Annotated in this window: 56 protein-coding genes and 1 tRNA gene (1 of these 57 running past the window's edge); 27 read left to right on the top strand and 30 right to left on the bottom strand. The window is 49.7% G+C overall.

What is annotated here, in order from left to right; all coding sequences use genetic code 11:
• Window positions 1-54: 54 nt before the first annotated feature.
• The 3 genes from BUF15_RS02290 to BUF15_RS02280 all read right to left on the bottom strand — a co-directional run bounded on the left by BUF15_RS02290 (window position 55) and on the right by BUF15_RS02280 (window position 2,310).
• Window positions 55-234: a hypothetical protein gene (locus tag BUF15_RS02290; protein WP_073612066.1), complete on the bottom strand. Its 180-nt coding sequence runs from the start codon at window positions 232-234 to the stop codon at window positions 55-57.
• Window positions 235-463: 229 nt separating this feature from the next.
• A complete protein-coding gene (locus BUF15_RS28205) occupies window positions 464-1,051 on the bottom strand; it encodes a ferredoxin-thioredoxin reductase catalytic domain-containing protein (RefSeq protein ID WP_073611837.1) in 588 nt (195 codons plus the stop codon).
• A 155-nt stretch (window positions 1,052-1,206) separates the two neighbouring features.
• A complete protein-coding gene (locus BUF15_RS02280) occupies window positions 1,207-2,310 on the bottom strand; it encodes an MBL fold metallo-hydrolase (protein WP_073611836.1) in 1,104 nt (367 codons plus the stop codon).
• Between the two features lie 777 nt (window positions 2,311-3,087).
• Here BUF15_RS02280 and BUF15_RS02275 point away from each other — a divergent pair.
• Window positions 3,088-4,170: a hypothetical protein gene (locus BUF15_RS02275; protein ID WP_073611835.1), complete on the top strand. Its 1,083-nt coding sequence runs from the start codon at window positions 3,088-3,090 to the stop codon at window positions 4,168-4,170.
• A 122-nt stretch (window positions 4,171-4,292) separates the two neighbouring features.
• Here the strand turns inward: BUF15_RS02275 and BUF15_RS26750 are convergent, their stop codons facing one another.
• Window positions 4,293-4,691, bottom strand: a complete 399-nt coding sequence (locus BUF15_RS26750; protein ID WP_143170613.1) for a hypothetical protein — start codon at window positions 4,689-4,691, stop codon at window positions 4,293-4,295.
• Window positions 4,692-4,719: 28 nt separating this feature from the next.
• Between BUF15_RS26750 and BUF15_RS02265 the strand changes: the two genes are divergently transcribed.
• Window positions 4,720-5,415, top strand: coding sequence for a C39 family peptidase (locus tag BUF15_RS02265; protein WP_073611833.1), 696 nt, complete (start codon window positions 4,720-4,722; stop codon window positions 5,413-5,415).
• Between the two features lie 14 nt (window positions 5,416-5,429).
• Window positions 5,430-5,909: a hypothetical protein gene (locus BUF15_RS02260; protein WP_143170612.1), complete on the top strand. Its 480-nt coding sequence runs from the start codon at window positions 5,430-5,432 to the stop codon at window positions 5,907-5,909.
• A gap of 256 nt (window positions 5,910-6,165) precedes the next feature.
• Here BUF15_RS02260 and BUF15_RS02255 read toward each other — a convergent pair whose 3' ends face one another.
• Window positions 6,166-7,506, bottom strand: coding sequence for a transporter (locus tag BUF15_RS02255; protein WP_073611831.1), 1,341 nt, complete (start codon window positions 7,504-7,506; stop codon window positions 6,166-6,168).
• 857 nt (window positions 7,507-8,363) lie between these two features.
• Here BUF15_RS02255 and BUF15_RS02250 point away from each other — a divergent pair.
• The 7 genes from BUF15_RS02250 (at window position 8,364) to BUF15_RS02220 (ending at window position 15,437) form a co-directional block, all read left to right on the top strand.
• Window positions 8,364-9,425 carry an extracellular solute-binding protein gene (locus BUF15_RS02250; protein WP_073611830.1) on the top strand — a complete coding sequence of 354 codons (1,062 nt, stop codon included), beginning with the start codon at window positions 8,364-8,366 and terminating at the stop codon, window positions 9,423-9,425.
• A gap of 101 nt (window positions 9,426-9,526) precedes the next feature.
• Window positions 9,527-10,609, top strand: a complete 1,083-nt coding sequence (locus tag BUF15_RS02245) for an ABC transporter ATP-binding protein (RefSeq protein WP_073611829.1) — start codon at window positions 9,527-9,529, stop codon at window positions 10,607-10,609.
• Window positions 10,606-11,463 (top strand): ABC transporter permease, encoded by an 858-nt coding sequence (locus BUF15_RS02240; RefSeq protein WP_073611828.1) that lies wholly within the window; start codon window positions 10,606-10,608, stop codon window positions 11,461-11,463. The genes BUF15_RS02245 and BUF15_RS02240 overlap by 4 nt, the downstream gene beginning before the upstream one ends.
• Entirely contained in the window at window positions 11,460-12,320 is an 861-nt protein-coding gene (locus tag BUF15_RS02235) for an ABC transporter permease (protein WP_073611827.1), read from the top strand. The genes BUF15_RS02240 and BUF15_RS02235 overlap by 4 nt, the downstream gene beginning before the upstream one ends.
• A complete protein-coding gene (locus tag BUF15_RS02230) occupies window positions 12,317-13,147 on the top strand; it encodes a glycerophosphodiester phosphodiesterase (RefSeq protein ID WP_073611826.1) in 831 nt (276 codons plus the stop codon). Before BUF15_RS02235 ends, BUF15_RS02230 begins: the two co-directional genes overlap by 4 nt.
• A gap of 157 nt (window positions 13,148-13,304) precedes the next feature.
• Complete coding sequence (locus tag BUF15_RS02225; RefSeq protein ID WP_084553381.1) at window positions 13,305-14,060, top strand: enoyl-CoA hydratase/isomerase family protein; 756 nt, start codon at window positions 13,305-13,307, stop codon at window positions 14,058-14,060.
• A 300-nt stretch (window positions 14,061-14,360) separates the two neighbouring features.
• Window positions 14,361-15,437 carry a D-alanyl-D-alanine carboxypeptidase family protein gene (locus tag BUF15_RS02220; protein ID WP_084553380.1) on the top strand — a complete coding sequence of 359 codons (1,077 nt, stop codon included), beginning with the start codon at window positions 14,361-14,363 and terminating at the stop codon, window positions 15,435-15,437.
• A gap of 207 nt (window positions 15,438-15,644) precedes the next feature.
• Here BUF15_RS02220 and BUF15_RS02215 read toward each other — a convergent pair whose 3' ends face one another.
• Window positions 15,645-16,169: a universal stress protein gene (locus tag BUF15_RS02215; RefSeq protein ID WP_073611823.1), complete on the bottom strand. Its 525-nt coding sequence runs from the start codon at window positions 16,167-16,169 to the stop codon at window positions 15,645-15,647.
• A gap of 448 nt (window positions 16,170-16,617) precedes the next feature.
• On the opposite strand from BUF15_RS02215, the gene BUF15_RS02210 reads away from it, so the two are divergent.
• From BUF15_RS02210 to BUF15_RS02200, 3 genes are all read left to right on the top strand, one after another.
• The gene (locus BUF15_RS02210; protein WP_073611822.1) at window positions 16,618-16,938 is read left to right on the top strand and encodes an ArsR/SmtB family transcription factor; all 321 of its coding nucleotides are present in this window, start codon (window positions 16,618-16,620) and stop codon (window positions 16,936-16,938) included.
• 94 nt (window positions 16,939-17,032) lie between these two features.
• Complete coding sequence (locus BUF15_RS02205; protein ID WP_073611821.1) at window positions 17,033-18,331, top strand: permease; 1,299 nt, start codon at window positions 17,033-17,035, stop codon at window positions 18,329-18,331.
• Window positions 18,332-18,350: 19 nt separating this feature from the next.
• On the top strand, window positions 18,351-18,581 hold the full coding sequence (locus tag BUF15_RS02200) for a thioredoxin family protein (RefSeq protein ID WP_073611820.1): 231 nt from the start codon (window positions 18,351-18,353) through the stop codon (window positions 18,579-18,581).
• Window positions 18,582-18,623: 42 nt separating this feature from the next.
• On the opposite strand, the gene BUF15_RS02195 is transcribed toward BUF15_RS02200, so the two are convergent.
• From BUF15_RS02195 to BUF15_RS02175, 5 genes are read right to left on the bottom strand one after another with little or no spacing between them, the layout of a single operon-like run.
• A complete protein-coding gene (locus BUF15_RS02195) occupies window positions 18,624-19,058 on the bottom strand; it encodes an arsenate reductase ArsC (protein WP_073611819.1) in 435 nt (144 codons plus the stop codon).
• 27 nt (window positions 19,059-19,085) lie between these two features.
• Window positions 19,086-19,499 carry a putative zinc-binding protein gene (locus BUF15_RS02190; RefSeq protein ID WP_073611818.1) on the bottom strand — a complete coding sequence of 138 codons (414 nt, stop codon included), beginning with the start codon at window positions 19,497-19,499 and terminating at the stop codon, window positions 19,086-19,088.
• Window positions 19,500-19,537: 38 nt separating this feature from the next.
• Window positions 19,538-20,059, bottom strand: coding sequence for a (Fe-S)-binding protein (locus tag BUF15_RS02185; protein WP_073611817.1), 522 nt, complete (start codon window positions 20,057-20,059; stop codon window positions 19,538-19,540).
• A 22-nt stretch (window positions 20,060-20,081) separates the two neighbouring features.
• Window positions 20,082-21,179 (bottom strand): ACR3 family arsenite efflux transporter, encoded by a 1,098-nt coding sequence (gene arsB / locus BUF15_RS02180; protein WP_073611816.1) that lies wholly within the window; start codon window positions 21,177-21,179, stop codon window positions 20,082-20,084.
• Between the two features lie 52 nt (window positions 21,180-21,231).
• Window positions 21,232-21,594 (bottom strand): hypothetical protein, encoded by a 363-nt coding sequence (locus BUF15_RS02175; protein WP_073611815.1) that lies wholly within the window; start codon window positions 21,592-21,594, stop codon window positions 21,232-21,234.
• A gap of 237 nt (window positions 21,595-21,831) precedes the next feature.
• Here BUF15_RS02175 and BUF15_RS02170 point away from each other — a divergent pair, with 237 nt between their 5' ends.
• A complete protein-coding gene (locus tag BUF15_RS02170; protein WP_073611814.1) occupies window positions 21,832-22,023 on the top strand; it encodes an adenine nucleotide alpha hydrolase family protein in 192 nt (63 codons plus the stop codon).
• A gap of 63 nt (window positions 22,024-22,086) precedes the next feature.
• On the opposite strand, the gene BUF15_RS02165 is transcribed toward BUF15_RS02170, so the two are convergent.
• The 10 genes from BUF15_RS02165 to BUF15_RS02120 all read right to left on the bottom strand — a co-directional run bounded on the left by BUF15_RS02165 (window position 22,087) and on the right by BUF15_RS02120 (window position 32,009).
• A complete protein-coding gene (locus BUF15_RS02165) occupies window positions 22,087-22,836 on the bottom strand; it encodes an esterase family protein (RefSeq protein ID WP_073611813.1) in 750 nt (249 codons plus the stop codon).
• A gap of 11 nt (window positions 22,837-22,847) precedes the next feature.
• Entirely contained in the window at window positions 22,848-24,008 is a 1,161-nt protein-coding gene (locus BUF15_RS02160) for an ATP-grasp domain-containing protein (protein ID WP_073611812.1), read from the bottom strand.
• A 140-nt stretch (window positions 24,009-24,148) separates the two neighbouring features.
• Window positions 24,149-25,540 (bottom strand): hypothetical protein, encoded by a 1,392-nt coding sequence (locus BUF15_RS02155; protein ID WP_143170611.1) that lies wholly within the window; start codon window positions 25,538-25,540, stop codon window positions 24,149-24,151.
• Window positions 25,541-25,753: 213 nt separating this feature from the next.
• A complete protein-coding gene (locus BUF15_RS02150; protein WP_073611810.1) occupies window positions 25,754-26,344 on the bottom strand; it encodes a DUF4125 family protein in 591 nt (196 codons plus the stop codon).
• A 29-nt stretch (window positions 26,345-26,373) separates the two neighbouring features.
• On the bottom strand, window positions 26,374-27,300 hold the full coding sequence (locus BUF15_RS02145) for a DUF4037 domain-containing protein (RefSeq protein ID WP_073611809.1): 927 nt from the start codon (window positions 27,298-27,300) through the stop codon (window positions 26,374-26,376).
• A 430-nt stretch (window positions 27,301-27,730) separates the two neighbouring features.
• Complete coding sequence (locus BUF15_RS02140) at window positions 27,731-28,204, bottom strand: universal stress protein (RefSeq protein ID WP_073611808.1); 474 nt, start codon at window positions 28,202-28,204, stop codon at window positions 27,731-27,733.
• 130 nt (window positions 28,205-28,334) lie between these two features.
• Entirely contained in the window at window positions 28,335-29,264 is a 930-nt protein-coding gene (locus BUF15_RS02135) for a DMT family transporter (protein WP_073611807.1), read from the bottom strand.
• Between the two features lie 113 nt (window positions 29,265-29,377).
• Window positions 29,378-29,827, bottom strand: coding sequence for a YkgJ family cysteine cluster protein (locus BUF15_RS02130; protein ID WP_143170610.1), 450 nt, complete (start codon window positions 29,825-29,827; stop codon window positions 29,378-29,380).
• 213 nt (window positions 29,828-30,040) lie between these two features.
• Window positions 30,041-31,321 (bottom strand): citrate synthase, encoded by a 1,281-nt coding sequence (locus BUF15_RS02125; RefSeq protein WP_073612065.1) that lies wholly within the window; start codon window positions 31,319-31,321, stop codon window positions 30,041-30,043.
• A 612-nt stretch (window positions 31,322-31,933) separates the two neighbouring features.
• Window positions 31,934-32,009: transfer RNA gene (locus BUF15_RS02120), tRNA-Cys, on the bottom strand.
• Window positions 32,010-32,077: 68 nt separating this feature from the next.
• On the opposite strand from BUF15_RS02120, the gene rnc reads away from it, so the two are divergent.
• From rnc to BUF15_RS28200, 12 genes are all read left to right on the top strand, one after another.
• The gene (gene rnc, locus BUF15_RS02115) at window positions 32,078-32,806 is read left to right on the top strand and encodes a ribonuclease III (RefSeq protein WP_234981083.1); all 729 of its coding nucleotides are present in this window, start codon (window positions 32,078-32,080) and stop codon (window positions 32,804-32,806) included.
• 3 nt (window positions 32,807-32,809) lie between these two features.
• Window positions 32,810-33,820, top strand: coding sequence for an elongator complex protein 3 (locus tag BUF15_RS02110; RefSeq protein WP_073611804.1), 1,011 nt, complete (start codon window positions 32,810-32,812; stop codon window positions 33,818-33,820).
• Entirely contained in the window at window positions 33,807-35,795 is a 1,989-nt protein-coding gene (locus BUF15_RS02105) for an ABC-F family ATP-binding cassette domain-containing protein (protein ID WP_073611803.1), read from the top strand. Before BUF15_RS02110 ends, BUF15_RS02105 begins: the two co-directional genes overlap by 14 nt.
• A 164-nt stretch (window positions 35,796-35,959) precedes the next feature.
• Window positions 35,960-36,601, top strand: a complete 642-nt coding sequence (locus tag BUF15_RS02100; RefSeq protein ID WP_159441201.1) for a PAS domain-containing protein — start codon at window positions 35,960-35,962, stop codon at window positions 36,599-36,601.
• Between the two features lie 366 nt (window positions 36,602-36,967).
• Complete coding sequence (locus BUF15_RS02095) at window positions 36,968-38,035, top strand: BMP family ABC transporter substrate-binding protein (protein ID WP_159441200.1); 1,068 nt, start codon at window positions 36,968-36,970, stop codon at window positions 38,033-38,035.
• A 29-nt stretch (window positions 38,036-38,064) separates the two neighbouring features.
• Entirely contained in the window at window positions 38,065-41,388 is a 3,324-nt protein-coding gene (locus BUF15_RS02090) for an ATP-binding protein (protein WP_143170609.1), read from the top strand.
• A gap of 82 nt (window positions 41,389-41,470) precedes the next feature.
• Window positions 41,471-42,094 (top strand): response regulator, encoded by a 624-nt coding sequence (locus BUF15_RS02085; protein ID WP_073611799.1) that lies wholly within the window; start codon window positions 41,471-41,473, stop codon window positions 42,092-42,094.
• Between the two features lie 329 nt (window positions 42,095-42,423).
• Entirely contained in the window at window positions 42,424-42,840 is a 417-nt protein-coding gene (locus BUF15_RS26745) for a hypothetical protein (RefSeq protein WP_143170608.1), read from the top strand.
• A gap of 96 nt (window positions 42,841-42,936) precedes the next feature.
• Window positions 42,937-43,395 (top strand): DUF2318 domain-containing protein, encoded by a 459-nt coding sequence (locus BUF15_RS02075; RefSeq protein WP_084553371.1) that lies wholly within the window; start codon window positions 42,937-42,939, stop codon window positions 43,393-43,395.
• A gap of 9 nt (window positions 43,396-43,404) precedes the next feature.
• Window positions 43,405-44,568 carry an ABC transporter permease gene (locus BUF15_RS02070; RefSeq protein WP_073611797.1) on the top strand — a complete coding sequence of 388 codons (1,164 nt, stop codon included), beginning with the start codon at window positions 43,405-43,407 and terminating at the stop codon, window positions 44,566-44,568.
• Between the two features lie 13 nt (window positions 44,569-44,581).
• On the top strand, window positions 44,582-45,244 hold the full coding sequence (locus BUF15_RS02065) for an ABC transporter ATP-binding protein (RefSeq protein ID WP_073611796.1): 663 nt from the start codon (window positions 44,582-44,584) through the stop codon (window positions 45,242-45,244).
• A gap of 436 nt (window positions 45,245-45,680) precedes the next feature.
• Window positions 45,681-46,499 carry a rubredoxin-like domain-containing protein gene (locus BUF15_RS28200; RefSeq protein ID WP_084553369.1) on the top strand — a complete coding sequence of 273 codons (819 nt, stop codon included), beginning with the start codon at window positions 45,681-45,683 and terminating at the stop codon, window positions 46,497-46,499.
• Between the two features lie 112 nt (window positions 46,500-46,611).
• Here BUF15_RS28200 and BUF15_RS02055 read toward each other — a convergent pair whose 3' ends face one another.
• The 8 genes from BUF15_RS02055 to BUF15_RS02020 all read right to left on the bottom strand — a co-directional run bounded on the left by BUF15_RS02055 (window position 46,612) and on the right by BUF15_RS02020 (window position 55,958).
• On the bottom strand, window positions 46,612-47,253 hold the full coding sequence (locus BUF15_RS02055) for a LysE family translocator (RefSeq protein WP_073611795.1): 642 nt from the start codon (window positions 47,251-47,253) through the stop codon (window positions 46,612-46,614).
• A complete protein-coding gene (locus tag BUF15_RS02050; RefSeq protein WP_234981082.1) occupies window positions 47,253-48,428 on the bottom strand; it encodes a hypothetical protein in 1,176 nt (391 codons plus the stop codon). The genes BUF15_RS02055 and BUF15_RS02050 overlap by 1 nt, the downstream gene beginning before the upstream one ends.
• A 235-nt stretch (window positions 48,429-48,663) precedes the next feature.
• Complete coding sequence (locus BUF15_RS02045; protein WP_073611793.1) at window positions 48,664-49,788, bottom strand: ABC transporter permease; 1,125 nt, start codon at window positions 49,786-49,788, stop codon at window positions 48,664-48,666.
• Window positions 49,785-50,918, bottom strand: a complete 1,134-nt coding sequence (locus tag BUF15_RS02040) for an ABC transporter permease (protein WP_073611792.1) — start codon at window positions 50,916-50,918, stop codon at window positions 49,785-49,787. Before BUF15_RS02040 ends, BUF15_RS02045 begins: the two co-directional genes overlap by 4 nt.
• Window positions 50,915-52,735 (bottom strand): ATP-binding cassette domain-containing protein, encoded by a 1,821-nt coding sequence (locus BUF15_RS02035; protein WP_073611791.1) that lies wholly within the window; start codon window positions 52,733-52,735, stop codon window positions 50,915-50,917. Before BUF15_RS02035 ends, BUF15_RS02040 begins: the two co-directional genes overlap by 4 nt.
• Window positions 52,735-53,775: an HlyD family secretion protein gene (locus BUF15_RS02030; protein ID WP_073611790.1), complete on the bottom strand. Its 1,041-nt coding sequence runs from the start codon at window positions 53,773-53,775 to the stop codon at window positions 52,735-52,737. The genes BUF15_RS02035 and BUF15_RS02030 overlap by 1 nt, the downstream gene beginning before the upstream one ends.
• A 15-nt stretch (window positions 53,776-53,790) precedes the next feature.
• The gene (locus BUF15_RS02025; protein WP_073611789.1) at window positions 53,791-55,260 is read right to left on the bottom strand and encodes an efflux transporter outer membrane subunit; all 1,470 of its coding nucleotides are present in this window, start codon (window positions 55,258-55,260) and stop codon (window positions 53,791-53,793) included.
• Window positions 55,261-55,286: 26 nt separating this feature from the next.
• On the bottom strand, window positions 55,287-55,958 hold the full coding sequence (locus BUF15_RS02020; protein ID WP_073611788.1) for a CerR family C-terminal domain-containing protein: 672 nt from the start codon (window positions 55,956-55,958) through the stop codon (window positions 55,287-55,289).
• A gap of 288 nt (window positions 55,959-56,246) precedes the next feature.
• Between BUF15_RS02020 and BUF15_RS02015 the strand changes: the two genes are divergently transcribed.
• Window positions 56,247-57,251, top strand: a complete 1,005-nt coding sequence (locus BUF15_RS02015; protein WP_073611787.1) for a hypothetical protein — start codon at window positions 56,247-56,249, stop codon at window positions 57,249-57,251.
• A 48-nt stretch (window positions 57,252-57,299) separates the two neighbouring features.
• Here BUF15_RS02015 and BUF15_RS02010 read toward each other — a convergent pair whose 3' ends face one another.
• Window positions 57,300-57,496, bottom strand: partial view of a lipid-binding SYLF domain-containing protein gene (locus BUF15_RS02010; RefSeq protein WP_073611786.1) — the 3' end only. Its footprint extends 370 nt past the window's final position; only the last 197 of its 567 coding nucleotides appear in the window; its start codon lies beyond the right edge, outside the window — the gene reads right to left on this strand; its stop codon occupies window positions 57,300-57,302.

Here is a 57,496-nt window from a genome sequence, read left to right as displayed (position 1 = left end):
TGTGACGATTCTTTCGATCACATTTTTGGAATGTCACAAGCGATGGATTGGAAACTACCAGCTATCGCCAAGAACCTCACTGAGATCCAGGCATTTTGCTTTTTCGTCCTCGGTAAGATCTTCCTTCTTTTTTATCTGTTTCAGGTCGTCAATGTAGCATGCATACTCTTTTCCATCTTTGTCCTGAACCCACACCATTTTTTGGAATTCTTTCGAAATAATTTCACCTTTCATGATTTTCTCCATGTTGAAGGATGAATTAAAAAAGAGCTGTTGGGTAAGAGGCTCTTCTCCACTCTCATGCAAGCACATGCAGCTATATACCTCATGTGAAGATTGCCCCTAATACGATAGATAGTTGTCAGGAAAGCGCAAGGTGGAGGCTTCAAAAAGATGTTAGAAAGTTGTCTGTGACTGGAGCTTATTGATATATAACTGCCAGGCAGCAGACGCAGATGAAGATTCAGGCTTCGTAGAGTTCAGGGGGCCTTCGTTCGGGAACTTCCTTACGCTCAATCTTGGCAGTGTACCAGTCTGCGGATACGTAAAGAGAACAAAAGCAACTACCATATTCAGCAATATCAGGTTCACGATAGGTACACGGGCAAATGATATCACGATCATTTGCCCGAACTCCAGATGCGAGTCGACAAGGGCAGGCCATATACCCGTAACGTTTCTTGTTGGTGAGGAGGCTTCGCAAAAGCTCAAAGGTTTTTTCTTTATTGCCATTCAAAAAATAACCTTTCGGCTCATTCACTTTTTTGAGCAGGTCGTAAAGATCGTCGACTTCGGTACGGATACCAATGGTTTCTTTTATTTCCTGAATTTTATAGCCAACGATAACTGCATCATCAATAACAACGGTAGGAAACGAACATTGTGGATTAACTTTCCTGAGTTCTTGTATAACTTCTTTTTTTTCTTTGTCAGGAAGCTCATCAGCCTGGATACATTCGAATGTGACGTCAAGATCATCCAGCATTTTCTTGACCGCTTGACAAAACGTACAAGTGGTGAGGCTGTATAAGGTGATTTTTTTTTCGGCCATATATTCACCTTGGGCGTAAGATTGAAGAGGTGTTTGCAGGCTGATGCTTGTGTAATGAGGAATTTATCTAAGCTTATGAACAATGATGCTTTTCTGCAAGTTGTTTCAGGGCAACAGGAGCGATGTGACTGCCATGGCCCGATGTTTCCTTGTTGTTAACCGTAGATAACGGTCTGGCCGTGATTGATGTGTATGAATTGCTCTTCCACCATGTTTTCAGCCAGGACACGCTGCATATCAATGGGTGGAAAATGGACGGGCTCATCGCCCAGTCGGAACGTGCCCCAGTGAGCTAACATGAGATTGCGGGCACCTAATTCTTGAAATGCCCTGTATGTCTCCTCTGGATTCATATGACTTGGAGCCATGAACCATCGAGGTTCGTAGGCACCGAGATTGAATATCGCCAGGTCTATATCGTACATCTCACCAAGTTCGGTAAAACCATCAAAATAGCCGGTATCTCCAGCGATGTAGATGGTTGCTCCTGATTTTGTACGAATGATATAGGATCCCCAAAGTCCTGTATTTGGTCCAATGAAGGGGTTACGCATAGTCCAATGGTTGCAGGGCACAAAAATAATCTCCTGGCCGTTGGAGTGGTAACTCTCAAACCAGTCGAGGTGATGCCTGTTGCGCATGCCGAGACCGTCAAAGATATCATTGTAACCCAGAGGCAATATGGCGTGGGTTGTGGGGTCGAGCTGGGTCAGAGAATCGACATCGATGTGATCATAATGACCATGGGTCAGCAATACGTGATCAATTTTCGGCATATCCTTCAGGTTACCATTGAGTGGAGTGAAGTCCTCAATAAACCAGAATATTTTTCGAAAAACCGGATCGATAAGCAGATAGGTGTCCTGATCCTTGATAAGGATACCAGCGTGTTTGATGAGGGTAACAGAGAGATCATTGCCTGTGCGGATCGACTGCCAGTCGATGTTTACCGGTTGCACCTGCTCTGAATCATAATGTTGTCGATGCGTATTGGTGGAGAAGAGTTTCCAGCGAAGCACTCGCAGCGAGTTACGGCGGTCGAGATTGCTGAATGGGCTGAGAAAGCGGTTTGGTCCATGATGAATTCTGGCTTGTACCAGATCAACCATCCGTCTGCCATTCAGCGGGCGGTAATGCAGGTCCTTCTCCGTGACCGTCAGGTTGCCAGCTCGTGGCAGACTGCAGCCGGCAAGGAGATTCCATGCCATGGCGGCCTGGAAGGCTTGAACCATTTTTTGAATGTATTTTCTTCTGGTCATGACCGTATTTACCCTTTTTACGCATGAGTCAGATCTATCAAGGGTTACCTGTTGTTTGCCAGTATAGTTGTCCTAAATCAACGAATTGGAGAGATTGTCATGCCTTCTACATGCTATATGTTAAGCTATAATACTATCAAAGCCACCAGAATAATTTTCAGGAGAAGGAACACTTGGAATATTTCTACTCATTCCGAATACACGGAATTTGTTACATAACCAAACAAATACAAGTATTACTTTCACAATCATACCATTTGACGTTCCAGTATTGCTTGATAACACAATGAAGGTTTGAAACACACATTCGGTATCGAAGATATAATCTACTTACATTTTAATCGACACGTCAGCACATGCATCCTGGATTTACTGAACCCTGAATAAACAAGCCCCTATCGAATATCTACCTGCATTGGTGTTTGGCTTAATATCAAAAAAGAAAAGAAGCCCTTAGGTGTGAATACTCGCTAGCAATCCAGGTGAAATTTTCTTTCAGACAATTTTCTAAACTAGCATAAGAAGATTAATAAGATACTGAAATAAAATGATATGTTTCGTTTGTTGTTGGTTTTTCCTGACTTCTGAATGGGGCATTCCGGTATGCCGAAAACCTCAACTAGTACGACATGCTGGGAATGTCGCCTAACATTCAAATGGTACAAGTGTTTTGCGAAAAAATGCTTAAAAGGACCTGAAATTGCATTGTTAAAGCGTCCGCCGATGGCATTGTGCCTTTGGAAGTCTGAAAAAAACAAAAACCTGGGAGGAGAAATCATGAAAAAATGTGTGTACTCAAAAAGAGTTGTTCAAGCCATGGTCGTTGCCTTCGCTCTGAGTTCGGCATCATTAGTCCTGGCAAATCCCACCAATACAGCTACGGAGGTGACAGATTCTCAAACTGCACAGGTTAACCCGATCACAGACAATGGCAGTATCGGGGCCACGGAAGGTTCTAACGTTGCCGCAGGTAATGATTTGAGCACAAACCTTACCGATTCAGGCAATACTGACACCACCATGACCGCTACTGCGACCGATTCTGGCAATACGGATAACAGTGTGGCAGCGTCTGACTTCGGTAATACTGACACAGCTACCACCATGACAGCAACCGATTTCGGTAATACCGATACAGCAACTACAATGACAGCAACCGATTCGGGAAATACCGACGCAAGCATCAATGATTCCTACAAGGCGGACAACAGTGTGACCGCGTCTGATTTTGGTAATACCGACACCACCATGACCGCTACCGCTACCGATTCTGGTAATACGGACAACAGTGTGACCGCGTCTGATTTTGGTAATACCGACACCACTATGACCGCTACCGCGACTGATTCTGGCAATACTGATAACAGTATAAATACCAGCATCGCCGATTCCGGTAATACTGACAACAGCATTACCGCATCTGATTTTGGCAACACGGATACCAGTATGACTGCTACAGACTCAGGCAATACCGATAACAGTACGAACGTAGCGGACTCATTTAATGGTAACGATATGAGTACTGACAACAGCACCAACGTTGCTGACTCATTCAATGGTAATGATATGAGTAATGATACCACTATTACTGACTCTCAAAATACTGACAACAGTCTCTCCTTAACAGTCGGTGATATAGGTGTGGCAGTTGCAATTAGCGAGCTGGACGGAACAGTAACGGGGGCTGCTTTCGATGTCGGCAAGAAAGCAACTCTGTATACAGGGGCAAACACTGTCGATAACGGATCATTCAGCAATGCCGCCGGCATCACCAACGTATCGATGAATACCGGTTATCATGCCTTAACCCAGCAGTCGGTTAATGTTCAGGCGAATGTCTATCCGGCGCAAACGCCATAATGTATTAGCGTAGTCCTTCTAAGACTGTCTGCTGACCATCTGTAAACACGATTCCTGGGAATCAAGCGTCAAGACTCTCAGGAATCGTGACAGTTATAGTAGATAAATCGCTATCAAATAGCTTAAAACGGAAAATCATCATCACATGGTGAAGGCATGCGTATATCAAAAACGAGAACGTTTTGCTGTCTGTTTTTATTTTTGACCAGCCTTGTAGATAGTTCCGTGTGGGCTTGGGAAACCTCTGCATTACCACCGGAAAATGTCATAGCTGATTTTTTTGGCAAGCCTGTTTCAGGTGAGGATCTCAGTGCACTCAGTGGCGGCCAGAACATTGATATTGACAATATCAATATGCTTATAAACAGAATGAATTTGAATTCTGAGTTGGAGAACAATGTTCTCCAGTCCACCACGACAGGGATAAATGTCCTAACTAGTGGTGCCTTTGCCAATGCAAACGGAATATCAACAGTAATCCAGAATTCCGGGAACCAGGTAATTATTAACAGTGCACTCATTCTCAATGTTCGACTCGATTAATACCTTATGACAACAAAATCAGTTATCCCTCTAACAGTGCTGGTGTTATTCATTTCGGTTGTGATAGCTCATGCCGGAACCGTTATGATTCCCGGTGCATCAGGAGTAAGCATAGCAATTAAAGCAACCAGCCAAAAAGAAGCACGCTACAAGACTATTCTCAGGCAGCAGTATGACTTTAGTTGCGGGTCGGCCGCTGTTGCGACACTACTGACATTCCATTATGACGACCCTGTCAGTGAAGATGAAATCTTCACCTCAATGTATGAAATCGGGAACAAAGATAAAATACGAAAAGAAGGTTTTTCATTACTTGACATGAAAAACTATCTGAATCGTCGAGGATATAAAGCCGACGGTTTCAAAGCGCCCCTGGACAAACTGCAGGAAGTAGGGATCCCGGCAATTGTCCTTATAACACAAAAAAATTATTCACATTTTGTCGTTATCAAAGGTGTCACCTCAACCGAAGTTTTATTGGGGGATCCTTCCAGCGGCATACATCGAGTTGATCGAGAAAAATTTGAATCAATGTGGGGTGGTTTATTATTTATAATTCGCAATAAATCGGATGTGGCAAAACAATACTTCAATCTCAGACATGAATGGGCGGTAAATCCAGGGCCACCCATGCAATTTGTTTTGCGACAACAAAGAGATTCTAATATTGCTCTCACGCTACGAGGGAAAAATGAGTTTTAAGGATGGGGATACGCATGCATGCCAATAGGAAGAATAAAGCACTCTGGAGTTGGCTGGTTATCTTTCAAATCGCCCTATTCACAATGTATCCTTTTGTGGGCCAGGCAGAATTGGTTCTGAATCTTCAAGCAGAAATCGCAACGGATGCGGAGCTTGATGTAATGCGGGGAGGTTTTACTTCCGGTGATGGTCTCGAAATATCCTTTGGCATAGAACAGGCAGTTTTGATCGATGGCATCCTTAAGGTAGCGACAAGCATCAATACTTCATCAATTGCAGGAATGCTCGCAAGGCAGACAGGCACCTCTTCATCGCTTCCCATAAGTGCCGAAAAAATTCAATCTCAACTGACAACTGTCATTCAAAACAGTCTTGATCAGCGTATTATCGACAAAATCACCGTGATAAACGCATCTGTAAACAGTTTATCTCTGACACGGCAGTTGAATACGATCAATGCAATTCAACAACTCAATATGGCCGCCAGAAGATGATGCGACCCCATGCCAAGTGACAGAAGAAACCAAGGCCATTTGTTTACAGTCGCCAATGGCTATTTCCTTCTGTGGTTCATCACTCTCAAAATTTCCCTACCAGAAGTTCTCCTTTTGGTCACTTTGTTCGGAAGCCTGCTTGAACTAAATGGAGCACCTGAGAATCGATTATAGATCTGAGTTATGCGGTTCACAAATGGGTTCTCTGCCTCAAGGGTCAATTTCCCATTTAATCCCATTTCTCCCTTCCAGGTCGTTAAAATATATTACACGGTACCTTGATGGTGATTTGTGCATCGGGAGCGGCCTCTGTAATTCCAAGCCCCAGCGAAACAACGACACTCAAATCATCGCGAACGAGATAGGAGTAGCCTATCATAAGAATACCGAGCTGGACATCCACCTCGTCATCAATTGTATTACCATCAATCTTGTTTTTCATTACGATTGTATGATCATATCCGAGACTGAACGACGCTTTTTCGTTGAGTGCCAACCCCATACCAAAGCTGAATCCATAGAAATCACCTGGATCGAAATCTCCGAAGTATACACCGTCAACCACACCAATATCTCTTTCAACATTCCATGTATAGCTGAGACTTCCAAAAAAGACGGCAGGATCAGATGGATAAATAAACGTGATTCCCGGCTGAATCCCCCAGAACCCCGACCCAGTCGGTGATTCAGTATATAAAAGTGTTTCCGGATCATATTCGACATCAAACGGGCTTGTGCCGGTATCACTTTTAACTCGGAGGCTGGCGATAAATGACGGGCCACCCACCTCCTGCCGATTCAACTGATAACGAACCGCCATATCGATGTCACCGAGACCATATCCATCTGTTGAGGAATGGGCAACGTTGCTGTCTGTAGCAAAGGGGCTTGTCGATGCCTCCTCATATCTATACACATAAGGTATCCTCCCCTCGATTTCCAAGCGATTTGTCAAACCGTAGCGAGCAGTTATGCCGGCAACAAATGTATCGCGGGATATTCTGCGTACATCAATCAAACCAATAGTTATAGCAGGAATTATTGTATATCCGACAAGAGATAGTTGATCGCTTGAAGAATAGGAGTACATAAAAGATGGCTCCAGGTTGAGAGAACCTTTAGGAGTCAACACACCTGGTTGATCAAATATGGACGAAACATCGAGCGGACGCTTTGCCTCAGATTCTTCCGGTGGTTTACCCACTGGTTGAATACCTTGTGAGCTGTTAGCCAATTGCTCTTTAGTTGGTGTTGCTGCAGTTTTTTGGGGCGATTGTTTCTCAGGGCTGTCTGTCGCAGAACCGTCTCTTTTTCTTTGAGGGCTGACCAAGGCAGTGAGTTCATCTATTCGTTGCTGCTGGTCTGCCAACTGTTTTGCCATTTGTTGTTGATACTGATGGAATTGCTGTGTTTGCTCCAGCATTGCCTGTTTTTGCTTCTCCAATTCTCGGCGTTGCATCTCGATACTTTCAAGGAGTTTCTCTTTTTCCTGTGTTGTCGTATCAACCGTTTCACTGATGCAGATGTCAGGCATGGTTAACAACAGAGACCCTGCTAGCGAGACACGCAATACAGAAAGAACCTTTTTCCCCATCATGGTGTACTCTCAATAGTGTCAAAGTGAGAACATTCATGGGCAATCATTACATAGATCCGTGAGGACCTGCCGAGAATGCATACCACTGCTACCAGAATGACAATAGCAGCATTTGAAGATATTGCTAACAGATAACAGAAAAAAGATAATTCAAAGAATGAACTCAATATCTCAAAAAATAAATTACCAACCCTAAGAGATACCTGTCAAGGAATATGGGCATTTATCGGGTGCTTCCTAACAATAATTGCAAATGAAAAATTAAAATGACAAGCATAGTGCCTTTGAGATAGAACGATGCTGGCCAGATTATCCAAAATACCATCTTGTTTTGGAAACGAGTTAATTGACATCATGCTCAACATCCTTCAAATAAGGTTCACAATAGCCATGGAAAACACCGAGGTGCTCCTTACCTTAAGGAGAACGTCATAGCTTGGCCAGCGTCCGTTTTTAAACTATTCCACAATTGTCAGATTTCTTGTGGCAATTTTTATTGAAAATTACTTCAACGAAATTAAGAACTTTTCTGATGTGGTTAGATTTCTATTAATATTCAATATCTTTAGTGAAACAAGTTGCCCGATCAAACAAGACCTGCTAACTTGTTCGTGCAGTCAAGAGCTGCTGTCGTTTTTGTTACAAATCTTCTAGGCAGGAATTTTTATAGTTACATCAGGTTATAACGATATCATCGTTTAACCAAGCGCTTTATGATTTGGGATATGTTTCACCTTTTCGTAAAGGAGCGGTTGTATTATGTTGAACCATGAGCTGAACATCATCAAAATTGACCTAGACGGTTGGTGGTACTGGAATAGAAATATCAACTCAATAACTATTACAAGGAGATTATTATGAAAAAACTGTTTGCCGTAACAACATTTGCGTTAATGGGACTGGCATTAAACGTACAAGCTGCTGAATCACTCAAAATCCTTACCTGGAAAGGATACGCCCCTCAGGAACTGGTTGAGAAGTTCGAAAAGGAAACCGGAATGAAGGTTGAGCTGACCTTTACCAACAATGAGGAAATGATAGCCAAATTGAGGGCTACAAGGGGTGCCGGCTTCGACCTTGCACAGCCGAGTCAGGACCGTATCTCGTCTGTTCAGGCTGAATACAAAATTTATCAGCCAATGGATTACAACAAGATCAAGAGTGATCAGATCATCGCCTCGATGCTTGAGGCGGTAAAGAAAAACACCAAGGTCGGGGAAGACTCCTATGGTGTTCCTTTCTGCTACGGAACTTCAGGCCTTATCGTCAACACCAAGCTGGCTCCGGAAGCCAAGGACTATTCCGCTCTGCTTGATGAAAAATACTCCGGTCGTATCAGCTACCGTCTTAAGCGGCCGACGCTGATCGGTCTGGCGTTTGCCAGTGGAGATGATCCTTTTGCCAAGTATAGCGATCCAACAGCCTACAAGGCGCTCATGGACTCGGTTGCTGAGAAAATGATTGCTGCCAAGCCCTATGTGAAAAATTACTGGTCAAATGGTGATGCCCTGCTCGAGATGGTGCGTAGCGGTGAAGTGAGTGTGGCAATGGGTTGGGATAATGGCGGCTGGAAACTTCATGGCGAGAATCCCGATATCGATTTTGTGGCCCCGAAGAGCGGCGCCCTTGGTTGGATTGACACCTTCGCCATCCCGGCTAAGGCGAAAAATGTTGATGGTGCTTACCAGTGGATCAATTTCATGCTGCGTCCCGAAAACGCAGCAGTATTTTCCAATACAGAAAAATATGCCACAGCATCCAAGGATGCCGGACAGTATCTCGACGCAGAGGTCCGTGACAACATCAGTCGCTCATTTACCGCTGCCGATATCGACAATATTAAATGGTATCCGCCGGTTGGTGCTGAAATCGAGCAGATGGAAGGAAAAATTCTCGACATGGTGAAAGCTGCCAATTAAAATTTGCTTTTTTCACTTATCGGATATTCAATTTCACCATGGTGACGCCGTTTCCCAGCAGGAAACGGCGTCACCGTTTTATTTACAACCCGGAAAATAGAATGGCCCCTGTTCTCGAAATACAAAATCTCAGGAAAGAGTTTGATGCATTCACCGCTGTCGACACCCTTAACTTCCAGGTGGAGGAAGGGAGTTTTTTTTCTATTCTTGGTCCATCCGGCTGCGGCAAAACCACACTGCTGCGTATGATTGCCGGCTTCCAGGAACCTACAAGCGGAACACTGTGTATTCGCGGCAGGGACATGAGTGAGGTGCCTCCAAATCGACGGCCGGTTAATCTGGTTTTTCAGAACCTGGCACTGTTCCCGATGATGAATGTTCAGGAAAATATCGCCTTTGGTCTCAAGCGTCAGGGGGTGGGAAAAGATGAAATTCGTAAACGGGTCGATGCAATGCTTGAGCGGGTCGATCTTACCGGTTACGGAAAAAAGAACATTTCCCAGCTTTCGGGTGGCCAGAAGCAGCGAGTTGCCATCGCCAGGTCTCTTGTCTTGGAACCTTCCCTGCTGCTCCTTGATGAACCCCTGGGTGCACTGGACCTGAAACTCCGGGAACAGATGAAAATCGAATTAAAAAAGCTCCAGGCTGAGGTGGGTACCACCTTTATGTATATCACCCATGACCAGTCGGAAGCGCTCGTGATGTCGGATCGGGTGGCTGTAATGAACAGAGGCAGGTTCGAACAGATCGACAGCCCCAGAAATCTGTATGCCAATCCGGCAACCAGGTTTGTTGCCGGATTCGTCGGTGAAACCAATATCCTGCCGGTTTCAGTAGTCAGTCGTTCACCACTGAAAGTGGTAACCTCTTTCGGTCTGGAGCTGCAGGCGACCCAGGTAAACGATTCGAGCAGTGATGAGTTGGACCTCTTTATCCGACCCGAAGCCATCATCCTGCAGCATGATGGTGGCGGTGATGATTTCAACCGGTTTTCCCTGACGGTCCGCAATATTCTCTTTGACGGCTCCAATACCAAGATTCTCGCGACTATAGGTGCAAGTGATTATGAATTGACAGTGGCCTTGCCGCAGAATGAGCAGTTTGCGCATATCGGCAAAGGTGATGTTATTGATGCCGGCGTTCATCTTAGTAGTTGTCGCTGTTATCCAAGGGAGGCGGCATGAAAACACATTTTCGCCTCGGCCTCTTTATTTTTCTCACTCCGGTCCTGCTCTGGCTGCTGCTGCTGATTGTCGTACCGCATCTCGAATTGTTGATGATGTCGCTGCAGGGCAAGGACGATATGGGGAAAGCCGTCTGGACCTTTGCCAATTATCGGCACTTTTTTGTCGAAAAAATCTACTGGTATACCTTTGTCCGTACCGCCCTGTATGCAATTACAGTGACGGTGCTGACCTTTTGCGTGACCTTTCCGGTCGCTTTCTACATAACCAAGGTCGTCTCCCCGAAATTTTCCGGTTTCCTGACTATTCTGCTGTTGATGCCATTCTGGGTGAGTGAACTTGTTCGTGTATATGGCTGGATGATCCTGTTACGTGAAAGCGGGGTTATTAATCATCTTCTGGTCAGTTCTGGGTTGATGGATTCCCCTGTGGAGATGCTTTACAATGATATCAGCATGCTCATGGGTCTTGTCTATACGTCCATGTTGTTTATGGTCGTGCCACTGATCTCTGCCCTTGAGGGCATGGATGACAGCCTGATAGAAGCTGCCCATGATCTCGGTGCTTCGCCGCTGACGATTTTCTTTCGAATCATTATTCCCTATGCTGCACCGGGTATAACTTCAGGGTCAATTGTTGTTTTTATGCTGGCACTTGGCAACTACCTGACCCCGAAACTGATGGGCGGAAAGAATTCGCTCTGGTTCACCGAGCAGATTTACAATGAGTTTATTGCCAGTTTTAACTGGAATCAGGGTGCTGCGTTCGGTTTTCTGCTGCTTGCGCTCAGTTCAGTTATCATCTGGTTTGGCTTGAAATTGAGCCGCCAGGAACTTGGGAGGGCATTATCATGATCCGTACACTCCCACAGCCAAGAAGCTACTCGACAAGTTTTACCTGTTACATCATTCTTTTTTACGTCTTTTTGTTCGCACCGCTGGTCATCACCTGCATCCTTGCCTTCAACGACTCCAATTTTCCGTCCTTGCCCTGGAAAGGTTTTTCTTTGGACTGGTTTCTGGCAGACGGGCCTGATCGCATAGGTCTTTTTCATGACCGATCGAATCTAACTTCGATCTGGGTCAGTGCGAAGACCGCCTTCTGGGTGTCGATATTGTCGGTGACGGTTGGCACCATGGGGGCCTTTCTGTTTGAGCAGGAGGAGTTCCGAGGTAAGCAGGCCCTGTATTTTCTGGCACTGACACCATTGGTTATTCCTGGCGTTATCCTGGGTATCTCCCTGCTGCTTACAGCCAACAGTCTCGGTATTTTCTTTGAGGATCGGTTTGGCCTGGATATTGAGCTACTCCGCCCCAGCTTCTGGCTGGTGGTTCTCGGTCAATTCTCCTTTATTGCTACTTTTGTACTGCTTGTGGTCTCTGCGAGGCTGAAGAAGTTCGATGCTTCACTTGAAGAAGCCGCTCTCAACCTCGGGGCTACCAGGCGTCAGGTTATCCGTCATATCACGCTGCCGTTTTTACGGCCGGCCCTTGTGGGTAGTGGAGCTGTCGCCTTTCTCATGAGTTTTGAGAATTTCAACACCACGCTCTTTTTGGTGGGATCGGAGACGACATTACCCATTAATCTCTATTTGCAGGTGCGTGATGGCTCAACGCCCATCATTAATGCGGTATCTTTTCTCTTGATTGTTTCTACTTCAACCCTGGCGGTTATCAACCTGATTGTAAGCAAGCGTGGAGAGGGAAAATGAGCTTTTTTTACAGCTTTGATAACAGGCAATATGTTTCTGCGCATCGCGGGAACAGAAGCATCCGTCCTGAAAACAGTCTTTGTGCATTTACCGCGAGCATCGGATGCTGTGATTTTATCGAAGTTGACGTCCAGATGAGTCGGGATGGGGTCGCGGTCATCCATCATGACGAAGTATTAGGCAGGACCAGCAATGGCGCGGAGCTTGCCACCAGGCTTGGCAAGCCGTCGCTGCGTCTTGATAGCTGGGATCTGGCTGAGCTTCGACAACTTGATATCGGGTCATGGTTTTTAACCGTTGATCCTTTTGCCACCATATCACAAGGGATGGTCTCACCGGATGATCGGAATTTGTGTATGTCCCAGACGATTATGACGCTGTCCGAGTTGCTCAATTGGGCCAAAAATTCCCGGATTCCGCTGAATGTCGAAATAAAAGATCAGGAAGGGGGCAGACATGACAGCACAATTGTCGACACCGTTTTGGCTGCTGTTGCCAGTGCCGACTATACAGAATCAACCCTTATCTCCTCATTTCGTCACGATTACCTGCGGCAGGTAAAACAAAAGATGCCGCAGATCGCCATCGGCGTGCTGCAGGAAGAGGAACACCCCGATAACCTTTTGCAATATCTTGCCGCCCTTGATGCTCAGGCATATCATCCGGATGTTGAGATAACCACTCCGGAACTGATTCGCGAATTGCGTGGGGGCGGATTTGGGGTCAATATCTTTACCGTGAATGATCCAGCTATTGGCCGCGACCTGTTCAGTTTTGGGGCAACAGCAATCTTTAGTGATTTTCCACGCCTTTTCAGACCCTGCTGAGTTTTCTCCTTGATTACATCGCAATTTGCTTACGTTGACGTAAACGCATTGCATGCGATCTTGATATGAGCTATATTTGCTATCCAGTTATTCTCGTTGACAAGCAAAAGTATTGTGAAAAATAATCTGGCTTGTTCTCAAACCTCTCAGGAGAAAGATGATGGAATCTGCAAAGTTTACCGATATTAGTGTTCGCTACGATAACCGGGTTGCCAGGATCACGATTAACAGGCCGGATAAGCTCAATGCAATTCGCATCAAAACTTATCGAGAGCTTATTTCCGCATTCGAATCGGCAGATGCATCATCTGATTGCAATATCATCGTCTTGGAAGGGGCGGGCGGCCAGTTTACAGCCGGCAACGACCTTACGGATCTGGTTGGTGGCGAGCAACTGCAGCTCATGGAATGTGTTCAGGGCATTTTTACTACGGTGGCAAACCTGAAGAAAGTCCTGGTAGCTGTTGTTGAAGGCGTTGCCGTTGGCATTGGTACAACAATCTTACTCCACAGCGATATTGTTATTGCCTCCAGTAAAACCAAATTTCGGGTGCCATTTGCTAATCTGGGTGTTGGTCCTGAGGGCGCTTCCAGCGTTCTTTTGCCTCAGGTAATTGGTCAGAAAATGGCTCGGGAAGTGTTGCTTACCGGGCGGTTCTTTTCAGCGGATGAGGCTTTCGCTTGGGGTTTGATTAACCGAATTTCCGAACCGGGCAAGGCCGCGGAGGTTGCAGAAGAATACATTTCGCAGTTACTCCAGCAGCCACTTGCTTCTCTCTTGAAAACAAAAGAACTTATGCGTGATTCACAGCCTGATGTTATCGCAGTGATTGAAAATGAGCTGAAAGGTTTCGGCGCGTTGTTGGAAACAGAAGAGACTCAGGCTCGAATTCGTGCCTTTTTAAAGCGATAAATCTGAAAGCCTCCTGGAAAAGTACTTTTCGGCCTGGTGGGGGCATTCTCTTTTGATTGGCAAATCGAAATAGCTTGCCAGTCTGATGAAACATCATTACGATAAATTCCTTCTCAGGCGATAGTAGGCGCCCTAACCGTTGTAGGTAGCGTTCATCCGGTTGGGGTGTCTTCGTGTACGTGTCGCCGATTCTGTCAGTATCCTGAATATCTCTTATGTAGCAAGGCTCTATTTCTCTGCCAAGCATGGGCTCGCCACTGCTTGGCCATGTATCAGTTCATTCTTTTCAGGTAAATGGTTATGAAGCGTATCGTAGTGTTGATTGTGGTCCTTTTGATTGCCGGCCAGAACAGTTGGGCCGCGCGTGCCAAGGTGGATTCCATTTCCAGGGATCCGTATGTCTCTGCTCTGGTTCTGGATGCGAATAGTGGCAAGGTCCTCTTTTCTGAAAATCCTGACTCCGTTGTGTATCCAGCTTCTGTAGTCAAATTGATGGATCTGCTGATTGTGCTGGAACGTATCGAACGGGGAGAAAACAGACTTGATGAGATGGTCCAGGTCACAGTTGAAGCTGCAAAGACTGGTGGTTCACAGGTGTATCTCGATCCGAAGGAACAATTTTCGATTGAAGACCTGTTGTATGCCCTGGCGGTGCAGTCGGCCAATGACGCGGCAGTTGCCCTTGCTGTCCATATTGGCGGATCAAAGGACGGATTTGTGGCGTTGATGAACCAGAAAGCTGCGGAACTGGGCATGAAGAACACCCGGTTCTACTCTGTGCATGGACTACCCCCGTCGGAGGGACAGAAGACGGACCAGACGACCGCAAACGATCTCGCGCTCTTATGTCGTGCCCTGGTGAGTCGGCCTGATGTGTTGCAATACACCAGCACCAGGGAACGGGGTTTTCGTGAGAATAAATTCATCATGCGGAATCACAACCATCTCCTTGGTCAGGTTGACGGGTGCGATGGTTTGAAAACCGGTTATTTTGAGGCTGCAGGATTTTCCATAGCAGCAACAGCCAAGAGAGGCGGAAACAGGGTTATTGCTATCGTTATGGGCAGTAAAGACCGTAAGGTGCGAGATGCCAAGACTGCGGAACTGTTGGGCAAGGGCTTTGCCCTTCTGCCGCCCAAACCTGAGCCTGTTCAGGTTGTCACAGCGCCTGCGCCAGAATCTCCTGCTGAAACAGCAGTTGCTGAAACAGCTTCTGTCTCGCAGCCAGCAGTTCCCATACAAGAGGAAGAGGTGGCCGACTCGTCAGAAGGTTTCGGCTGGGGTACATTTTTCCTTGGAATGATGGCGGGAATCCTGCTATCAGGCTGCGTGGCGTTCTTCTCTATGGGAAGGCGGCCTGTCAGGGGGTTGAGGTAGACATCGTTGAAAAACAATGTGTTTACGGACCGGCAACGTAGTGCGGCTGTACTATCGGCCGCAAACATCGTCCGGGGCGTTGCATTGAGTAAGTGTTGAGTATGCTTGGACCTTTCGATGAAAAAGCTGCTTCAGGGAAAGGTCCAAGTATGGGTATCAGTACCTGTTTCGCAGGTATGCTATGCGCGAAACACTGGCTGGTCTCGTTTAATCCTCGAAAGGTACCACAAGCACTGGAATCTTCGATACCTTGAGGACTTTTTTCAGAATTTTGTCTCCCAATGCCCCAGAGAGAAGGCCTTGGCTGGGGCAACCCATCACGATACACCGGCATCCTTCGTCTGTAGCGGTGCTGTAAATTTCGTCGGCGATAGACGGGCCTTCGGCGATCAGTATTTTATCGATGAAGGTATCGGTGTCGGTAAAGTTCAGTTTTCTTTCCTGCTCAAAGAACACCTTGGTCAGTGCCTGCTGGATTTTGCGTGCTTCGGTGTTTTTGCCGGTCAACACTTTCTGGGCTCTTTCCTGGTGTTCACGCCGGATATTCTGGTACTGATCATCACCAAAGATTGACATCATGTGCCTTTTGGCTTCCGGATTATCTACCAGCACATGAAGAATGGTGACCTTGGTGTTGAAATTGATCGCCATCAAAGCGGCTTGCTCGAAGACCTTGTGCATATTTATACTCAGGTCGGTGGCAAAGAGAATATTGCCTTTCTGCTGTTCCATCGTGTTTTCCTGTAATGAATGTTTATTTTCCGCTCATAAAAGATGATGGATTTTGCTGCAGTGGTGAGTAACTCCGGATGGAGTTGATTCGTTTCCAACAGCAACCTGCGTCGGCACAGGACGTCTCCATAGGAGCATGTTCCATGACCTGCATGCCATCATTCTCGTCGTAACCCAAAGAGGGTTTAGTATCTTCGATTTCTTATTTTATAGTTACATCGTGACAATTTGCACGCAATATTAATTGTTAGGGCGTGGCGAAGAAATGTGGTTTCTCGAATTTTTACTATCTTTTTGGGATGATGGATGCTCTCAGGAATGACTCAATCCGGTGATCAGTAACATTGATACAATAGTGTACATGAGGAGATATTTTGTATTTCCTGTCACAATATCGCTTGACATGAACATTTGGTGATTTTACCATATGAGCAATCAAGGAGACGCTATGACACCTCAAGAAAAAGCACTCATAGAAGCAAAGGCTAATGTATTCAAAGCATTGGGGCATCCGACCAGGTTGTGGATTGCCGAGCAACTGGCTGACGGAGAGCGGTGTGTCTGTGAGTTTGTTGAAAAAGTAGATGCTGATTTTTCGACAATCTCCAAACATCTTTCCGTGCTCAAACAGGCTGGCGTGGTCGTGGATGAAAAGCGTGGAAAAATGGTTTACTACCGGCTGAAGGTACCCTGCATCTTGAAGTATATGCCCTGTATCGAAGAGGTGGTTCAGGCAGGGATCCAGGAACATATCGACATGCTGGGCTGATTTTTTTTGGTTTTTATTTGGTATTTTGGCCAAATGTCGTCAACTTTCGCGGCTGGTCGTGAGGTTGAAAAGAATTGCATGGAGTGTGGTGAAGATGAACTGGAAAACGGAGTGGAAAAACCTGTTGTGGATTGTCGTCATTTTTGTCGGCTGCTTCTTTCTGCCGGTGGGGCATCCGCGTTTTGACAATGCCATTATCGAGGCGTTTCAATTGGTTAAATGGTATGCCCGTGAGCATGTACTGCTCTGTCTTGTTCCCGCTTTTTTCATCGCAGGTGCTATCGGGGTATTTGTCAGTAAGACCGCAGTAATGAAATATCTCGGACCTGAAGCCAACAAAATCGTGGCGTATGGTGTGGCGGCGGTGTCAGGCTCCATTCTGGCCGTCTGTTCCTGTACCATCCTGCCGCTTTTTGCCGGTATTTATCGGATGGGTGCTGGGCTGGGGCCGGCCACCGCTTTTCTCTACTCCGGACCTGCCATCAATGTCCTGGCTATTGTTCTTACCGCCAGCGTTCTTGGCCCTGAGATGGGTTTGGCGCGGGGTATCGGTGCCGTGGCCTTCAGCATAATTATCGGACTGTTGATGGCTTTTTTCTTCCGTAAGGAGGAAAGCCAGAAAGCGGCAGTGAAAATGGCGTTGCCAGAGGAGCCGATGGCCAGGACTCTCGGGCAGAACGCACTCTACTTCTTTTCCATGGTAGCGATTCTGGTGTTTGCGAACTGGGGGAAACCGCAAGAACCTGATGGCATCTGGGCTGCGATTTACGGTGCGAAGTGGTGGGTTACCTCGGGCTTTGCCTTGCTTTTTGGTGTGATCCTTTGCCGGTGGTTTAATATTCACCTCTGGAAAGTGGCATCGACTGCGGTTGCCGTTGCCCTTGCAGCGGTCATTTTTCCAAATTATCTCGAGGTGGCTTTTGCTGTTGGCTTTATCGGACTTGCCATTTTCACCAGTCTGGAGAAGGGCGAAACCGGGCAATGGTTTGTTACCTCCTGGGATTTTGCCAAACAGATTCTGCCGCTGTTGCTGGCCGGTGTACTCATTGCCGGAGCGTTGCTCGGACGGGTAGGGCATGAGGGACTGATTCCTTCGGAATGGGTTGCTCGGGCGGTTGGGGGAAATTCTCTTATGGCAAACTTTTTTGCCGCCTTTGCCGGAGCATTTATGTATTTTGCCACCTTGACTGAGGTTCCGATTCTGCAGGGTCTTATTGGCAGCGGCATGGGAAAAGGCCCGGCTCTGGCTCTGCTGCTGGCCGGTCCGGCGCTCAGTTTGCCCAATATGCTGGTGATACGCAGTGTTCTTGGCACGAAGAAAACGCTCGTTTTTGTTGCACTGGTGATCGTTATGGCTACTATCAGCGGGATACTTTTTGGAACATTTTTTTAATTACTTGAGGGAGATAACAATGAAGATCCAGGTTCTTGGTCCGGGATGTAAAAGCTGCAATCAATTGGCGGATAATGTCGCAGAGGCCGTATCGGCAATGGGTGTCGAATGTGAAATAGAAAAGGTAACCGATTTCAATCAGATCATGAGCCTCGGCGTGATGATGACTCCCGGGTTGGTGGTGGATGGCACGGTTAAAGCTGTTGGCAGGGTGCCGTCTGTTGAGGAGTTGAAGACCATGTTGAAATGAGAAGATTGCGGCGGAATGCAGTGGTTGTCAAAATGCCTCTTTTCATCCTTTAGGAAGTGAATCCGGTAAAGTGAGAACGAAATCCCGGATCTCATCCCGTACTCTTCGGTAGGGTGCGAGTTTCTCTTCCTGGCTCGTTGCGGAAGCCGCCAGTGCAGGCGGGTCGTCAAATCCGCGGTGCACCTTTTTCCCGGGAAAGATCGGACAGGTCTCGTCAGCATGACCGCAGAGGGTGATAACCCAGTCGAATTCGTGTTTTGACAATTCGTCAATAGTCTGGGATTCCTGGCCGGAGATATCGACGCCGACCTCGGCCATGACCTGCACCGCAGATGGGTTGAGGCCATGTTTGACAATACCTGCCGAATAGATCTCCAACTCATCGCTTTTGAGGTGTCTGGCCCAACCTTCAGCCATCTGGCTGCGGCATGAGTTGCCGGTACAGAGAAAGAGTATTGTGATCTTTTGTGACTTCATATTCTTTTACGTAACGAAGAGGCGTGTTTAACCGCAACAACATCCCGGAATGCGAGGAAAAAAGTCGGAGGTTCTAGCGGCGGAGGCAATAATGCCATCCTTGGCAAGTTGCAGATCCCCCTCTGTAATTTCAGAAGTGTCCCTGTTTTCGAGGGCAAGTTCGGCGAGGTTTAAATAGAATTCAACCTTGATATTTCTCTCTGCGAGTTGCTTCTGCACGCAGCAATCTCCGCAGCCGTCAACAGCGACAATCGACATTTCTTGAAGAGAGCTTTCCTGTAACAGACCAGGAGCATCAGGTTGACGCACCTCTATTTGCCTTCGTACTCTTTTCTCCTGTAACAGGGCCTGGACGGCAGCAGCTGGCAATCTGCCCAGATACGAGTCGCAGGAGCAGGGGATGACCAAGAGGTTCTGGATGTTTTCGCTTGTTGACTGCATGGACGGTCTTTGAGGTTGTGGTGATGTCTCAGCCGAATTTAATCAAACCTGAACTGGGAAAGGTACTCGGCAAGTTGCTGCTTTTTCTCTTCTGCCATGGGTGGGCAGTCATTCTGGTCCTTTGCCCCTTCGATGACTTTTGAGGCAAAGACCAGGCAGGTCGGGTCATGACATTCCCGACAGTTGGTGCAGGGCAGAAGTTTCAAAACTTCGAGAAGCACCGGCTGTCTGGCACTTTCGGTACACGGTTCTATTTCTGCCCGCCTATCCCATGTTTCGTTGATTTCCCGCTGCAGCCAGGCAATGATCTTCTCCGCTTCCTCCTCGTCCCGAAGGGCATTGACTGCGATTTTCCGAGGATGAATTGTTATGAGTTTGCCATAGTTTTTCAGGGTCAAAGCCGGTGGTTCATGGGTGTAGACGAAACCACCGAGCACAGTGTTGAGATAGGGCAGCACCTCGCGGACATCGTTGTTGAGGTGAGCGAAACAGTGTACGCCTTGTGCGTCGGACTGGCATTTTGATTTGAAAATTTCCAGCTCGTATCCCTGCAGCAGCATCTCCTCTCTCCCGTCAATGGTGTCAGTTCGCTTGATCTTTCAGGTGCACATGGCACACTCCGGAAAGCGTCTTCTTTTCAAACGGAAAATATTTTGTTTTTAACCTCAGCGCCACATTTACCAAAGCAATCAGCACAGGTACTTCAACCAGCGGTCCTATGACGGCGGCAAAAGCCTCACCGGAGTTGATACCGAACACAGCGATGGCGACCGCGATTGCCAGCTCGAAATTATTCGAGGCGGCGGTAAAGCTCAAGGTCACCGTCTGTTCATAAGTGGCACCGACCTTCATCGAGAAAAAGAAGGAGACCACGAACATGACCAGAAAATAGATGGTGAGTGGTACGGCAATGCGCAATACGTCAAAGGGCAGCTGTACGATATATTCACCTTTTAAGGAAAACATCACTATGATGGTAAAAAGGAGAAAAATCAGTGTCAGAGGGCTAATTTTCGGAATGAAGACCTTCTCGTACCAATCTTTACCCTTGGTCTTGATGCCGATCAGCCGGGTGAACATGCCTCCCAGAAACGGGATGCCCAGGTAGATAAAGACCGACTTGGCAATATCGGCGATGGACACATCCACCACCGCTCCATCCAGGCCAAACCAGGCCGGCACGATAGTGATAAAGAGCCACGCGTAGAAGGAAAAGAACAACACCTGAAAAATTGAGTTGAATGCGACCAGCCCGGCGCAGTATTCCGAATCGCCATCCGCGAGTTCATTCCAGACGATGACCATGGCGATGCAGCGGGCCAAGCCTATCAGGATAAGACCTACCATGTACTCATGGTGACCGGAGAGAAATGAGATCGCCAGCAAAAACATCAGAATAGGGCCGATCACCCAGTTCTGAATCAGTGACAATGTCAGCACCCTGAAGTTTCTGAACACCTGACCCAGCTCCTCATACTTCACCTTGGCCAGCGGCGGATACATCATCATGATCAGGCCGATGGCAATCGGGATATTGGTGGTGCCAACCTGAAAGGAGTTGATGATCTGCTGTACAGGCGGGTAGAGGTACCCTGTTATCACACCGAGAAACATGGCCAGAAATATCCACAGAGTCAGGAAACGGTCAAGAAACGAGAGCTGTTTGGGCGCGGTTGTCATGGTCGTGTTATGAGGGATGAAAACCCTTATTAAATTGATCAGTTGTAAATAATTATTGAATATCGTTTATACACAAGATCTCTTCGGCGAAAACATCAATGGAATCACCCAGGCTCAAAGCATATTCGTCCGGCAGCTCTGAAACGATCTCGGCCACGACTTTGTCAAGGTCAACATGCTCGACACGAAGATCAACATACCCACTGTCAACCTGCATCTCTTCACCTGAGCCTACACCGAAATAGACCCGGATTGTAATAATGTCGCCTTCCTGGAGTTCGCGCATTGAAACGCCGGGATAGTCCTGCAGATCGTCAGGATAATAATTTGGTGTCTCGGCATTTTCAAGGTTATAAATATGATAGCCTTCCTGTCGTATTTCTGCATAAAAAAGTGGTTCTTGCTGAAATTTCATGTTCGGATTCCGGATTGCAGTCTTGTCTGGTTTCGCAATATCGGTCAACTCATATGGATATGAATTATCGATGGGTTGCCGTCTGTTGCATGATGATGAAGGTTTGAGGGTTAATAATTCCACGCTGGCCAAGCACGGTAATTCAACCCGGAATAAAACTCAACTATTGCGTACCATCAGGCGTGAAGAAACCGGAAAATGTTCAAATGTCGCTATCTTTGAGAGGGCCGTGTCGATGTGAAGGCGAGCGTTAGAAGATTTGAGCCGGAAAAGGAGATAATGAAGGAGAAGGAGACCGGTGGCTACGATCTGATGGCAATGGCGACCCATGGTGGTATTTTTATCGGCGATAGCCTGTTCAGTGATGTTTCAGAAAGCCTCAAACACAAACTCACCATTCCGCTGCTGTTACTGCGATATGAGGGGTAGCAGGCATTACGTACCAGCGCGGCAGGTGGCCTATTGGGCACCACCTGCTTTCTTCGGGGATTTCTACGAATAAAGACGACCAAGAAAATGGTTCATCTGCCTGTACCACCAGGGCCAGTCGTGATTCACATCGTAGCCCCAGTAATCTATCCAGGCATCTATGGATTTAGACCTGAAAACATGATCGAGAGCGCGGGTGTCTTCGAGCGCCTCGTCTTCCCAGGCCCCCTGACCCGTACAGATGATGATCGTGCTGTCCCGATAGCGCTCCAAAAACCATGGGTCATTCAGCCCAGGCAGGTAGCTCACCGGCGAATTAAAATAGACGGCGGGGATATCTTCTGCTCCAAGGCCGAATTCATGACGGTCTAATCGGTAGAGACCGCTCAGGGCGATGGTGCCGGCAAAAACATCGGGGTGGCGAAGGAAGAAGTTTACCGCATGGTAGGCACCCATGCTGCATCCGTTCGCCATGATTCGGATCTCTTCATCGTTGCAGTGTCGACGGATAAAGGGAACCACCTCAGCGGTAATGTACTGGTCATATTGTTCATGGCGGCTGTTTCTTTCTCCTGGCATAACGCCAAAATTGTACCAGGACTGTTCATCGATGCTGTCGACGCAAAAGAGCTTTATTTTGCAGTTGTCGATAAAGGGGGCAATGGCCTCGATCATGCCCATTCCTTCATAGTCGAAATAGCGCCCCCGGGAACAGGGAAATACGATCAGCGGCTGTCCCATATTGCCGTAGACTTTCAGCGTCATCTCCTGGTTGAGCCGGTCGCTGTGCCAGCGATGTTCTTCAATATGCATCTGCGGGTTCCTTATCGGGTTTCGTGGATGAAGCGGACAATGTCATCGATATCTTTTATCTGCGGCGAGCGGAAAATATAGCCGACATCCCCCAGGGCACTGCTGAAGACGCCAGGGACGTTGACCACGCTGTTTATGAAAGCGCTGTATTGAGCTATGACCTCATCATGGCTGTAACGATAGTCGTAACGGTTTTTGCGACTGGCGTAACAGCAGTGGTATTTGCGCGTATGTTCAAGAGGCGCAACACCATTCACCATCACCTGGGCCCACAAGTTGTAGACATCTATGTCGCCTGCAAAGTTGAACATGTCGGTGGTAAAGCCGCCGGGCGGGCGCATATTCACTTCAAGTGCCACGTAATTCCCCGGCGCTGTTTCGAAAAACTCGATATGGAAGAACCGGCTGCGGACCTTGAAGGCCTCAACGCACTTGCGCCCAATCTCTTCAAGGGCGGGTGGAATGTCGCGGAGTGAAGTGTAGTGGATATGGCGGGCCTCGTTGACCGTCTCCATAATTCCCTGGCTGAAGTGATGACTGGTAGAAAAGACCAGGTCGCCGTTGGCGTCGGCCAGGCCATCAAAAGATATTATTTCGCCCTTGATGAACTCCTCCATGATATACTGAGCATCCGGTTTGGAGGCAAAGAAGCTCTCCAGATCAGCATCGGAGTGAAGAAGATAGGTGTCCAGCGCCCCGACTCCAATATCGGGTTTGGCAACCACCGGGTAGCCTACACCTTTAATGAACTTTTTTGCCGCTGTAACAGTGGTGACAAGGCGGCCTGCTGCAACCGGGATTTTGGCAGACTGGAAGCGTTTTTTCATCCGGGATTTTCGTTTGATGACATCAATATCATTGCCTCTTACGCCTGTAATGTTGAAATCATCACGGATGCGGGCTTCCGTGGCCAACCAGTATTCGTTGAGGGATTCGAAGCGGTCGATCTTCCCGTAACGGTGGGTGAAGTAACCGCAGGCCCGTACCAGCTGATCGTAGTCGTGCATGTCGTTGATAAGATAATATTCGGTCAGGGCCTCTTTGACAGCAGGGTCGAGCTGGTCGTATGGGCAGTCGCCGATGCCGAGCACATTGGCGCCAAGTTGCTTCACGTTTCTGCAGAACTGATGATAATGGTGTGGGAAATGGGGTGAGAGGTACACCAGATTCATAGCTATCCTTTATAGTTATATTACAATTGAAATGCTAAATGCCACGTGCGGGCACAAGGCAAAAATATGCGACAATATCAGTATAGATAGTGCCGCTTTCCTGACAAAACAAGAGTGCTATGAATGAAAAAGCAACACGATCAGGGAGCTGATATTGGTAAGGGCGGCTGCCGAGAAAGGTTTTTGCTTCGGCCAGGCGGTAGATCGAAGCAAGATGAGCGCTGTTCCTCATCATGCAGCCTCTCAATTTTATACATCGTTTTTTCACGCAGCCGGTCAGCGTAAGCGGGATCGGTGGACCGATAGCGCTGTTCGGCAAAATCGAGGTCGACCAGCGCGTTACGGATTTCTTTCAAGATCATCTCGCATTTCGTTACTCCCCAACGAGCTTCGATTGAATCATTGGGGTCATGCGACAGCCATGCGCTATCGTGTATTACATCGAGCAAGGTGATTGTCCGTTCCATGGTGATAGGAATGGTCCGTTGTGCCATTTCCCGCTCCAGAGTTTTTGCATCAAGCCCATTATCTACTATCAACTTTTTGAGGTAATAGATCTCCAGGCCAATTTTTTCATCGCGTGAGGGGGTGCTGTAAATTTCCCAGCTGGATGAACCCTCAGGGCAACCATTCTTCCTGCAATAGGCAAAGCCGGTTTGAACAAGTTTTACCCTATCCAGAAGATAGCGATAGATTGAATCGATAATCAGGTGGACCCTTTTGGCGGGGGAACGCGGTTTGGGATCAATTCTCCGGGCAATTGCGTCATCAAAGGATTCGCCGATTTTGCAGAAATCCGAGCTGTATTGCTCAAGAGAGAAAAAAGGCTCCTGCTCGACTGCAAAGTAGAGCCAGCGCCCGCTGTTGAATTGTGGCCAGCGGAACCGTAGCAAACCAGTGCCCTGCTCGTGCTCGATATCTGTGCCGAAATAGTTCCTCTGACGGAGTTGAGTGATTTTTCTGGGCAGTGTTGCTTCCCAGGTTTGGACCGGGGAATAGGTGCTGCCGTCTGTAACGATGCGGCCGATAATACCTGCGTGGCCATCATGGAGAAAGATGGCACCTGCAGTGAGCGAACCTGCGGAAATACGGATGGGATAAGTGTCCTGCGGAAGTGTTTTGGTGGATGTCAGCTCGAGGATGTGAAGAAGCGACTGACGAAATCTGCGGTCTCGATACCATTCCTTGGCGGTGGGAAGATAACTGAAGGCTGTCGACCAGTTGCCAAACAAAAGACCATCTTCGGTGGTGACGGCTGCCGGGAGATGGGCAATCCGGGCATAGATCCAACGGACGGCGTAGGGAACATCAGCGCAATCGATGGCAATGTTGTGGCGAATGAAAAAATCTTCGTTGATGGACGCTTCCACCCACTGGGCAAAGTGATTTTCTTCGGCGACGCTCCAGCGTTTCGCACCTACCTGCCAGACTTGTCCGGCAGACTCGCCAATGGTTGTGACTGGGATTGCTCCTGCAACGAGTGCCAGTAAAAGGATGAAAAAAAGGACGAGGCGCCTGTTCGTAGTCTGCATCAGTTCTTTCTCCAAAAGAGAGATGAGACAGGGGCGGGAGGTTCGATATTTCTCCGGCATATTCCCTATTCGAATGATACCGAATAACGAGGCGGAGTGTCAAAGTGGATGGAAAGGAGCGGATTTTTTCAGCAGCTCGGGAAAATCGTCGCTAATGCGGAGATTGGAGAGTAAACGCAGCGGACTATCGAGAGCAGGTGCATGTTGGATAGCTTACAATTGTCTGGTTTGATTGTGTTGTGCAGCCAGGTGTGCTTCAGCCTCGTCGAGCGAGTTGAACCCCGCATTGCGGATGGTTGCCTGAAGTCGTGCTCTGGCTAGATTCGTACCGTGCTTTCGGCTGTTGACCACGTTCTGGTAGTAGAGCTCAAGGGTTTTTTCTGAAAAAGTCTCAAGCTCGCCACGCAGATAGGTCCTGATGGAGGTGGTATGCGGCCCATCCTGTTCGATGGGCCTTCCTTTAGAGTGGATATTTGGGTATTGGGCTGCCAGCTCCCTGACCCATTCCATTTCGATATCGACAATGGCGTCCAACAATGGTGAGTCGGTCAGCTGTGGGATGATGCCTTCCATTCGTGCGTATTTCAAGGTGAGCAGGTTTCTGTCATTTGCCTTGGCCTTGATGAGGTCGTCGTGGTAGGAGGATAGAGCTTCTTCTGACCAGGCACAGAAGTTTGACGTTCGAAAGGCCCTGAAGCGATCCGGATGTTCCTGGCATGATGCTTTTTCCCTGGCGGCAACGTTTAAGAACATCTCCAGTTCAAGCTCGATAATAGCGTTGATGATGTCTTTCTTGTCCTCCAAGCGCTGCTCCTTTGCTTGCAATATCAGACTCAGCCGACGGTCAGTCCCAAACGTTTGAGTTCCTCATCGCTGATCATCGCCTGGATGCCTGGCCCGTGATCGGGGAGAAAATCACTAGTGCTCTCTGTGAGGCCCTGTTCCCGGAGCTGTTCGATGAGCTTTTGGGAGAACTCCTCGATCAGCTGTTCTTTTTCCTGCGGGTTATGGCTTGTAACGAGCCGGAGAACCGTGTCGTAAGCATATTCACCAAGAATGTCGAGTGGCTTCACAGCCCGATGGGCCCACTTGTAGAAGGGCATGAACGTCCGGTTGAGCAGAAAGACCAGCGACAGGGCTGTTTCGATAAATTTGGCCTCGGCCTGGAGGGCGGCACATGGTTCGTTTCGCTTTACTGAACGCGGATAGTTGTATTGTCCTGCCTGGCCGGCTACCATTACCCGGGCGGTGATTTTTTTCAGCCGCACATCTTCCGGGTAGTAACGAAGCAGGGTGCGGCGGATGGCCGAAAAGGTTCCCTGCGGGTCGTGAAAGACTTTGCCGTTCACGGCTGTTGCGAGACCGTTTTCAGGAGTCGCCAGCCACTGTTTAGGGGTTTGGGGCAAACCATCCATGCCGAGCAAAGTCCGGAAGAAATTGTTGATCTGGAGAACACCGATTCGCCCCTCGCCCCAGCGGCTGGTCTCTCTGGCCGAATAACCAAGATATGTTTTAGGCAGGCTGTCGTAGATTTGGGAAAGTTCTTTGCCAAATTGCTGGTAATCCAGGTCTGAGAGCCATATCGCGAACCCCGGCCCCCAGTCATGATCCTGGGAAATCTCGTCATCATAGCCAAAGCAGTCGGAGCCTTCTCCTGCCAGACCGATTGCCAGTTTCATGAGCTTGTCGCAGCAATCCCGCTCCAAAATCGGCAGGGCAACCTCATAAAAATATCTCTGGCTGAGTTCAAGTCCTTTCATATGTCGTGACCTCTATTATCCCGATAGGCATTAACTTACCGGTAAAAATCCTGTAGTGCTGATTGATCCCGATCCTTAAACCTAAAGCGCAGTGAAAAAATGATCCGCTCTGCAGCTTTGAGTATCTGTTAATGGTGTTCTAAGATACTGAATCCTTTCAACTGAAATGATAGTGTGAATAATGTAAGACCGGAAAGCTCTTTCCGGTAGAGTAATATTTCTTTCTTTCTCACGGCGCGAAAAAATCTCTGAACTTGACTGGTAAACCGGAGCAGCAGGATAGTAGGAGGAAGACTGGAGGGGGGGATTGGATGAGCGTAGTTCGCTATCGTCGACTGAACTATGCCATGGCCAGATATCGTCTGGCCATGGCATAGTCTCAGTCGAGCATGAGGAGCGTCTCGCGTGCCTTTTTTATGGGATCAAAGATTTACTCTTCTTTGGCACGTATTAATAGTACAGGCACCGTTCCGGCGCGAAGCACTTTGTCAGCGACGCTGCCGAAGGCAAAGCGGGCAAGACCGCCGCGGCCGTGGGTCGACATGGCCACCAGATCGGCCTTGAGCTCTTCTTCGGCCTTCAGGATTTCCTTGGCAGCAGAATCGCCGAGAGTCACTGTGCAGGAGACCGTGATGCCATCTTTTTTGAAGCGCTCGCCAACCTTTTCGAGATATTTTACGGCACTTGCCTTCATCTCGTCCAGCTCTTTGGGAGTATAGGGGATCGTGACTATCTCGCCACCACCATGCACATAAAGTGAATGATTGAGGGTAGTGATGGTGTGGAACAGGGTAATGTTGATTTTTTCTCCGGGTGCGAGTCGGGTGATCATATCGCTGACATGACTGACAGCTGCTTCACCGAGTGCGGAACCATCCAATGGGATCAGTATGTTCTGTGACATTTTCTACCTCCTTTACAGGTTGTGAAGAGAACGTGAAGAGAACTCACCGTAATCCATCTCGCTTATATCATTCTAACCTCCTGATGGGGCGAAAGTCAAATGGGTGAACCAGTAAATAGCTAAATCGTGGTTATTTTCGATTGGCGAGAAAAACCCCGAAAAGGACCAGTGCGGCGCCATAGATATGGAACATTGAGAGTTTTTCATCAAGGATCCACCAGGCGATTCCGGCATTGTAGATGGGTGCAAGATAAAGGATAAGCCCGGCGCGGCCAGCTCCCATGGTTCGCTGTACCAGACCATAACCCAGATAGGCGCCGATGGAAGCGAATAATGCCAGAAAAAGGACAACCTCAGCTGTGGCAATGGTGAGAGGGTGGGAGGTGCCAATCTGCTGTTCGAACAGGACGAATGGCAGCATGACCAGGACGCCTGCAACAGCAGTCCAGCCAAACCGTGCCGTGGGATTGAGGCGTGTAGGACGGTAACGCAGTCGAATGGAATAAATTGCCCAGGAAATAGTGGCACAGATAATCCAGATATCGCCCCGAACAAGATTAAGCCCCAAAAGTCGCTGCGGTTGGCCGTGACTGATTAGCACGAGAACACCAAACAGGCTGAGAATAACGCCACAATGCTGGAGCCTGTTCAATCGTTCATTATGAAAGAAGTGCGCAAGGGCAATGATGAGTACTGGTGCTGCAGAGTAGATAAGACCGATATTGGTCGCGGTTGTGGTGTGGGCGCCAAGGTACACAAAGGCCCCGCACACTCCCATTCCTAGAGTACCAAGAACCAGAAGTTCCCGCCATTCAGCCATGGCCTGTCTCCAGCTGCCTACAAAACTCAGGCGGAAGAAAAGTGCAAGCAAAAGAGCGGTTATTGACCAGCGATAGAAAGCAAGACTTACCGGTCCCACCAGATCGATGGCGGCACGGGCAATGATCATGTTTGATGAAAAGAGTAGAGGGGTGATAAAGAGAAGTATTCTGGCAGTTAACTGATCATGCTGAGCGGTCTTCTCTCGAGTAAGGGCTGTACTGTTGGCAGGTGATGACATGGTAGATGTCCGAAGGGTTTTGAGTTCGGGAGCTGGCGAGTTTCAGCCGCGAAAGATATCGATAATCAGAAGGGTTTGCAAAGGTTCTGCTGATTGTCATGGGGTAGGTTCTGCTATTTTAAACGTTGCAGGCTTTCTTCCACTTTGGGTTGGATAATATTAAGAAGGTCTTCACGCTCAAGATAGGGGCATGGGTCATTATAGGGAAATTCGCGGCACTGGCGCGGTCGAGCTGCATGGATCGTGCATCGGCCACACATTTTCTCATTGCTGAGGAAGATGCAGCTGCCGTCTGGGCGGGTTTTGAAGGTGTTTCTTTCAACGATATACTTGTTGCGTGCCTCGCCGTCGGAAATGTTGAAATGGCGGGCTATGCGATTGATGTCAATAGCGTCGAGGAGCAGCGTTGCCCCCTTCAGACGGTAGCAGCAGTAGCCGGGGCAATAATTGCAATACATTCTATTACCCGAGAGGATGTAGGGTGCGGTGGCGGTCATTGCGTCCTTCGGGGTATTGAAGTGCTTTCGGCGCTGGCATCGGATGGTCCGCCAACGACTTGTCACGTAATGCAGTACCTTGCTTTGCCGAAATAGACAAGGAAAGTATGATGTTTTGAAGTTGTCTGGAATCACACAGGGTGTTTTTGACACGATTGGCTACGAGGTGTGAGCTGATTCCGTCTCGTTGTCAATGAATGTCAGTGGGCAGGGGAGGCGCAAAAAAAGCAGCCCGGACCTTTATTGCTGTCCGGGCTGTGGGTGTGTCTGGTTTTTTTCCTAACGGGCGTGAAGAGGGATATAATCACATTGCTGGTTACCCGTATAGATCTGGCGGGGACGGCTGATTTTCCAGTGAGGATCATCGGTACTTTCCTTCCACTGGGCAATCCAGCCGGGCAGCCGGCCGAGGGCAAACATCACCGTGAACATATTCGTGGGAATGCCTATAGCACGTAAAACAATACCGCTGTAGAAATCGACGTTGGGGTAGAGATTGTGGTCGATAAAATAGGGATCTTTTAAAGCGATTTCCTCAAGTTCTCGGGCTATGTCGAGGAGCGGATCGCTGATCTGCATGGATTCCAGCAGTTCATCGCAGATTTTTTTGATAATCTTGGCTCGCGGGTCGTATGTTTTGTAGACCCGATGGCCAAATCCTGGGAGCCGGAAGGGATCGTTTTTATCTTTGGCCCTTTCTACAGCTTTTCGGCAATTGCCGCCGCTCGTGTGTACGTCCGTCAGCATCTCGATGACCGCCTGATTGGCACCGCCATGCAATGGTCCCCAGAGAGCGGCAATGCCGGCGGAGATAGCCGCGTAGAGGTTGACCCGGGCACTACCTACCATGCGGACGGAAGAGGTGGAGCAGTTCTGCTCGTGGTCGGCGTGGAGGATCCAGAATACCCTTAATGCCCTGACCACCTCTTTCTTGATTTCGTAGGGTTTTACCGGGGTGTCGAACATCATGTTGAGAAAATTCTCACAGTAGGTCAGATCCGGCCGAGGCAAGACCAGTTCGTGCCCTCTGGAAATCTTATAGGACATGGCTGCCATGGTTCGCACTTTGGCGAGGAGCCGGGTCATGGTGATGTTGATTTCCTCTTCAGATGTTCCCAAAGAAGGATAAAAGCTCCTGAGGGCGTTGACCATGGCGGAAAGGATGCCCATCGGATGGGATGCCCTGGGGAAATTCTGGAAAAAGACCTTCAGGTCGGTATGGACCAGGCTGTTGTCATTCAGGTTTATCGAAAACTGGGTGAGCTCTGTCCGATTCGGGAGCCTGCCATTGATCAGCAGGTAAGCTGTTTCTTTAAATGTAGAGTGCTCAGCCAGCTGTTCAACGGGAATGCCACGGTAGCGCAAGATGCCTTTTTCACCATCCATGAACGTGATGGCGCTCAGACAGCTGCCAGTGTTGACATACCCGGGGTCGAGAGTGATAAAGCCTGTTTCTGCCCTCAGTCTGGCTATGTCGATGGCTTTTTCACCTTCACTTCCGGTGACGACCGGAAGCAGCATTTCTTTGCCGTTGTATATGAGTGTTACAAATTCGTCCAAGTTTTCCTCCACAATTTTGCTGATACCCAAAGGCATTCCCAACACCAGGTTTGGCATTGCTCAGTTTGTGTTAATACGGAAACGGCCCTTTGTTCCTATCGCTTCGTTGCTCTAAAATTCTATCCTCGGAATATTTTTGTATGCCTGCGGAAAATTTGTCGGGCGGGTCAGTTTAGGACAAGAGATCTCGTTTCTGGATAGACACGAGATTGAAAATCTTCCAGGCAATCTAGGGCATATATTTCTGGTATGTCAACTAGTATTTATAAAATTACAAATATGTGACAAAGATGTACCGCTATGTGGTGGCTATTCCATAATTGTAAAATATCAATAAAAACAACATGCTATGTCACTGAAAATGTATTGAATGTTTGAGGGGGGCGAATGATGTGGCTTGGCCAGGTCGCCGTCATGAAACGGGCAAGGCTGCAATGTATACAATCAGACAGCAATCGCGACGGCCTAATCAACTTGACCTGAAGCGCAATTTCAAGTATCTAAAGGCGCAGCCGTTCGGCATGACCATCTGCCTTTGTGCTTTGGAGGCTGAAAAGGAAAGAAACGAAAAAAGGGGTTACAGATCGATTATCTGTAACCCCTTGGAATTTCTGGAGGCGGCGAGCGGAGTCGAACCGCTGAATAATGGTTTTGCAGACCACTGCCTTGGCCACTTGGCTACGCCGCCCCAAATGTGAGGCCACTTTATACCATAGAACGAAATTTTGACAAGAGGTAATTTTAAAAAAGATGGGTATGGAAATTGATGTCCTGGTACAGGGCAATAAAGAGTTGTTAAGCGAATTGGAACGGATTGTACAATACCGTTTTACCGACCTGCGCCTGCTGCAGAAAGCGCTGGTGCATGCCTCATTTGCTTTCGAGCAGGCGCAGATCGGTAAGAATAATGAGACACTGGAGTTTATCGGTGATGCTGTGCTGGACCTGGTGATTGGCCATATTCTCTATACGCGCTATCCTGAGATGAAAGAAGGCGAGTTGACCCGGTTGCGGGCTGCGCTCGTGAACGAGACCCACCTTGCGGTCATGGCCCGGGAGATTGAATTGGGCCGTTTTCTCTTTCTTGGAAAAGGTGAAGATGCTTCCCATGGACGAAACAAGTCATCGATTCTTTCCTGCGCCTTCGAGGCGTTAATCGGTGCGGTTTTTGAGGATGCCGGCTATGAGATGGCAAGCAGTCTGATAAACCGATTATTCGTACCGACCATCGAGACCAAAAAAGAAGAAATGCTTATTGCCGATGCAAAGAGCAGGCTGCAGGAAGTGTTGCAGGAAAAACATAACGAGGGCCCCAGCTACCGTCTTGATCTTGAAGAAGGACCTTCGCACCAGAAGAGCTTTACCATCTCCGTTATGTTTCGTGACGAGGTGCTGGGCACTGGCGAGGCGCGCTCTAAAAAAGAGGCGGAACAGCGGGCTGCGGCTGCGGCCCTCAAGGCTATCGCCGTGAGCGGAGATGCATAAGGGATGGGGCTGATAATCCCTGTTTTCATCTCGCACCGTGGCTGCCCCCATCAGTGTTTGTTCTGTAATCAACACGCCATTTCAGGGCAGCAGGATGAGGATGGTGACCCGAAAGGCGAGAGCATAGAAGATGTTATTGACATCTGGCTTGGCCGCAGTCCCGGTCAAAAGGATGTAGAGGTAGCCTTTTATGGCGGTTCGTTCACCTGTCTTGCCCATGATGAACAGAGGCGACTGCTTGGTGCGGTAACGCCCTATATCAATGATGGGCGGGTGGCGGGTATTCGGTTGTCAACCAGGCCCGATTGTGTGAGCCAGGAAAACAGCAGATTTCTGGTGGAGATGGGGGTGAAAACTGTTGAACTGGGGGTCCAGTCGCTGGATGATCGCGTGCTGGCTGCATGCCGGCGTGGCCATAGCGCGGATGATAGCCGCAGGGCCATGGATACTTTGCGCGCAGCCGGCCTGCAGGTGGGTGTTCAGCTGTTACCTGGCCTGCCGGGGGAAACCACCCGTTCGTTTATAGCGGGACTGCGCGAGATTATTACCTTTCACCCTGACCTTGTCCGCCTGTATCCTGCAGTGGTGGTGGCTCAGTCTCCACTTGCCGACCTCTATCGTCAGGAAAAATATACGCCGCTTACTCTCAATGCGGCGATCGGTTTGACGCGGCGGGCTAAAGAGATGCTGGATGCGGCCTCCATTCCGGTAATACGCATGGGGCTGCAGCCTTCAGATGAGCTGGCCAAACAGGTCGTTGCCGGGCCGTATCATCCTGCTTTTGGTGAACTTGTGGTCTCGAGGCAGTGGTTCAGACGTATCCGCAAGCGGCTACGTGCATGCGGTGTGGGTGAGCACCTCATAGTATATATTTCCGACCGCGACCATTCGGCGGTGGTCGGTATGAAGAAGATGAACATTATCCGTCTGGCAAAGCTCGGCTTTCAAGGACGTTTTACAATAATCCCTGAGAAAAACAGGGAACGGGGAACTGTGAAGTATGCTGTCTGTTAATCATTTAGATATCCGTTATGGTGAAAAACACCTGTTTAAAGATATTTCCGTCCAGGTCCACGATGGCAATCGTATTGGCCTGGTGGGGGTAAACGGGGCGGGAAAATCGACGTTGTTGAAAATTATGGCCGGGGTTGCGGCCACCGATGACGGGGTCGTAACCTGTGCCAAAAGTTTCACTGTCGGTTATCTGCCCCAGGAATCAAACGAGTTGCTTACCGGCAGAACCCTCTACGAAGAAGCCCAGACCGCCTTTGATTCGCTTCTTCTATTGCAGCGAGAAGCTGAAGAAATTCACGACCGGCTGGAGGGTATAGCTCCCGATTCGAAGGAGTGCGAAAAGCTGCTGCAGCGGCAAGGGGAGATTCAGCACAGGTTGGATGGCAGTGATATCTACACAATGCAGGCCAAGATCGAAAAGGTACTCTTGGGGCTCGGTTTTCGTCAGGAAGACATGTCGCGCCCGGTATCAGCGTTTTCCGGTGGTTGGTTGATGCGTCTAAAACTTGCCAAGATGCTGCTGGAGGCCCCGTCTCTGTTGCTGCTTGACGAACCTACCAACCACCTTGATCTCGAATCGCTCACCTGGGTGGAAGAGTTCCTCCGCACCTATCAGGGCGCCATGGTGGTTGTTTCCCATGACCGGACCTTCCTTGACAAGGCCACCACCGCCACCTGGGAGATAAGCTTTGGTAAAATCACTGCCTATAAAGGCAACTACACCTTTTATCTGGCGGGCAAGGAAGAACGGCGCGCCATCGAAAAGGCGGCCTATGAAAACCAGCAGGCCCGGATCAGTCAGACCATGCGCTTTGTTGACCGGTTCCGTGCCAAGTCCACCAAAGCCAAGCAGGTGCAGAGCCGTTTGAAACAGCTCGATAAAATGGAGCTGCTCGAACTGGGGGACGATGAAATGCGGATCAGCTTCTCGTTTCCACCGGCACCGTCTTCCGGTCGGGACGTTATGCAGGTGGAGAGCTTAGAGAAGAGCTATAACGGTAAGCGGGTCTTCAAGGATGTCAATCTGCAGCTCCAGCGAGGAGACAAGGTTGCAGTGGTTGGTGTCAACGGAGCTGGTAAATCAACACTGTTGAAGATTCTTGCCGGTATCATAGGAAAAGACTCGGGAGTGGTGCGCTTTGGCACCAACGTCAAGCTTTCCTATTTCGGCCAGCACCAGGCTCAGGAACTTTCGCCAAGTCTTTCAGCACTTGAGACCATGGCGCTCTGCGGTGAAGATCTCACCGTGACCCGGATGCGCTCTCTCCTTGGCGCTTTTCTCTTTCGTGGCGAAGAGGTTGAAAAGAAGGTTTCGGTTCTTTCTGGCGGAGAGAAAAGCCGACTGGCTCTGGCTAAAATGATCGCCACTCCAGCTAACCTTATGCTGCTGGATGAACCGACAAACCATCTTGACATGAGCTCACAGGAGATCCTGCAGGAGGCGATGGCCCAATATGACGGTACTATCGTGGTCGTTTCCCATAACCGGTATTTTGTCGACAGCTTCGTTAACCGGGTACTGGAAGTGAAAGACGGCCACGTCACCATGTATGAGGGAAATGTCGCAGAGTATTTACGGAAAATTGAGCTGATGGCCGAGAGGTTAAAAGAGCAGGGTCAGGCCCAGGTGAAAGAGGATTCGGCTGTCGAAGACAGTGATCCGGACGGGAAACAGAGCCGCAAGGATCGAAAACGCCAGGAAGCCGAACTGCGACAGCAGCGCTCGAAACTTGCCGGCCCCTGGTTGAAACAGGTACAGGAGGCGGAAGCCAGTATTGAGAAACTCGAAGTGGAAAAAGAGGATCTCGAGGCGCTCATGGCTGATCCGGACCTTTATTCGGACGAAAAGGCCTGGACGGAAACAAGCCGCAGGTATGAGGAGTGCAAACGTCGTCTGGAGCGTTTTTATGATCGTTGGGAAAAAGCCCAGGAAGAGATAGAGAAAGTCGACGCGAAGCTTGGACTACAGAGTTAAGTGTGAACTTTCTAGCTGCTTTCCCCTATGATTTGGCAGTTTTTGCTGCTAAGTTGCACAGTATTTACCTCTTGCTTGCCAGCATGGATGCCAAAGAGATAGAATAGAAAGAAAAGCGCTTAGCTGGAGGAACATCAACGTCGGGAAAGGTTCGCATGATGGAAATGGAGAAACTTAAGAGAGAGCTGGAGGTGCTCAAAAAGAGCGAACAGCATTATCGGGTGTTGCTTGATGAATCCATGGACCCGACATTCTCTTTTTATCCTGACGGGACGTATCGTTATGTCAATGGTGCTTTTGCCGCAGGTGTCGGCAGAATCCCAAGCGAAATCATCGGTCGCAAGATCTGGGATATCTTTTCTCCGGATGAGGCTGATAAACGGTTTGCCCTGGTAAAGAGGGTGTTCACGGAAGGTGAGACCTTGGAGATAGAGGTCCTGGTTCCATTGCCTAGCGGTGATACCTACTACCTGACTACTGCTAAACCGATATTTGACAGAGATGGGCAGGTGGAAACTGTCATCTGCACATCAAAAAACATCACCCAGAGAAAGCTTGCCGAGATCGAGCTCGAAAAAGAGCGCGACAAGCTCCATAAGGCATTGCAGGAAATCAGAGTTCTTTCCGGGTTTCTCCCCATATGTTCATCGTGTAAAAGCATACGTGATGATAAGGGTTACTGGAATAAAATTGAAGCCTATCTGAGTGAACACTCCGACGTGGAACTCACCCACAGTTTATGTCCAGTTTGTATTGAAAAGCTCTATGGCAGAGATACGTGGTATAAGACGCTAGACGATATCTGAAGACCGGTTTCTCCCATTCCTATCAACAACGCTAAGCATTCCCCCTTTCTTTCATTTTTGTCCTATCACGCTTTGCCACAGGGGCATCCTATTTGCCCCTTTTGAGGTAGTGTAATATACGCGTATGCATCTTTGGTATTGGATATAACGTCGCATAGTATTCTGCAAGAGTGATGCGTTGAACAATATCGATAGTACTGAAATTGTTTTGTGGAATGGCTGAGTCGACGGTATTCTATTAGAGGTATTGTCGGTATTGTGTGCCTGGAAAATGTAGTATGCAAAAAAGTGAAGTGTGAGTGGGTACCGGCTTCAGTAAAGATGAACTACAAGATAGAGGCGAAAGAGTTGAACCGGGAGGAAACCATGAGACGCGTTCTATTATGTGTACTGTGTTGTCTGTCCGCCATAGTACTTTCCGGATGCGAACAACCACCGGAACCGGAAAAGAAGTCGCTTAAAATCGGCATGGTACTCGATACCGGTGGCGACAATGATCACGGTTTTAATGAATACAGCCTGCGTGGAGCCAGGGAGGCAGCCGAAAAACATGGTATTGCCTTTGATTATGTTACCTCGGAGTCGTCAACTATTTTTGAGAGAAATCTTGAAAAGGTGATTGGTGAAGGTGCCGATCTGATCTTTACAGTCGGTTTCTGGCTCGCTAATGCTACGGCTAAAGCCGCGTTAAGGTACCCTGAGCGTCATTTCGTCATTATGGACTACGCCTATTATCCTGGCCAGGGTTGTCCTGAGGCGGCTGCAGACTGCTACACGAAAGAAGGTGGTCTGCAGAATGTTACCAGTCTTATTTTTTCCGAGGACCAGGCGGCCTATCTTGCTGGCGTGCTTGCCGCCTGTATGTCAATAAACAGCACTATCGGGACCGTTGCCGGATATGAAATACCACCGGTTGTCCGTTTCGTTGAAGGCTTCGAGAAGGGCGCCAGATCGGTGTCTCCTGATATCGTTACTTTCAAACAGTATATCCCTGATTTTTACGACAGTGCGACCGGCTATGCGGTAGGTACCAGCTTTCTGATAAAAGGGGCTGATGTCCTCTTTTGCGTTGGGGGAACCACCGGGCTCGGGGGGCTTAAGGCCGCCAAGGAAAACGGCGCCATGGCCATCGGGGTAGATGTCGATCAGTATCTGACATATCCTGAGGCGGGAAGTGCTCTGATCACCAGTGTAATGAAAAATGTCGATGTGGCAGCGCGAATAGTTGTCGAGGATTTTGCAACCGGTCGGCTCAAGGCGGGAATTCGTCATTTCACATTGAAAAATGACGCGGTAGGGTTGGCGCCTTTTCATGACTGGGCGCAAAGAATACCCAGGGAATGTGTGGACAAGGTAGAAGCCGCCAAGCAGATGATTCTAGCCGATCCTGCAATCTCACTACCCGATGGTCAGAAAAAGAGTGTCAAACCATGAACTGGATATCCCTGGCTGAGATATAACCCGTGAGCCAAAGAACTTTTATGCAAAGCCAGTCGGCAGAAACCATAAAACCATACAAGACTCTCGTTTTCTGGGAATATTTCGTTATCGTGTTAATAGCGGGTGGCGCTATTACTGCCCTGCTACTGCAGTTTTTACTCACCGGGCTTTTGCAACATCTCATTTTGAGCTTTCTGGTGCTACTTTTTGTGGGAGCGCAATTGAGTGCCATGGCTTTACAGACCCGCCAGGTTCGACCTGCAACCTGGATTTGGGGTATGGTCTTTCTGCTGTCGTTTACCGGTTTGCTATTGCCGATATTTGTTGCAAACGCTCTGGTCCTTAGCTTTTGCTTTCTTGCGGCCATTCCGTTTTTTATAGTTCGAAGTGGTGAAATCAGGCAGTTACCCAGAGGTCTGCTGATAACCTTTAGTGTGGCGGCAGGAGCGGTGTTTCTCGACCTTGGCCTGATTCGGCTTGGCTCAAGGTTGGAGCTGCAGGGTGAAAGACTTCCTTATTATTGCGGAGCATGTCTGGCTCTGTATGTTTTCCTGATAGGTGGTATCCGTGCCCGGGAACGACGTTTGGAGGGAAGATCCTGGAGCTCCGGTCTCAACTTTACCACCCAGTTTTCCCTCATCATCAGTGGCATTTCGGCTGTTGTCATTGGTATCGTGATGAGTGTTCTGATTAGCCAGATCCGCAGTTCACAGATTGACCAGGTTGGCAGAAATTATCAGACGATTGCCGAAAACTTCGCTCGCATTGCCGGCGCTCACCTGGAGCAGCAGCTGCAGACGCTGAGGCTGCTTACCCAGCAGGTTCCAATCTTTCAGACAAGTCTCCTCACCTCAAGGGTCCGCTATTATGGTGATCGTGACAAGGCCAGGACAATTCTGGAAGCCGAAGACCGTTACTGGAGTGGTCCCATCAAGGACAACCCTTTTGTCATAAATTATCTTAATAGCCCGGTGATGAAGGCGTTGAGTGATTTTCGCGGGCGTAACAGTTTTCATAGTGACATCGTGCTTGTCGATAGTTACGGCGGGCTTGTGGCCAGTCTGGGAAAAAAGCCTGAGCACTTTTTTTTCTATGACCAGAATTGGTGGCAGCTGGCCTGGAACGGTGGTCTGGGTAACAGCTATATAGGTGATTTGAGCTGGAGTGAAAACTCGCCTATACCAAGACTGCGTCTGGCCGTTGAGATCATTGATAATACCAGCAATGAGGTTATCGGTATTCTCTCGTCCATGTATTTGCTGAGGACCCTGATCGAGGATATGCAGCGCTTCAAACCCGATACCGTCGAGCAGATCAACCTGCTCGACGCTACGGGGAAGGTTGTGGCCAGTAGCAGCAAGGAAATTGAGCCACGTACTGTGTGGGTGACGTCAGGCTCGGCGGATTTTTTTTCGGATGCACGCCAAGCGGGCTGGGAATTGGGGCTTGACCACGAAGGCAAGGCCGCCTTGATAGGCTACTCTTCACTCAGTACGGAATATCACGTGATTAGTGATCCGCTGCGGCAATTGGGCTGGCATGTCGCTGTAAGTGGTACCCGCACCAATGCTCTTTCCGATGTGACCAGATCGACGAAGCTGGCGATGTTGTTCGGGCTGCTGACCATTGCGTTAGGGGTATTCATCGCTATTTTGACCGCACGGGTGATTACCCGGCCCATTGAAAATCTTACTGCGACAGCGATGATCATGGGTGACGGTGATCTGACCAAACGAGCGCGACCTGAAGGGGCGGATGAACTTGTTGCCCTTGCTGACAGCTTCAACAGATTGACCAGCCGCCTGCACGAGGTGATCAGCAACCTGCAGTCGCAGACGGAGCAACTGTCTCTGGCCAAAGCCGAGGCCGAGACGGCAACCCGACTGAAAGGCGAGTTCCTGGCCAACATGAGCCATGAGATTCGTACACCGCTGAACGCCATTCTCGGTTTTGCTGATATCATGGAAACCATCACCACAGATGAGGTCATGAAACGGCACGCCAGGATTATTAAAACCAGCGGCACCGACCTGTTGCATCTGATTAACGATATTCTTGACCTATCAAAGATTGAAGCAGGGCGGATGGAAATCCAGCCCGAACCGATTAGTCTGGCTCAGCTCTGTGAAGAGTTGAAACGGATTTTCTCGGTCAATGCCAAGAAAAAAGGAATTCAGCTGGAGGTTCAGGTTTCATCCGCTCTGCCTCCTGCATTGATACTGGATGGGAAACGCCTCAAACAGGTGTTATTCAATTTGATTGGTAATGCGATCAAATTCACTGAACACGGCAAAGTGAACTGTCGGGTTGAGGGACAGCCACTACGTGAAAGTGGCAAATGGCGCGTCAAAATTTCGGTACGTGATACCGGCTTCGGCATTGCTGCAGATGAGCGGCAGAAAATTTTCGAGAGTTTTCATCAGCAGACCGGCAAGGCTGCGATAGTGGCAGAAGGGACAGGCCTTGGCTTGACCATTTCCAAGTCGCTGGTGGAAATGATGCAGGGCTCCATTGAGGTGGAAAGTGAGTTGGGGGTTGGTTCTCTCTTCACCATAGTTTTTCCGGAGGTGCGGATGGGACAAGTGAAAAGCGAGCGTGCTGGCGTAAATATACAGTCTGACGATACGGATGAGCTGCAACTGGGGCCGGCCACGGTTCTGGTTGTTGATGATCTGGACATTAATCGTCATCTGGTCGTGGAGACGCTTAAACGCTACCCGCTCACTCTGGTGCAGGCGGAAAACGGCAATGAGGCACTTCGTGCCATGGCGGATAAACGGTTCGATTTGGTGCTGATGGATATTCGTATGCCGGGAATGGATGGCTTCACCACCCTGAAGAAAAGCCGGGAGATTGAAGGAATGCAGGATGTGCCGATTATTGCCATTACCGCTTCCGGCATGACCGATGAAATTGAAAAAATCGAAAATTCCGGTTTTGACAATTACTTGATACGTCCTTTCAACCGTCCAGCCCTGCTGGAGTTGGTGGCGCAATATCTTCCCAGTCAAAGAGGTGAAAGGCCAGATTCACCTGCATTAGCTGATGAGCCGGTATCGGTTGAGGCCGATGAAGAGATTCTCGAATTAAAGGTGCCGCAATCGGCTTATCTCTTTCTCACCAGAGACATACAGCAGCAATTACAGTTTGTGGAAAAACGTCAGAGCATGCCGGAGATTATAGCTTTTGCCGAGGAAGTGAAACATGCGGGAGAAGAGTTTGGTATTGCCCAGCTGGTATTGTTCGGCACCTCGCTTGAAGAGGACGCACATGCCTTTGACATTGAGGGTGTTGAAAGAAAATTGAAGTATTTTGGAAGACTCCTGGCAGGTTGTACTGTGCGGTGAGTGTTGACATGATCGCGAGCTTTGGAACAGGATGACCGATGACCGGTGGTTGTTTCTACAAAGACGCAGCGGATCACGAGCTATGACACAAAAAATTCTGATCGTCGATGATGTGATAAAAAATGTCCAGTTGCTGGGTAGTGTATTGGGACGCGAGGGATATGCGGTATCATATGCGCTCAATGGCACCAAGGCGCTGGAGATGTGCAGTGCGGAGAACTTCGATCTTATTCTTCTCGATATCATGATGCCGCAGATGGACGGCTTTGAAGTGTGTACCAGGCTCAAGCAGGATCCTGCTACCAAGGAAATCCCAATCATATTTTTGACCGCCAGAAGTGAACACGGGGACATCGTGGCCGGGTTTCACAAAGGGGCTGCCGATTATCTCACCAAACCGTTTAATACCACAGAACTTGTTGCTCGGGTAAAGCTCCACCTCAGCCTTCGCGAGGCGTGGCAGCGTGCAAGTCGCACCAATGACGAACTGGTTAAGAAAAATACGGAAATCAGTGCGCTCATGATAGAAAAGAACACAGCGCTTGCGGAAATCAAACTGTTGCAGAAAATGCTCGCGATCTGCCCAAAATGCCGCAAGGTTCGCGACGTTTCTACGTATCGGCAGCATGTCGAAGAGTATCTTCGTGAGCATTCAGATGCCGATCTCAGCCATGCCACCTGTCCGGACTGCTGTCGCCAAAGCTGATCCGCTCCTTGAGCGTCTGCCCGTCTTTTAGCGACTATAGCATGACGCACATTACCTGTGATTCCGTTGGGCAACAATGATGTCATTCGGGCATGAAAAACAGCGACTGTTACAGTTTACGTGGCTGATGCTACCGGGTATGGAAGGTCTGGAGACCTATCAGAAGATCCGTGAATGCAGGCCTGACCAGCATAAGTAACGCAGTGAGTGAAGCACTACGCCGATACAACGATAACGGTGGCGGCATGAGTGAAATACTCTTGACTGTAGATACCACGATGTAGTAATATTTTCCGAGATTCATTCCTAATAAATTTCATCTTAAGTCGATGCAGAAAACTCTTCACCATCTCATTATCCAGCTGCTGGTGGCGGCAATCGTCAGCCTTGGCATTGCCCAAGCCGGGATAGATCTCTGTCCACCTGATTGCAGTCATTGCGGTGTTGCCGCTGTTGTGTCTCCCTGCTGCGATAATATGGTCGCTGATGAGGTCGCGGCGCCCGTACCTGTCAAGGCAGGGCATCGACCCGATTGCGACCATGGTAGCTATTGCGACGCCAGCGATGCGAAAAATGCTGTAATACCTGTTCATCGTGCTGTTGATACTGATTTTGCCTCTATCGCGCCTGCTTTAGTTGTCGTTGTGCCGGAATTGTCTGTAAGGTACCACTCCATCTCATTGAAGTCTCCGCCGCAGGGGAGACAACCCGCCCTTTATACTCTTCACTGCTCCTTAATTATTTAACGGCGGCGGTCTGCCCGCCCGTTATTTGCCCTATTATTTAATATCCCGGATATTTGTCTGGGGTGTCGCTTCTTATTTCGTTTGCAAGGTGTAGGTATGTATAGAAAAATGTTTTCAATCGTGATGGTTTTCGTAATCTCCTTTGGTGTAATGGCCGCGTCCGATGGACATGCTTTTGGGATTTTCGGTCAGCATAAGAGCGTTTCCGCCGTTGGCGATGAAGTGCGTATTCCAATAAAGGATATTGATGACGGTGACGCCCATTACTACGAGTATGAGGGTGGCGGCACCGATATTAAGTTTTTTGTCGTTAAAAGCAGTGATGGGGTTTTACGCGCTGCTTTTGATGCCTGTGATGTCTGTTTCTCGGCGAAAAAAGGATACACACAGGACGGCGATTTCATGATCTGCAACAACTGCGGCAGAAGATTTCATTCCAGCCAGATCAATGTGGTGGAAGGTGGCTGCAACCCGGCGCCGCTTCATCGGGAGATGGTTGGGGATAATCTGGTGATCAAGATTGAGGATATTCTTCCAGGCGCCCGGTTTTTCTAGGAGAGCATCATGAACATACTGACTATTCCCATGAGGAATATCCGTAGGAAACCGTCGAAAACACTGCTTCTGCTTTTGGTCTTCTCACTCGGGGTCATGTCCATCGTTGCCTTGTACGAGGTTTCGCAGGTGGTGGGACATAGCCTTGAGAAGAAGCTGACGGCCTTTGGCGCCAACATCATCATCTCACCGGTAAGCGAGAAGCTGAGCGTCAGTTATGGTGGTCTGCATATGGGCGATATGCTTTTTGATGTCCATGATTTGCCTGAAGAAGAGACGGTTGCGGCCATTCGCAGCATCGCTTTGAATGACCGACTGAGTGCCGTAGCGCCCAATCTTGTAACCATGACCAGGGTCAATGATACCGCTGTTGCACTGGTTGGGGTACGCTGGAAAGATGAGCGGGGCATTAAGAGTTACTGGGCGCCCAAAGGCACATTTCCAGAGAAGCCGGATGAGGTTCTGGTCGGCAGTAAAGCTGCGACGAAACTGCAGTTGAAAGCCGGGGACCGTCTTTCTCTTCTGGGCAGGGATTTTACTGTTTCCGGTACACTCTATGATACCGGCAGCGATGACGATACCGTCATCTTTATGAATCTTTCTTCTCTTCAGGAGTTGCAGGGCAAGCCCGGAGCCACCAGCTTCATAGAGGTGGCGGCGCTTTGTGCGGGGTGCCCTATTGAAGATATTGTTGCGCAACTTCAGGAAAAACTGCCGGGAGTCGAGGTAAAGGCCCTGCAACATGTGATCAACCAGCGCATGGCTTCCATCCATTTTGTCCAGAATCTGGCGCTAACTATCAGTGTCGTGATTCTGGTGACCGCGGCGGCCATGGTGGGCCTGTCCATGATGTCGGCGGTCAGCGAACGAAAGAAGGATATCGGTATCCTCCGTTCTCTTGGCTACGGTAAGCCGCAGGTTTTCATTATCTTTTGTCTGGAAGCAGGTCTTATCGGCATGTTATCCGGTGTTGTCGGTTATTTGGGCGGCTTTGGCGCAAGCTTTCAAGTACTGGAATTTCTGCATATGGCCGAAGGAGGGACGCCGATTTTTTCCTCGACACATCTGCTCATGGCAGCAGGACTCTTTTCGCTGGTGACCGTGCTTGCGGCGGTCTATCCCGCCTGGAAGGGTGCCGGAGTTGAACCGTCTGCAGCTCTTGTGGCGCTGTAAGGAGAATAAAGAAATGCTATCAGCACAGAATATTAGCAAAAATTTTATAACCGATAACAAAGTCGTGCCGGTTTTGAAAAATGTATCAGTCGATATTCATGATGGTGAATTTGTTTCCATTGTCGGTCGATCAGGCTCGGGCAAGACCACGCTATTGAATGTCCTCTCAACCTTGGTACGCCCCGATGGCGGAGAACTGCATTATGGGACAGAGAACCTGTCAGCACTTTCTGAAAAACGGCTGAACAGGCTTCGGCAGTCTGACTTTTCCGTGATCTTTCAGTTTCATCATCTACTGCCCTACCTGACGGTTCTGGAAAATACTCTTTTGCCATTTATGCAATCGGTACGACCGGTGAAAAAGGCGGCGATGGAGAAAGCCCTTGGCTGTCTGGAGCGGGTTGGTCTTGCCGATAAGGCCGATCGTCTGCCTGGAAATCTCTCCGGCGGTGAGCAACAACGGGTGGCAATTGCGAGGGCACTTGTGAAATCGTCAAAAGTTCTCTTTGCTGACGAGCCAACAGGCAGTCTTGACAAGGGTACCGGAGAGAAGATTATGGGTTTGCTCTCCGAACTGAATAACGACGGGCTCGCTGTGGTAATGGTGACCCACGATCCGGTCTATGCCAAGATGGCCGGACGTTCAGTGCATATCGAGGATGGAGTGATTGTATAATATATAAACCATCTGAATGGTTGGCTCGGCACTTCTAGAATTTTAACCTGAGGGTGTCCGTAATGGAAAGATTTCATTACGGACACCCTTTTTTGTTGGCACAGCAGAATGTAATGCTATGAAGCGGTGGGGATATTGGTGACGAACCAATGCCTGGTGTATAACCTTTTATCTCTTCGCTCTTTGCTGTTGTTGTCCGATATGGTTTGTAAAAATTTCTGGGCAGGTTCGGAAATAGTGCTCGGAATTCAGTAAATCTGCAGGTAGAGTGCAGTGGATGTGCTGCCTCATCCTGACCATCAGGATGATCAACAATGTGGGCCTGTCGCATCTTTACTGGCTTGAATAGAAAGGGCGATACCAATAATGACGTAGATTAACCAGCTTGATTTTGAGCATTTTTCTTGCGGAATTGATCATAATGAAGGAGGACGATATGAAGAAATGGAAATGTACTGTCTGTGGCTATATTTATGAAGGTGAAGCTCCACCGGAGAAGTGCCCGTTGTGCAAGGCTCCGGCCGAGATGTTTGAGGAGGTTGTGGAAGATCAGGAGGCTGTAGTTGAAAAGGCATCTGTCTCGGAACAGCCGCCTGTAAAAGAAGAAAAGCGCGAGGGCAGTCGTTGGAAATGCACGATCTGCGGCTATATCCTGGAAGGTGACGTGCCGCCCAAGGATTGTCCCATTTGTAAAGCGGCTGCCGAAAAATTCGTAGAGATTGACGGCGATGGCAATGAACTGCCACCGGTGGCAAAGGTCGAGACAAAAGATACGTCCGCTCCTGTTCAGGCTAAGAAGCCCGGGTTCATTGTAAAAATGATGATGCGGCTGCACCTCCATCCTATATCTGTGCACATGCCCAACGGGATTCTGCCGATTGCTGTGATCTTTCTGGCTATTAGTATCTTTTTGAATATTAAAGCTTTTGAACCGGCAGCATTTTACAATCTGGTCGCGGTGCTGATTACCATGCCATTGGTACTGTTGACGGGTTTCACAGAATGGAAGAATCGCTACCAGGGGGCGAAAACCTTTATCTTTTTCATGAAAATATTCTGTAGTGCTGTTGTCACTATTTCTCTCATTATCCTGGTGGCCTGGCGTTTCTTTGAGCCCGGTGTTGCCGAGGCAGATTCGCCATTTCGTCTGATTTATTTTGGTGTTGCTGCCGTGATGCTGGGTGCAACAGGCATCGCCGGTCATCTCGGTGGTAAACTGGTTTTTGGGGCGCGAGATAAGATGATGAAGAAGTGAGATGCGTTAGTCTGTAACTGTAAGACTACGTTGAATACAATTAAAAAGCCCGATTGTCCCCTTTGAGGGATGATCGGGCTTTTATTTATTCTGCTGATAGGATCTTGCGGTGCTATCTCTGAGCCGAAATAGCAAGTCGAAGGCCGAGCCAGACAAAGAGGGTACCGACGCCGGTCTTCAGTAGAGTCGGAAGAAAACTACCCCTTTTCACTCTGCTTGCAATCTGCGCCGAACTGACGGCAAAGAGGATGTTGACTATCGTTCCATTGACATTGAAAAGACAGCCAAGAAAGAGAAAAGCAAGTGCTGGATGGGTGGCGTGTGGGGCAACGAACTGGGGCAGAAATGCGAGAAAAAAAAGGGCAACCTTGGGATTCAGGACGTTGACCAGAATCGCCTGCCGGAAGATCCTGTTGTTGGCAAGAGACGGGACTGCGATGGTTTCCGTGTTGGTATTCGGTTTGGTTCGTAAGGCCAGCAGGGCCGTGATTCCCAGATAGATAAGATAGCCGGCGCCAGCGAGTTTCACGATAGTAAAGGCCAGGGCCGAGGTGGCGAGAATCGCTGACAGACCGAATGTCGCGAACAGGATGTGGACGATACCCCCGGTGCCGATTCCCAGGGCTGCGATGATTCCTGCTCGTGTTCCCTGGCTGGCGCTGCGGCTGGTGATATAAAGAACATCAGCACCTGGAGTAATGTTGAGTAGCAGGCCGGAAACGATAAAAATGGTCAGGTTGATTGTTTCAAACATTATTTTTCCTCAGCAGTATACAAGCGGCGGAGAGTTGCCGGAATTTCTCCTTTGGGCACCAGCCGGTGGTCGGCACCCACTTCATAGAGGCCAAACCACTCTTCGGGGTCTTCCAGCTCGTGACGGGTTGAGTCGGTTGGATCCTCCCCGCTTTTCCACCATTCGTCATGCAGTTCAAAAATGGAGATACCGGCAATTTTCTCCTTACCTTTGGCCGTGCGAACGTCTTTCCAGATGGCTTCAAGATGTCCGACAACGTCTTCGACTTTATGGCCGCCAAATCCAGGTACCCACGCTTTGGGTTCAAAAGGCGAGGTGGAAAAGCCGACCTGGGTTATCAAAACCGGTTTTTCCGATTGCTCTGCCAATTCTTCGAGATAACCCTGATAGCTGCTGCCGGTGACCGAACCGGGAGGTGATGTGCGAACCCCCCTGGCGTAGGTGTAAACGTTGAGGCAGACCAGATCGCCAAGATCTGGGGTGAGAATGCTCTCTTTTGGTACCTCAAGATCGGGGCGCGCTGCTACCGGTCCGATATGGGTCCAGCTGGTGTGGCAGTACAGATGGCGCTGCCCATAGCGGTTGAGCTCATAGTCGATCGCCCCGTCGATAAGACGGGCCAGAGCAACTTCGGTGGGAGTCCGGTTGGTGACGCGTACGTGTTTGCCTATAAATTCTCGAACTTCAGGATGCCGGCTGTCGGTACGCATTACACCCGCGGCCTGTAATTCGTCGCCGATGGAAAAGAGCACAAGCCGTTCCGGTCGGCCAATAGCGTAGGTGTGATCGATGACTCCTTTGATATCGTTCAAGGTCTTGGCGAGAAATGGTTCGGCCAGGAAATCCTCTTCATAGGCCCAGATCCAGATATCCTGGCCGTAGACCATGTCGGTAGTGTCCAGTGCCGTGAAGAAGTTTTCCGGCATCTTCATCGGAAAGACATGAAGATAATTGACACCCATATTTTTCAAAAGACCGATATGTTCGTCATAACGAACGTCATTACCGGGTGCTGCGCCATAAATCGGCGTTTCATTAGGTAAGTAGGGCGAATAGCCGATGCCCTTGAAAAAGGCGGATTTTTCTTCTTTGAGATCAAAAATCGCAGTGCCCTTCGTCACAAATCTTTTAGGAGCCGGAGTTTCTACTGATATCTCAGAAGTCTTAAAAGCCATTGTAGCCGGTTCTGCGGCAAATGAGACAAATGGCAGAAGAACAGTGCAAAGGGTACAGAAAGAGGTTCTACGTAGCATAAAAATTGACGATTATATGGAACTATCGGTTGTGAATTGAAGGTGAAATAACTGGGGGTGGACATTTTTCTACTGGTGCTCATACTCCGAATACCATACAGCGTCCCCACACTTGAAGCACAATATTTTCAGATGACACAATGAGTTTTTTGATCTTTCACACCGAGCGGTTTCTAAACAGCCAGGCGGCTAAGGGCAAGGTTACGCACGCCATCAACAACAGCGGCCAGAGTTGAGGCCAAACCATAGCGGTGTTCGCTCCCTCAAGAAAGATATTGCGCAGGGCAATGATAACATAACGTACAGGATTCAGGAGATCTGCATATTGCAGCCAGTAAGGCATATTTTCGACAGGCGTGGCAAATCCTGAAAGGGTGACGGCTGGCATGATAAACAGAAACGAGCCGAGCAGTCCTTGCTGCATGGTCATGGCCAGAGACGAGACAAGCAACCCCACACCCACCATGGTAATGATAAAGGCGAGCAGAGAAAGTACCAAAGCAGCTATTGTTCCTCGAAACGGCACTCCGAACCAGTAGATGGCGCCGGTGGCGAAGAGAAGTGCGTCCATCAGGCCGAAGACAATGCCTGGCAGCGACTTACCGATCAGGATCTCGCCGGGGGTAAAAGGTGCCACCAGTAACTGATCGAAGGTGCCGAATTCACGCTCTCTCGCTACTGAGAGACTGGTCAGAATCATTACCACCACCATACTGATGATGCCGCCCAGTGCGGATACAATAAACCACCTGGAACGCAGATTCTCATTGAACCAGGCCCGGTCATCAAGCCGTAGTCCCGGATCTGTGGCTGTGACGATCCCTTGTTCGACCAGCTCACGATTGAACTGCTCGACCATCGAGCTGAAATAGCCCATAGCGATGAGTGCAACGTTTGGGTTGCGACCATCAGCGATGACCTGAACGGTAGCGGGCCGACCGTTTTGCAGGGCGTTATCGAATTCTGGGCTTATATGGATGGCCAGGCGTGCACCTTGGTTGTCGATGATTTCGGTCAGCTGATGCTGGTCTTGCAGGTAACCGGTAAGGCGGAAGATGCCGGAACCATCGACATGCGCCAACAATTGCCGTGAAAGTGTGGTACGCGACTCATCGAAAACGGCATATCGCACATCCTGCAGGTCATAGGTGGCGGCATAACCGAAAACAAAAAACTGGATGAGTGGCGGGCCGATGATGACGAACCGACTTTTCTTGTCTTTTAGGACCATCATGAATTCTTTTTGCACGATGGCCAATATCCTGAGGAGAAACGCTTTCATTTTTCCAGTCTCTTGGTGATGTTGCGATAGGCCAGACTGATAAAGAACACCGCCATTCCTGCGAGGACCAGCCCGTCCGGTACGAGTATCGACCAGATATCACCCGCCATAAACAGGGTGTGGCTGATATCGACAAAATATCGGGCAGGCACGATATGGCTTATGACCTGAATTGGTAGCGGCGTGGACTCAAGATCAAAGATCAGGCCGGAGAGAAAAAATGCAGGCAAAAATCCAGCGACAATCGAGACCTGGGCAGCGACGAACTGGATGCGAATCGCTGCGGACAACAGCAGGCCGAACCCGAGTGAAGCCAGCATGAACAACGAACTGAAAAGAATCAGGGCTGCCACTGAGCCGCGAAAGGGTACCTGAAATACCAGTATCGCAACCACCACTGACATTCCCATGCCGAGCATGCCAAGAATATAGTAGGGCAGGATCTTGCCAATCAGGATCTCGATACGTCGCAGTGGAGTGACCAGCATAGCCTCCATGGTGCCGCGCTCCCATTCCCGGGCGACCACTAGGGCGGTGAGGAGAATACCGATAAGGGTCATGATCAGGGTGATAAGGCCAGGGACCATGAAGTCACGACTCTCCGTACTCTCGTTGAACCAGACTCGCTGTGAGACGATTACGGCGGGCAGTCCTGCCGTTTCGCCGCGTGCCAGCCGCATAGACGACCAATTTGCCAGTGCCGCGCGCGCATAGCCCTGGATCAACCGCGCGCGGTTTGCGTCGATACCGTTGACGATGAGCTGTACTGAGGCCTCACGTCCACTGAGTAATCGTGCGGTGAAATCGGACTGCAATCGGATAATGGCATGCGCCTCACGATTTTTGATGAGTTCCTCAGCCTCGACCATGGTGCGGGTTGGGAGAAGCTCGAAATTGGGTGAGAGATCAAACCGTGCTGTCAGTTCTTTGGCAACCGCGCTGCCATCATCATCGACAAGGGCGGTGGGGATGTGGTCGGCGTCCAGTGTTACCCCATAGCCGAAGAGAAAGAGCAGGATCATCGGCATCACAATGGCGAGTGCAATGCTGCTTGGATCACGCAGGATCTGCAACGTTTCCTTCACGAGGATGCCGCGAAGCCGCATCAGAAAGAGGGCTTTACCTTTCATGGCAACGTGTCCTCCCTATAGGGGGGCGCCGGAGCGGACTGCGCCATATTCACTTTCCCTTCTGCCAGGGCGATAAAGGCATCGTCCATGGTAGGTTGCGGGTTACCAGAAGTTTTCGCCAGTTCGCGAATCTCTGCCGGTGTGCCGAAGGCGAGCGTATCACCTTGGCTCATGATGAGCATACGATCGCAGTATTCCGCTTCTTCCATGAAATGGGTGGTGACCACCACTGTGGTACCCTGTTCGGCAAAGGTATTGATGCGCAGCCAGAATTCACGGCGGGCGAAAGGGTCAACCCCGGAGGTCGGTTCGTCGAGAAAGAGGATATCCGGCTCATGCAACAGCGCTACCGCCATGGCAAGTCGCTGTTTGTTACCGCCCGGCAGACCACCAGCCGGGCGGTTTGCCCATCTGGCCAGTGAGAATTCGTCAAAAGCCCATTCCATCCTGGTTTTCAGCAGTTTGCCGGAAAGTCCATAGGCCTTACCAAAAAAGCTGAGGTTCTCCCTGGTGGTGAGTTGGCCGTAGAGGGAGAATTGCTGGGCCATATAGCCCAGGCGAGCCCTGGCCTTGGCACGAGCGCGGCGGAGATCGTGGCCGGCCACTGAGATTTCACCCGCACTTGCCGGTAGCAGACCGCAGAGCATACGAAAGGTGGTGCTTTTGCCAGCACCGTTAGGGCCAAGAAGGCCGAAGATCTCACCACGTTTCACTGAAAAGCTCAGTTTTTTTACAGCTTCAAAAGTGCCGAACATCTTCTGTAGCTCATGGGTGCGTACGATCTCCTCCTGGTCGTGACCAGGGTGGAGAAATGTACTTGGAGAAGGTTGGTGATGCTGAGCTGAACGGGGGATCAGCGCCATAAAGGCATCTTCAAATGTGGGATTCGCCTGGTGGATGGTTGCGGCCCCTAATGACTCAGCCAGAGCATTTTTATCTGCATTTTCAGCCAATACGGTTCGTACTCTCCCGGAGCGAATGGTGACATCAACAATATCGTCCATGCCGGAAAGACGAGTATAGATATTTCGAGCTTTTTTGCCAGGTGAGGCGTCAATCAGCAGTACTTGTCCGGCCATAGGTCTCATGAATTCCTTGGGTGTACCCTCGGCGAGTACTTTGCCTTCATGGAGAACCACAACCTGGTCGCATTTTTCGGCTTCATCGAGATAGGCGGTGGAGACCAGCACACCGATGCCATCTTTTTCAACCAGTTCATTCACGATCTTCCATAACTCACGACGTGAAACAGGATCAACACCTACAGTCGGCTCATCGAGAAGGAGAATTTCCGGGGATTTGATGAGGGCGCAGGCCAGTCCCAGCTTTTGCTTCATGCCGCCGGAGAGAGCGCCGGCTCTCCGACCGGTGTAGGCGCCAAGATCGGTCATCTGCAGTAGTCGGCGAAATTTATCAGTCCGTTCTTTGCTGGGCACACCTTGCAGATCAGCATAGAGGGTCATATTCTCCGCCACGGTCAAGTCCTGGTAAAGACCAAATTTCTGTGGCATATAACCGACCCGGCTCTGGATCTCCAGGGTGTCGGTGGCGCTGTCGAGGCCAAGCACCGTGACGCTGCCGGAGGTGGGCACCAGCAGGCCTGCCGCAATACGGATAAGCGTCGTCTTGCCGGCACCATCTGCCCCCACCAATCCGGTAACCTGGTTGCGGCTCACCGTGAAGCTGACATTATCCAGCGCTTGAATCTCCGGTGTCTTTTTACCTGGGAAACATTTGGAGAGCGCTTCAACCATCAGCACAATGTCGGCCTTTGCTCCTTCAGCATGGTGTGGGGCTATTGGCGATGAGTTGCTCATTACTGCTGTTGCGCTGCTGGGGTTTCAGAGGATGTATCACTTGGCCCGGTTTGTTGTTCGAGAGTCACCGTAACCGGCATGCCAAGTCGGAGCCGATTCTCGGGATCACGCACCATGACCCTCGTTTCGTAAACCAGCTTCGTTCTCAGGTCTTCAGTCTGCACCGTCCGCGGGGTGAATTCGGCAATCGGTGAAATAGAGCCGATCCAGCCCGCAATGGGATCATTGGGCCATGAATCACTGGTGATGTTTGCTTTCATGCCGGGTTGAACCCGGCCAAGCTGTGGTTCTGGCAGGTAGGCTCGAACCCATTTGGGATCAGCGAGAGCCAGGGTGTAGACCGGTCTGGTCGGGCCGGCCATTTCACCCGGCTCGAGAATTCGGCTTTGGATGATACCACTGGCAGGGGCGGTGAGGGTCATGTCGGCATAACGAACTGTGAGGAGTTGAAGGTTGGCCTCTAGCGCTTCAAGCCGATGTTCAGCGGCGGCAATGTCTTCCTTGCGGGAGCCTTCGAGAACCAGATCGAGCTTTTTTTCCATGACCTTGAGCTGGGCCTCGGCAACCATGAGGCGGGCTTTAGCGTCATCGAGATCCTGCTGGCTGGTGGCACCGGTGCGGGAGGTGGTGGTGACCCGGTGGAGAACCTGCTCGGCATTGACGACCTGCACTTGTGCCGCCTCAACTTCAGCTTTGGCCTGTGCGATTTCCTGGGGGCGAAAACCGGTTTTCAGTCGTGTCAACACCTGTTGCTCTGCCGCAATCTTTGCTTGAGTTTCGGCGATGGCAGCATCGAGGCGATCAGTGTTTTGTCGGGCAAGGACCTGGCCAGCCGCTACACTGTCACCTTCGTCCACCAGAACCTCGGTCAGTCGTTCCTGCTCGGTGAAGGCGAGATTCGCGTCACGGATATCAATGGTACCGTAAATCTTCAGGTTTCCGTTTTCCTGCTCTGCATCTTGGCCTTTCCACAGTTTGCTGTAGTATCCGGCTGTTGCTAATCCGGCAATGAGCAGCAGGAGGATTATTCGTTTTTTCATCTTCAGACACCGTTGTTATTCTTGAGCGGGAGCGTTGGGCGTTGTGCTCTCCGGGTTTTTGACTGTTGTCGCCTGTTCCCATCCGCCGCCAAGGGCGCGATAGAGCTGGATTACATCGGTAAGGGCCTGATGTCGGGCGAGTTCCAAAGCCTCCTGGTTTGCGACCAGCTGCTGCTGGTTGTCCAATACCTGGAAAAAATCCACCAGGCCACTCTGGTAGAGTGTCTCGGACATCGTGACGCTCTTTTTCGCAGCGGTTGCAGCTTTTTTCAGCCGATCAACCTGCTGCAGACTGTAAATGACTCCATCGGCACTGCTTTCGACCTCGGCCAGCGCTTCGATAATCTTTTGCTCAAGAGCGAGTCGGGCTTGTTCCGTCTGGGAGGCACGAATTGCGATGTTGCTCTCGATACGACCGCCGGTAAATAGAGGCAATCGAAGTCCAGGGCCAAGAGAATAAAAAAGGGAATCCGGATCAAAGACACCACTCAAGGAATCGCTTGAGAGTGTAAGGTTGCCTGAAATCGTCAGGGTCGGATACCGTTCCGCTTCTGCCGCAGCCGTTCGTGCCACTGCCGCCTGATAAAGGTACAGTCCCTGCCGTATATCGGCGCGGCGGGTGAGCAGGTCAGCGGGCAGTCCAAGGCCTAGGAGCGGCGGTACATCGGGCAGTTTCCCCGATTGGCTAACGTCAAAACCTGGCGGTTTTCCCAGCAGGACCTGGATGCGGTTTCTCGCTCTGACGATTTTTCGTTCAAGCTCGGGAAGGCGGGCTCTAGTGCTCTCAAGCAGCCGTTCACTCCGAGCAACGGCCAGTCCGGTGGTGCTGCCGGCCAGGTAGAGGTCCTGAGCCAATCGCAGGCTTTTTTGCTGAAGACCGATATTTTCGGAAATAATTGCCGTTCTGGCCTCAAGAGAACGCATCTCCACATAGGCAAGTGTCATTTCAGCGGCAAGAGAAACCAGCATGGCCTGATGGTCGCTGTAGGCAGATTGGACATCTGCCTCAGCCGCCTCGATGAGGCGGGCGGTCCGGCCCCAAAGGTCGAGTTCCCAGCCGGCCACTACTCCAGCCGAGTAGATATCCACAGTTTTCCCCGGTGGGATCATCTGCATGGTTACCGTTTCATCGCCAGTCTCGGCCCGGGTGTAGCCAAGGGCAGCTGCCAACTGTAGCTGTTTGTCGGCAGAAACTACCCCCTGGCGGGCCATCGCTTCGGTTATTCGCTCTCTGGACGCTTGAAGAGCAATATTTGACGCGAACAGTTGATTGATAAGCGCCGTCAGCTGCGAGTCGTTGAACTGGTCCCACCAGCGGGAATCCGGTTGGTTTGGAGTGTAGCGATTGTTTACTGTTGTTTGCCAGTTGTCCTGCATAAACGGTGAGAGGTCCGGAGGCGAGTAATCCGGAGCCACAGCGCAACCCTGACCAAAGAGCAGGAGGGCAAGGCAGGAAGAAAGCAATGTGGTTGGACGCATGGGCATGCCGTCGGCTCCTTTTAAAAAGAAGTTCATTTGTGCTGGAGTGCAGTCATGATGGAACGGGTCTGTTCGATAATCACCTTCTGAATCTCACCAGTCTCGATCAGGTTGTAGCCTTTCATGTGAAGTCCACGGACCACAGTCTCCCGTGCTACCCGAAAAATGAGGATTTGGCCAAAGATGGTCATCGCCCGGATTTTGGCAGTGCGTTCAGAGTTGTCATCGCTGATTACCTGAATGAGGGTGGATAATGTATTCAGGGCAGTGGCCATGAAACCGGCGAAGATCCGGTCGTAGGCGGCGGAAGGGTCGAGCTGTTCCCGCAGAATTATTCTGGCAACCCGCTGTGCTTCTGGTGAACCGACCATGAAACCAATTAAGCCGGTGAGGAGCTTCTCCAGCAAGGCTATCGCCTTTTCCTTAGCATTCGGCCCGGAAAATGAACAGCCCGAAACCATCAAGGTTATGGGTCGAACCTGTTGGGAAATGAGATCAACGACATGATCGATGACGGCAAAATACAGTCCTTCCTTCCCGTTGAAATAGTAGGGGATGGCTGCGATGTTGACTTTTGCCTCTTTGGCGATCATGCGGGTGGTGGCGGCGTCATAACCATAGCGGCCAAAGACATCGGTTGCGGCTTCTAGCAGCCTTTCCTTTGTACCCTGTAGTGATTCGTCAAGATTTTTCGGTTTTGGCATAGTAGCTCCTCATTGAATATGAACCAATTATAATCAATCGATTGAATAAGTCAATCGATTAATCAGAGACAGATTTTACGAAACCTTGAATAAGATGCACTATTCAGCTAGGCTTGCAGTGTAAGTGGCTGTTTTCCAAACGAGGGTGAAACCTTCATTGTAAAGGCTGATTGATGGGTGTCGTTGCTTGGAAGAACAGGGCGGGAAATGATGGTTGAGCTCTATCTGGCAGGATTACCCCATATGTTTTGGATCTTTTCATAATTGCCAACAATACTGAGGGACTATATGATTCAACAGGACGCGGAACAGTCCCAGGGCTGGTTGAAAAAATACTGGGGCCGATACCAACAGCGCAAAATAGAAGAAATGGCTATCAGGAAGGCTACTGAGAATGTGGTGGAGATAGCCGATCCGCATATCCGTGGGGTTCGCCGTTATTGGAAGGCGTTGCGGGCGCCGGTCTCAGGTGCGACAGAGTATTGTGCCTCACTATTAGAGGCTATTCCCGGGCCGGTACATCTTAGTCGCGACAATTACCATGATGATCCCAGAGTAAAAGCGGTTTTTGCTTCCTCAGATGCGCTAGAGGATTTCCTGCGCATCAGTCCGGAACTTATGGAGCTCAGAAAACAAGGTGTGGCCGGGACTGTAATGGCGCTGATGACCATGTCTCTAGAAGAGAAGACCATCTACGGATATCAAAAAGATGGGGACGTGGTGATGCGGGATGCAGCGCAGCGTGCTGTAAACTTTTACGATCATCGGCTGGTAGCCCCATCGTTTGATATCGATTCGACCCGGCAAGGGGTGATTCGTCGCGGGCTGGAGGTAATGGCTACAATGGCCATGGAAAAAATCGAAACTTTGCAGGGGAAAAAAGCAGAACTCCAGCAGAAGAGGGAATACCTGCGAGCTACCCTGAAAATCCTTGGCGGTAAGACCCACATGATGGAAGTCTTTGCTGCTCCGGAGCCTGGTAAGTGGGAAGAATATCGTAAGGCTGAGAAGATTTTGGCCGAGGTGGATGCAGAGCTTGGGAAAATACGGGATACCATCGGCCAGCCCGAACAATCACTCGCCTACCTGGACGGGGTGCTGAAGAATCCCAAGGATGTTTTAGTCGTTGGTCAGCAGACCATGCGTCTCAACTGGATGAATGTGCGGGTCGAGAAAACCCCGGATGCCGAAGGCAACGATATAACTCTTGCCGAATTTGCCGTGCCCGAGGTGATACAGCGTTCGGCCCTCTTTGTCAGCTTTTCGGGTAGTGCGATTCAGCCGGCAGGTTAACCGGCCTGCCGGCTTATATATCAGGTTGTCCTGAAAGTCTTCGCCTGCTTATTTCCTGGTAAATGTGAATTTTTGCCCGCCAACACTTGCTTCATACATGAGGCCGCCTTTGGTAATCGTATAGGTGGCCATGCCCTTGTAGTACCCGCCGCTGGCAATTTCGGCATTGTTTTTGCCGCCGCTGGCAACTGCTGCGCTGCCCTTGGTTGATGCCGCGGCGCCGACTGCCGCGGTGAGCGCGACGG

It is taken from the genome of Desulfopila aestuarii DSM 18488 (genome assembly GCF_900143695.1).
GTDB lineage: Bacteria > Desulfobacterota > Desulfobulbia > Desulfobulbales > Desulfocapsaceae > Desulfopila > Desulfopila aestuarii.
Note: the sequence above shows the minus strand (reverse complement) of the source record. Positions and strands in the feature narration are given on the sequence as shown.

Bases quoted from the DNA above. Each gene is read 5' to 3' on its own strand.
- BUF15_RS02290 (WP_073612066.1), bottom strand. From the start codon at position 234: ATGAAAGGTGAAATTATTTCGAAAGAATTCCAAAAAATGGTGTGGGTT.
- BUF15_RS28205 (WP_073611837.1), bottom strand. From the start codon at position 1,051: ATGGCCGAAAAAAAAATCACCTTATACAGCCTCACCACTTGTACGTTT.
- BUF15_RS02280 (WP_073611836.1), bottom strand. From the start codon at position 2,310: ATGACCAGAAGAAAATACATTCAAAAAATGGTTCAAGCCTTCCAGGCC.
- BUF15_RS02275 (WP_073611835.1), top strand. From the start codon at position 3,088: ATGAAAAAATGTGTGTACTCAAAAAGAGTTGTTCAAGCCATGGTCGTT.
- BUF15_RS26750 (WP_143170613.1), bottom strand. From the start codon at position 4,691: ATGAGTGCACTGTTAATAATTACCTGGTTCCCGGAATTCTGGATTACT.
- BUF15_RS02265 (WP_073611833.1), top strand. From the start codon at position 4,720: ATGACAACAAAATCAGTTATCCCTCTAACAGTGCTGGTGTTATTCATT.
- BUF15_RS02260 (WP_143170612.1), top strand. From the start codon at position 5,430: ATGCATGCCAATAGGAAGAATAAAGCACTCTGGAGTTGGCTGGTTATC.
- BUF15_RS02255 (WP_073611831.1), bottom strand. From the start codon at position 7,506: ATGATGGGGAAAAAGGTTCTTTCTGTATTGCGTGTCTCGCTAGCAGGG.
- BUF15_RS02250 (WP_073611830.1), top strand. From the start codon at position 8,364: ATGAAAAAACTGTTTGCCGTAACAACATTTGCGTTAATGGGACTGGCA.
- BUF15_RS02245 (WP_073611829.1), top strand. From the start codon at position 9,527: ATGGCCCCTGTTCTCGAAATACAAAATCTCAGGAAAGAGTTTGATGCA.
- BUF15_RS02240 (WP_073611828.1), top strand. From the start codon at position 10,606: ATGAAAACACATTTTCGCCTCGGCCTCTTTATTTTTCTCACTCCGGTC.
- BUF15_RS02235 (WP_073611827.1), top strand. From the start codon at position 11,460: ATGATCCGTACACTCCCACAGCCAAGAAGCTACTCGACAAGTTTTACC.
- BUF15_RS02230 (WP_073611826.1), top strand. From the start codon at position 12,317: ATGAGCTTTTTTTACAGCTTTGATAACAGGCAATATGTTTCTGCGCAT.
- BUF15_RS02225 (WP_084553381.1), top strand. From the start codon at position 13,305: ATGATGGAATCTGCAAAGTTTACCGATATTAGTGTTCGCTACGATAAC.
- BUF15_RS02220 (WP_084553380.1), top strand. From the start codon at position 14,361: ATGAAGCGTATCGTAGTGTTGATTGTGGTCCTTTTGATTGCCGGCCAG.
- BUF15_RS02215 (WP_073611823.1), bottom strand. From the start codon at position 16,169: ATGGAACAGCAGAAAGGCAATATTCTCTTTGCCACCGACCTGAGTATA.
- BUF15_RS02210 (WP_073611822.1), top strand. From the start codon at position 16,618: ATGACACCTCAAGAAAAAGCACTCATAGAAGCAAAGGCTAATGTATTC.
- BUF15_RS02205 (WP_073611821.1), top strand. From the start codon at position 17,033: ATGAACTGGAAAACGGAGTGGAAAAACCTGTTGTGGATTGTCGTCATT.
- BUF15_RS02200 (WP_073611820.1), top strand. From the start codon at position 18,351: ATGAAGATCCAGGTTCTTGGTCCGGGATGTAAAAGCTGCAATCAATTG.
- BUF15_RS02195 (WP_073611819.1), bottom strand. From the start codon at position 19,058: ATGAAGTCACAAAAGATCACAATACTCTTTCTCTGTACCGGCAACTCA.
- BUF15_RS02190 (WP_073611818.1), bottom strand. From the start codon at position 19,499: ATGCAGTCAACAAGCGAAAACATCCAGAACCTCTTGGTCATCCCCTGC.
- BUF15_RS02185 (WP_073611817.1), bottom strand. From the start codon at position 20,059: ATGCTGCTGCAGGGATACGAGCTGGAAATTTTCAAATCAAAATGCCAG.
- arsB (WP_073611816.1), bottom strand. From the start codon at position 21,179: ATGACAACCGCGCCCAAACAGCTCTCGTTTCTTGACCGTTTCCTGACT.
- BUF15_RS02175 (WP_073611815.1), bottom strand. From the start codon at position 21,594: ATGAAATTTCAGCAAGAACCACTTTTTTATGCAGAAATACGACAGGAA.
- BUF15_RS02165 (WP_073611813.1), bottom strand. From the start codon at position 22,836: ATGCATATTGAAGAACATCGCTGGCACAGCGACCGGCTCAACCAGGAG.
- BUF15_RS02160 (WP_073611812.1), bottom strand. From the start codon at position 24,008: ATGAATCTGGTGTACCTCTCACCCCATTTCCCACACCATTATCATCAG.
- BUF15_RS02155 (WP_143170611.1), bottom strand. From the start codon at position 25,540: ATGCAGACTACGAACAGGCGCCTCGTCCTTTTTTTCATCCTTTTACTG.
- BUF15_RS02145 (WP_073611809.1), bottom strand. From the start codon at position 27,300: ATGAAAGGACTTGAACTCAGCCAGAGATATTTTTATGAGGTTGCCCTG.
- BUF15_RS02140 (WP_073611808.1), bottom strand. From the start codon at position 28,204: ATGTCACAGAACATACTGATCCCATTGGATGGTTCCGCACTCGGTGAA.
- BUF15_RS02135 (WP_073611807.1), bottom strand. From the start codon at position 29,264: ATGTCATCACCTGCCAACAGTACAGCCCTTACTCGAGAGAAGACCGCT.
- rnc (WP_234981083.1), top strand. From the start codon at position 32,078: ATGGAAATTGATGTCCTGGTACAGGGCAATAAAGAGTTGTTAAGCGAA.
- BUF15_RS02110 (WP_073611804.1), top strand. From the start codon at position 32,810: ATGGGGCTGATAATCCCTGTTTTCATCTCGCACCGTGGCTGCCCCCAT.
- BUF15_RS02105 (WP_073611803.1), top strand. From the start codon at position 33,807: ATGCTGTCTGTTAATCATTTAGATATCCGTTATGGTGAAAAACACCTG.
- BUF15_RS02100 (WP_159441201.1), top strand. From the start codon at position 35,960: ATGGAGAAACTTAAGAGAGAGCTGGAGGTGCTCAAAAAGAGCGAACAG.
- BUF15_RS02095 (WP_159441200.1), top strand. From the start codon at position 36,968: ATGAGACGCGTTCTATTATGTGTACTGTGTTGTCTGTCCGCCATAGTA.
- BUF15_RS02085 (WP_073611799.1), top strand. From the start codon at position 41,471: ATGACACAAAAAATTCTGATCGTCGATGATGTGATAAAAAATGTCCAG.
- BUF15_RS26745 (WP_143170608.1), top strand. From the start codon at position 42,424: ATGCAGAAAACTCTTCACCATCTCATTATCCAGCTGCTGGTGGCGGCA.
- BUF15_RS02075 (WP_084553371.1), top strand. From the start codon at position 42,937: ATGTATAGAAAAATGTTTTCAATCGTGATGGTTTTCGTAATCTCCTTT.
- BUF15_RS02070 (WP_073611797.1), top strand. From the start codon at position 43,405: ATGAACATACTGACTATTCCCATGAGGAATATCCGTAGGAAACCGTCG.
- BUF15_RS02065 (WP_073611796.1), top strand. From the start codon at position 44,582: ATGCTATCAGCACAGAATATTAGCAAAAATTTTATAACCGATAACAAA.
- BUF15_RS28200 (WP_084553369.1), top strand. From the start codon at position 45,681: ATGAAGAAATGGAAATGTACTGTCTGTGGCTATATTTATGAAGGTGAA.
- BUF15_RS02055 (WP_073611795.1), bottom strand. From the start codon at position 47,253: ATGTTTGAAACAATCAACCTGACCATTTTTATCGTTTCCGGCCTGCTA.
- BUF15_RS02050 (WP_234981082.1), bottom strand. From the start codon at position 48,428: ATGGCTTTTAAGACTTCTGAGATATCAGTAGAAACTCCGGCTCCTAAA.
- BUF15_RS02045 (WP_073611793.1), bottom strand. From the start codon at position 49,788: ATGAAAGCGTTTCTCCTCAGGATATTGGCCATCGTGCAAAAAGAATTC.
- BUF15_RS02040 (WP_073611792.1), bottom strand. From the start codon at position 50,918: ATGAAAGGTAAAGCCCTCTTTCTGATGCGGCTTCGCGGCATCCTCGTG.
- BUF15_RS02035 (WP_073611791.1), bottom strand. From the start codon at position 52,735: ATGAGCAACTCATCGCCAATAGCCCCACACCATGCTGAAGGAGCAAAG.
- BUF15_RS02030 (WP_073611790.1), bottom strand. From the start codon at position 53,775: ATGAAAAAACGAATAATCCTCCTGCTGCTCATTGCCGGATTAGCAACA.
- BUF15_RS02025 (WP_073611789.1), bottom strand. From the start codon at position 55,260: ATGCCCATGCGTCCAACCACATTGCTTTCTTCCTGCCTTGCCCTCCTG.
- BUF15_RS02020 (WP_073611788.1), bottom strand. From the start codon at position 55,958: ATGCCAAAACCGAAAAATCTTGACGAATCACTACAGGGTACAAAGGAA.
- BUF15_RS02015 (WP_073611787.1), top strand. From the start codon at position 56,247: ATGATTCAACAGGACGCGGAACAGTCCCAGGGCTGGTTGAAAAAATAC.